At 68.6% G+C, this 57671-nt stretch carries 44 protein-coding genes, 2 tRNA genes and 1 pseudogene (1 of these 47 running past the window's edge); 28 read left to right on the forward strand and 19 right to left on the reverse strand.

Annotation, left to right across the window (positions count from 1 at the left end; translation table 11 throughout):
* The first annotated feature begins 77 nt into the window (after positions 1-77).
* Both Q664_RS30060 and Q664_RS30065 read left to right on the forward strand, forming a co-directional pair.
* On the forward strand, positions 78-1169 hold the full coding sequence (locus tag Q664_RS30060) for a hypothetical protein (protein ID WP_043403475.1): 1092 nt from the start codon (positions 78-80) through the stop codon (positions 1167-1169).
* An 85-nt stretch (positions 1170-1254) separates the two neighbouring features.
* Entirely contained in the window at positions 1255-1917 is a 663-nt protein-coding gene (locus Q664_RS30065; protein ID WP_043403476.1) for a hypothetical protein, read from the forward strand.
* 4 nt (positions 1918-1921) lie between these two features.
* On the opposite strand, the gene Q664_RS55260 is transcribed toward Q664_RS30065, so the two are convergent.
* Together Q664_RS55260 and Q664_RS52855 are read right to left on the reverse strand one after the other, a co-directional pair.
* Entirely contained in the window at positions 1922-2068 is a 147-nt protein-coding gene (locus Q664_RS55260) for a hypothetical protein (protein ID WP_084610453.1), read from the reverse strand.
* A 168-nt stretch (positions 2069-2236) separates the two neighbouring features.
* The gene (locus Q664_RS52855; RefSeq protein ID WP_052518850.1) at positions 2237-5974 is read right to left on the reverse strand and encodes an FAD-dependent oxidoreductase; all 3738 of its coding nucleotides are present in this window, start codon (positions 5972-5974) and stop codon (positions 2237-2239) included.
* A gap of 572 nt (positions 5975-6546) precedes the next feature.
* Between Q664_RS52855 and Q664_RS30080 the strand changes: the two genes are divergently transcribed.
* Complete coding sequence (locus Q664_RS30080; protein ID WP_152622414.1) at positions 6547-7620, forward strand: hypothetical protein; 1074 nt, start codon at positions 6547-6549, stop codon at positions 7618-7620.
* Positions 7621-7631: 11 nt separating this feature from the next.
* Positions 7632-8087, forward strand: a complete 456-nt coding sequence (locus Q664_RS30085; RefSeq protein WP_043403479.1) for an Imm26 family immunity protein — start codon at positions 7632-7634, stop codon at positions 8085-8087.
* 50 nt (positions 8088-8137) lie between these two features.
* Here Q664_RS30085 and Q664_RS30090 read toward each other — a convergent pair whose 3' ends face one another.
* Positions 8138-8989 carry an ATP adenylyltransferase family protein gene (locus Q664_RS30090; RefSeq protein WP_043403480.1) on the reverse strand — a complete coding sequence of 284 codons (852 nt, stop codon included), beginning with the start codon at positions 8987-8989 and terminating at the stop codon, positions 8138-8140.
* A gap of 56 nt (positions 8990-9045) precedes the next feature.
* Between Q664_RS30090 and Q664_RS52860 the strand changes: the two genes are divergently transcribed.
* On the forward strand, positions 9046-10251 hold the full coding sequence (locus Q664_RS52860) for a transglutaminase-like domain-containing protein (RefSeq protein WP_052518851.1): 1206 nt from the start codon (positions 9046-9048) through the stop codon (positions 10249-10251).
* Between the two features lie 9 nt (positions 10252-10260).
* Here Q664_RS52860 and Q664_RS30100 read toward each other — a convergent pair whose 3' ends face one another.
* Both Q664_RS30100 and Q664_RS30105 read right to left on the reverse strand, forming a co-directional pair.
* Entirely contained in the window at positions 10261-10518 is a 258-nt protein-coding gene (locus tag Q664_RS30100; protein WP_043403481.1) for an acyl-CoA-binding protein, read from the reverse strand.
* Between the two features lie 12 nt (positions 10519-10530).
* Entirely contained in the window at positions 10531-11514 is a 984-nt protein-coding gene (locus Q664_RS30105) for a hypothetical protein (RefSeq protein WP_043403482.1), read from the reverse strand.
* A 216-nt stretch (positions 11515-11730) separates the two neighbouring features.
* Here Q664_RS30105 and Q664_RS30110 point away from each other — a divergent pair.
* Together Q664_RS30110 and Q664_RS52865 are read left to right on the forward strand one after the other, a co-directional pair.
* A pseudogene (locus Q664_RS30110) lies at positions 11731-13268 on the forward strand (AHH domain-containing protein).
* Between the two features lie 11 nt (positions 13269-13279).
* On the forward strand, positions 13280-13906 hold the full coding sequence (locus tag Q664_RS52865; RefSeq protein ID WP_052518852.1) for a pentapeptide repeat-containing protein: 627 nt from the start codon (positions 13280-13282) through the stop codon (positions 13904-13906).
* Between the two features lie 97 nt (positions 13907-14003).
* On the opposite strand, the gene Q664_RS30120 is transcribed toward Q664_RS52865, so the two are convergent.
* On the reverse strand, positions 14004-15500 hold the full coding sequence (locus Q664_RS30120; protein WP_052518853.1) for an amino acid permease: 1497 nt from the start codon (positions 15498-15500) through the stop codon (positions 14004-14006).
* Positions 15501-15886: 386 nt separating this feature from the next.
* Here Q664_RS30120 and Q664_RS55265 point away from each other — a divergent pair, with 386 nt between their 5' ends.
* Together Q664_RS55265 and Q664_RS58165 are read left to right on the forward strand one after the other, a co-directional pair.
* Positions 15887-16942 carry an AAA family ATPase gene (locus Q664_RS55265; protein ID WP_160174530.1) on the forward strand — a complete coding sequence of 352 codons (1056 nt, stop codon included), beginning with the start codon at positions 15887-15889 and terminating at the stop codon, positions 16940-16942.
* A gap of 188 nt (positions 16943-17130) precedes the next feature.
* Positions 17131-17820, forward strand: a complete 690-nt coding sequence (locus Q664_RS58165; protein WP_152622415.1) for a hypothetical protein — start codon at positions 17131-17133, stop codon at positions 17818-17820.
* Between the two features lie 33 nt (positions 17821-17853).
* On the opposite strand, the gene Q664_RS30135 is transcribed toward Q664_RS58165, so the two are convergent.
* The 6 genes from Q664_RS30135 to Q664_RS30160 all read right to left on the reverse strand — a co-directional run bounded on the left by Q664_RS30135 (position 17854) and on the right by Q664_RS30160 (position 23911).
* Entirely contained in the window at positions 17854-18516 is a 663-nt protein-coding gene (locus Q664_RS30135; RefSeq protein ID WP_043403486.1) for a hypothetical protein, read from the reverse strand.
* 90 nt (positions 18517-18606) lie between these two features.
* Entirely contained in the window at positions 18607-19245 is a 639-nt protein-coding gene (locus Q664_RS30140; RefSeq protein ID WP_043403487.1) for a hypothetical protein, read from the reverse strand.
* Positions 19246-19258: 13 nt separating this feature from the next.
* Positions 19259-19990 (reverse strand): hypothetical protein, encoded by a 732-nt coding sequence (locus tag Q664_RS30145; RefSeq protein WP_043403488.1) that lies wholly within the window; start codon positions 19988-19990, stop codon positions 19259-19261.
* Positions 19991-20001: 11 nt separating this feature from the next.
* Positions 20002-20610 carry a hypothetical protein gene (locus tag Q664_RS30150; RefSeq protein WP_152622417.1) on the reverse strand — a complete coding sequence of 203 codons (609 nt, stop codon included), beginning with the start codon at positions 20608-20610 and terminating at the stop codon, positions 20002-20004.
* 239 nt (positions 20611-20849) lie between these two features.
* Positions 20850-22277, reverse strand: a complete 1428-nt coding sequence (locus tag Q664_RS30155; RefSeq protein ID WP_043403490.1) for a sigma-54-dependent transcriptional regulator — start codon at positions 22275-22277, stop codon at positions 20850-20852.
* Entirely contained in the window at positions 22274-23911 is a 1638-nt protein-coding gene (locus Q664_RS30160) for a sensor histidine kinase (RefSeq protein ID WP_043403491.1), read from the reverse strand. Before Q664_RS30160 ends, Q664_RS30155 begins: the two co-directional genes overlap by 4 nt.
* A 38-nt stretch (positions 23912-23949) precedes the next feature.
* On the opposite strand from Q664_RS30160, the gene Q664_RS30165 reads away from it, so the two are divergent.
* Together Q664_RS30165 and Q664_RS30170 are read left to right on the forward strand one after the other, a co-directional pair.
* The gene (locus Q664_RS30165) at positions 23950-24975 is read left to right on the forward strand and encodes an LIC_10091 family protein (RefSeq protein ID WP_152622418.1); all 1026 of its coding nucleotides are present in this window, start codon (positions 23950-23952) and stop codon (positions 24973-24975) included.
* A gap of 8 nt (positions 24976-24983) precedes the next feature.
* Positions 24984-25871 (forward strand): formylglycine-generating enzyme family protein, encoded by an 888-nt coding sequence (locus Q664_RS30170; protein WP_152622419.1) that lies wholly within the window; start codon positions 24984-24986, stop codon positions 25869-25871.
* Here the strand turns inward: Q664_RS30170 and Q664_RS52870 are convergent.
* The gene (locus Q664_RS52870) at positions 25845-28007 is read right to left on the reverse strand and encodes a sensor histidine kinase (RefSeq protein ID WP_052518855.1); all 2163 of its coding nucleotides are present in this window, start codon (positions 28005-28007) and stop codon (positions 25845-25847) included. The genes Q664_RS30170 and Q664_RS52870 overlap by 27 nt on opposite strands.
* A 296-nt stretch (positions 28008-28303) precedes the next feature.
* Between Q664_RS52870 and Q664_RS30180 the strand changes: the two genes are divergently transcribed.
* Positions 28304-29479 (forward strand): serine/threonine protein kinase, encoded by a 1176-nt coding sequence (locus tag Q664_RS30180; protein ID WP_052518856.1) that lies wholly within the window; start codon positions 28304-28306, stop codon positions 29477-29479.
* Between the two features lie 8 nt (positions 29480-29487).
* Here Q664_RS30180 and Q664_RS30185 read toward each other — a convergent pair whose 3' ends face one another.
* A complete protein-coding gene (locus Q664_RS30185) occupies positions 29488-32457 on the reverse strand; it encodes a serine/threonine-protein kinase (protein WP_043403494.1) in 2970 nt (989 codons plus the stop codon).
* 6 nt (positions 32458-32463) lie between these two features.
* On the reverse strand, positions 32464-33354 hold the full coding sequence (locus Q664_RS30190) for a sigma-70 family RNA polymerase sigma factor (protein WP_043403495.1): 891 nt from the start codon (positions 33352-33354) through the stop codon (positions 32464-32466).
* 154 nt (positions 33355-33508) lie between these two features.
* Between Q664_RS30190 and Q664_RS30195 the strand changes: the two genes are divergently transcribed.
* The 9 genes from Q664_RS30195 to Q664_RS30235 all read left to right on the forward strand — a co-directional run bounded on the left by Q664_RS30195 (position 33509) and on the right by Q664_RS30235 (position 46143).
* Complete coding sequence (locus Q664_RS30195; protein ID WP_043403496.1) at positions 33509-34966, forward strand: DNA-3-methyladenine glycosylase 2; 1458 nt, start codon at positions 33509-33511, stop codon at positions 34964-34966.
* Positions 34963-35460 carry a methylated-DNA--[protein]-cysteine S-methyltransferase gene (locus Q664_RS30200; protein WP_043403497.1) on the forward strand — a complete coding sequence of 166 codons (498 nt, stop codon included), beginning with the start codon at positions 34963-34965 and terminating at the stop codon, positions 35458-35460. The genes Q664_RS30195 and Q664_RS30200 overlap by 4 nt, the downstream gene beginning before the upstream one ends.
* Positions 35461-35747: 287 nt before the next feature.
* The gene (locus Q664_RS30205; protein ID WP_043403498.1) at positions 35748-40130 is read left to right on the forward strand and encodes a galactose-binding domain-containing protein; all 4383 of its coding nucleotides are present in this window, start codon (positions 35748-35750) and stop codon (positions 40128-40130) included.
* An 80-nt stretch (positions 40131-40210) separates the two neighbouring features.
* Positions 40211-41527 (forward strand): glycoside hydrolase family 2 TIM barrel-domain containing protein, encoded by a 1317-nt coding sequence (locus tag Q664_RS30210; protein WP_043403499.1) that lies wholly within the window; start codon positions 40211-40213, stop codon positions 41525-41527.
* 99 nt (positions 41528-41626) lie between these two features.
* Positions 41627-42058, forward strand: coding sequence for a hypothetical protein (locus tag Q664_RS30215; RefSeq protein ID WP_043403500.1), 432 nt, complete (start codon positions 41627-41629; stop codon positions 42056-42058).
* 25 nt (positions 42059-42083) lie between these two features.
* On the forward strand, positions 42084-42530 hold the full coding sequence (locus Q664_RS30220) for a hypothetical protein (protein ID WP_043403501.1): 447 nt from the start codon (positions 42084-42086) through the stop codon (positions 42528-42530).
* A gap of 11 nt (positions 42531-42541) precedes the next feature.
* The gene (locus Q664_RS30225; RefSeq protein WP_043403502.1) at positions 42542-42979 is read left to right on the forward strand and encodes a hypothetical protein; all 438 of its coding nucleotides are present in this window, start codon (positions 42542-42544) and stop codon (positions 42977-42979) included.
* 215 nt (positions 42980-43194) lie between these two features.
* Positions 43195-44859 (forward strand): hypothetical protein, encoded by a 1665-nt coding sequence (locus tag Q664_RS30230; protein ID WP_152622420.1) that lies wholly within the window; start codon positions 43195-43197, stop codon positions 44857-44859.
* A gap of 84 nt (positions 44860-44943) precedes the next feature.
* Positions 44944-46143: a cytochrome P450 gene (locus Q664_RS30235; protein ID WP_043403504.1), complete on the forward strand. Its 1200-nt coding sequence runs from the start codon at positions 44944-44946 to the stop codon at positions 46141-46143.
* A 24-nt stretch (positions 46144-46167) separates the two neighbouring features.
* Here the strand turns inward: Q664_RS30235 and Q664_RS30240 are convergent, their stop codons facing one another.
* Complete coding sequence (locus Q664_RS30240; protein WP_043403505.1) at positions 46168-47820, reverse strand: lipase family protein; 1653 nt, start codon at positions 47818-47820, stop codon at positions 46168-46170.
* A 486-nt stretch (positions 47821-48306) separates the two neighbouring features.
* On the opposite strand from Q664_RS30240, the gene Q664_RS52875 reads away from it, so the two are divergent.
* Both Q664_RS52875 and Q664_RS52880 read left to right on the forward strand, forming a co-directional pair.
* Complete coding sequence (locus Q664_RS52875) at positions 48307-50412, forward strand: ELWxxDGT repeat protein (RefSeq protein WP_052518858.1); 2106 nt, start codon at positions 48307-48309, stop codon at positions 50410-50412.
* 225 nt (positions 50413-50637) lie between these two features.
* Positions 50638-51861, forward strand: coding sequence for a cytochrome c peroxidase (locus Q664_RS52880; protein ID WP_052518859.1), 1224 nt, complete (start codon positions 50638-50640; stop codon positions 51859-51861).
* 45 nt (positions 51862-51906) lie between these two features.
* On the opposite strand, the gene Q664_RS30255 is transcribed toward Q664_RS52880, so the two are convergent.
* The 3 genes from Q664_RS30255 to Q664_RS30265 form a co-directional block, all read right to left on the reverse strand.
* A complete protein-coding gene (locus Q664_RS30255; protein WP_052518860.1) occupies positions 51907-52374 on the reverse strand; it encodes a hypothetical protein in 468 nt (155 codons plus the stop codon).
* Positions 52375-52546: 172 nt separating this feature from the next.
* Positions 52547-52623, reverse strand: a tRNA-Asp gene (locus Q664_RS30260).
* A gap of 34 nt (positions 52624-52657) precedes the next feature.
* A tRNA-Val gene (locus tag Q664_RS30265) sits at positions 52658-52729 on the reverse strand.
* Positions 52730-52922: 193 nt separating this feature from the next.
* Here Q664_RS30265 and hemE point away from each other — a divergent pair.
* The 5 genes from hemE to fadJ all read left to right on the forward strand — a co-directional run.
* Positions 52923-53960: a uroporphyrinogen decarboxylase gene (gene hemE / locus Q664_RS30270; protein WP_043403506.1), complete on the forward strand. Its 1038-nt coding sequence runs from the start codon at positions 52923-52925 to the stop codon at positions 53958-53960.
* A 146-nt stretch (positions 53961-54106) separates the two neighbouring features.
* Entirely contained in the window at positions 54107-54601 is a 495-nt protein-coding gene (locus tag Q664_RS30275) for a hypothetical protein (protein WP_063934778.1), read from the forward strand.
* A complete protein-coding gene (locus Q664_RS30280; protein WP_043403508.1) occupies positions 54601-55173 on the forward strand; it encodes a hypothetical protein in 573 nt (190 codons plus the stop codon). Before Q664_RS30275 ends, Q664_RS30280 begins: the two co-directional genes overlap by 1 nt.
* 125 nt (positions 55174-55298) lie before the next feature.
* Complete coding sequence (gene fadI / locus Q664_RS30285; RefSeq protein WP_043403509.1) at positions 55299-56603, forward strand: acetyl-CoA C-acyltransferase FadI; 1305 nt, start codon at positions 55299-55301, stop codon at positions 56601-56603.
* Positions 56603-57671, forward strand: partial view of a fatty acid oxidation complex subunit alpha FadJ gene (fadJ, locus tag Q664_RS30290; RefSeq protein ID WP_043403510.1) — the 5' portion only. Its footprint extends 1169 nt past the window's final position; 1069 of the gene's 2238 nt are visible here — the first part of the coding sequence; the start codon lies at positions 56603-56605; its stop codon lies beyond the right edge, outside the window. Before fadI ends, fadJ begins: the two co-directional genes overlap by 1 nt.

Here is a 57671-nt window from a genome sequence, read left to right on the forward strand (position 1 = left end):
TGCTCGCGCTGTGCGTGATGATCCTCATCCGCATCCCTGTCCTGAGCCCGTACCCCCCCCCCGGAGGATCCCCGCCCATGCCCCAGATGCTCGACAGCCTGCCGGTCCTCTACCGCGGCCTCCTGCCCGAATTCTTCCGCGCGGAGATTCCCAACGAGGAGAAGGCCACGTGCTCCTCGTGCGCCATGTGTCCGTCCTCCGCGCAGGGGGCCGTCGAGTCCGTGGACGGGGTGAGCCGGCTGTTCCGGCCGGACACCAAGTGCTGCACCTACTACCCCAAGCTGCCCAACTACCTGGTGGGCGCGCTCCTGTCCGACACGCGTGACGAGCTGGGCGAGGGGCGGCGGCGCGTGGGGGAGAAGATCGCCAGCCACGTGGGGGTGACGCCGCAGTGGCTCCGGCCGTCGGCGCGTTACAACCTGCTGTATCGCAACTCGCGCCAGTTCTTCGGCCGGGCGGCCTCCATGCGCTGCCCGTACTTCGAGGAGCAGCAGGGCGGCTGCACCATCTGGCCCTTCCGCGAGGCCGTGTGCTCCACGTTCTTCTGCAAGTACGTGGCGGGCGCGGACGGGCGGAAGCTGTGGATGACGTTCAAGACGTACCTGGCGCTCGCGGAGATCCAACTCTCGCGCTACGCCGTGCTCCAGTTGCTGCCCGAGTACGTCCTCGCGGGCCGGGACAAGCCGGACCTGGCGGAGACGCCGACGCTCGAGGACCTCGACGACAAGCCGCTGCCCGAGAAGGAGTACACCGCGCTGTGGCGTCAGTGGTCGGGCCGCGAGGTGGAGTTCTACCGGGCCTGCTACGACACCATCCGTGCCCTGTCTCCGGAGCAGGTGGAGAAGATCATGGGCCTGGATGGGGTCATCGAGCTGAAGGTGCTGGAGAAGAGCCTGCGGGACGCGGTCGCACCCGCGCTGCCCAAGGTGCTCAAGCTCAACCCCGAGGCCACGGTGAAGTGGCTCGCGGATGGGAGCGTCGCGCTGGGAGCCTACAGCGAGTACGACGCCGTCGCGCTGCCCGGTGTGGCCTACTCGCTCCTGGTGGAGTTCACGGGCCGCGAGCCGGTCTCGGCCGTGCGCGAGCGCCTGCGCGAGGAGAAGCACGCGGACCTGCACGAGGACATCCTGCTGGAGCTCTACCGGCACCGCATCCTGACGGAGGCCTGAGCCCACCGTGTGCCTGGCGCTGAGCGGAGACCCGCACGGAGCAGGAACATAGGACGGATGGGGGCGAGCCAGGGTAGAAGCCGCCATGGCGAGCGCGACATGGCGAGAGGACTTGAAGGCCCTGCTGGATGGGATGGACACCTGGGCCCGGCAGCGGGGTTGGCGGCTGGTGCGGGAGCCGCCGCTGACGCGCGAGGAGGTGGATGCGCTGCCTCGCCTGCTGTCCGGTTACCCGTACGAACTGCCGACGCCGTACCGCGAGGAAGCCTTCGTTGTTCCGGAGAGCTACCGCCAGTTCCTGTTGCTGCACCGTGAGGTCCGGCTGGAGCACCAGCCCGATGGGGATGAGTGGGAGACGTATCAGCCGTTCCACATCTGGACGCCCACGCTGGAGTCCCTCACGGCCTCGTGGACGCCCTCGGGCACGACGGTGGATGACCGGGAAATCACGACCACGGACCTGATCTCCTTCGCGGACGCGTACCTGGGCGTCGAGGCGGCGCGCTGGTGCTTCTACACACGCACGGAGCCGAAGGGCGGCGAGCTTCCCCTCCTGCTGGAGGACAACGACTACGAGGCGCTGGCGGGGCACTACGTGGATGACGGCGAGTGGTTGGACTCGAACGCTCCCCTGACGTTCGGGTTCGACAGCTTCGAGGCCTGGTTCACCCGGCTGTGCGCCGTGGTGCGCCGCGAAGATCTGGACCTGAACGACTATGTCGCCGTGGGCAACGCGATGCTCGAGTGAGCTCCTACGCGGCGACCTGTCTCAGCAACTCCAGGGGTCCCAGTTCCTGGAGCCGCTGGAGTTGCTCCTGGTTCTTGACGAGCAGCGAGCCGGCGAAGCCCATGGCGTTGACGTTGATGCCGTGGGACTCGGCCCGCGCGCGAGGCACCATCCGCCGGACGGATACGTGAGGCCGGGAAGGTGGGCTTGCCCCGGTTACGTGGCTCTCCCGCACTTCATGTGGTTCTGCGGCGGTGAGCAGGCGAGCCTTCCTCGTACAGTCAGTCGAATGAGCCCATAGTTCGCACAAACGGCGGGAGAGCTACAAACCGGGGCAGGCTCACTCGGCGCCCAGCGATTGGAGCAGGTCCGGACGGTCGATGCTCTGCCAGGCCTGACGTGCGGCCGAGACGTGGTGGCGGCGTATCTCGGCATCAGAGGCCAGCCGGGCGAGCCGATGATGGGCGCGCCCGATGGAGTACAGATCCTGGATTTGAGTATAGAGGGAGAGGGCCTGAATGAAGAGTTGGCGGGCCTCCTCATGCTGCGAGCGCGCCAGAGCGATGTCGCCCAGGCCTTGGATGCAGTTGGCCCGCCCGCGCACGGAGCCCACCTGAGTGTAGAGGGGGAGAGCCTCCTGGTAGCGCTGGCGGGCCTCCTCATGCTGCGAGCGCTCCAGATCGATGTCACCCAGGCGTTTGATGCAGTTGGCCCGCCCGAGCACGTCGCCCGCCTGCTCGAAGAGGGGGCGAGCCTCCTCGTAGCGTCGGCGCGCCTCTTCATGCTGCCAGCGCTCCAGCGCGATGTCGCCCAGGCCCTTGATGCAGTTGGCCCGCCCGAGCACGTTGCCCACCTGATCGAAGAGGGGGAGTGCCTCCTCGTAGCGCTGGTGGGCCTCCTCAAACTGCGAGAGCGTCAGCGCGATTTCGCCCAGGCGCCTGATGCAGTTGGCTCGCCCGAGCACGGAGCCCACCTGAGCGTAGAAGGGGAGAGCCGCCTCGTAATGCCGACGCGCCTCCTCATACTGTGAGCGATAGAGTGCGATATTACCCATGCTCTCAGTACAGCGCGCCGCACGTTCTGCGTCACCCTTCCTCCGTGCCCTTTCACAGGCTTGTTGGAGCACCCGGGGAGAGCCGTGCCCTGAGTACCACATGAAGCGAGTCAGAGAAATTGCTGCCTCAATGGCATCGACAGCCCTGCCTTCAGCAGGTTCTTCTTCCAGGAGCCCTTCGATGTTCGAAAACTCCGCGAGCAGCCGCGTGATCGCCTCATTTCCCCCGAGCTTACCCACCTTTTCACCCTGCTCTCGGGCCAGCGTGAAGTAATGGGTGCGCAGCCGCTCGAGGTCTTCCGGCTTCGGAGTCCGTGAACGCCGGACGTGCTCGCGGATGGGAGCCAGCATGTGCAGCCACTCCTGCTCGAAGAAGGCGAGCCCCACCTTGGAGAGCACCTGCGCGGCTCCAGGACCCGCTCCAGGCAGCAGCCGCTCCAGGTGCTCCTGGGCCATGCCAGCGGGCAGGCAGGCTAGCAAGGACAGCAGCCGGCGAGCCTCCTCCGTCATTCGAGGCCCTTGGATGGACACCTCAAGCGAGAAGGCCAAGCTCGACTGGGCGTCAGGGCGGCCAGGGCGCACATAGAGGGTGGTGCGCTCGTGTTGCCAGCGGCGCCAGGTGTGTTGGAGCGAGGAGCCCTCAGTGGCGTGGGCGAGCAGGCAGATGGCGAGAGGGAGCCCCTCCTGTGCCTCCAGCAGGGGCTCAAGGAGAGGGTCTTCTCGGTCGACGTTCCAAGCAATGGAGCAGAAGAGCTCGCTAGCGGCGGACTTGTCGAGCCGGGTGACTTCAATGGGACGCGCGTAGCGCGGGAGGTGGGGTCGCTCCTGGCCTCGCACCGAGCAGACGAGCGCGAGGCCCGGGAGGGCACGCAACTCGGCCAGGAGCGCCTCGGTGCCACGGCGGTCGGCCTCCCAGGGAGTCTCGGTGTTGTCGAGAACGAGCAGGGCGGGGGCCTGCTGGAGGGACTGCTTGACGGCTTCCCAGAGGTTGGCTGCCGAGTGGAGGCCGAGGGTCGCGGCCACGGCGCTGACGAGCAACTCTGGCGAGGTGGCGCCATCGAGCCGGACGAAGAAGCGGCGGGAGCCGAAGCGCTGCACCACCTCGGGGGCGTGGAGCGCCTCGATGGTGAGGGTGCTCTTGCCGATGCCCGGAGGGCCGAGCACCACGGTGGGGCGGGGCTCAGGGGCCAGGAGGGCCGAGACGAGCTGGCCGGTGAGCGCCTCACGGCCGAAGCAGTCCCCTCGCGTGGGCAGCGAGGCCGATGTGGTGACGGGAGCTGGAGTCGCCGCATGGCTCGCGCCCGTTACCCCCCGCGAGGCGTTGAAATCATCAGGGTTGAAGAGGGGCCTGCGAGTCTGGTCGAGCAGAGCGAACTCGCGCATGCGCGCGCCGGCCTTGTCCCAGAGGGCTTTGAACGAGCGTTCGAGGGCCGGCAGGGGGCCATGGCGGATGACGAGTTCGTCGAAGTGCTCAAGGTGGCCCGTCTCGGAGAAGGTGACTGCGTAGCGCTCCCCGGAGCGGCTCAGGGAGAGAGGGCCGGACTCGTAGCGCACGCCCAGGCGAATGAGGCGGGAAGCCAGGAAGCGGTTGAGGATGCAAGCCCGAGGGCTGAGGGGAGAGGGCTCCAGGCCGTTGAGGACGGCGGTGGTGTCGCCGCGCAGGTCCTGGCGCAGTCCCTCATCGAGGGCAGGTGGGACGGGGAGGTGCTCGTAGTGCTGGAAGAGCTCGTCCTCGCGCAGGAGTCCCTTGAGGAAGGGGTCCTCCAACTCCAGCAGCTTCTGCTCCAAGGCGCCCAAGTTGAGGCCGTGGAAGTAGCGCTGGAGGACGAGGTGGTGGCGGAAGTCCTTGAGGCGCAGGCGCAGCAGGTCCACCAGGCCCCCATCGCCGGTGCCCGAGACGAGGTAGTGGAAGGAGGAGCGGCCTGGGCCATGCAGGAGGCGGTCCAGGTTGTCGTCCTCCCAGTAGGAGCGGGAGGGAGCGCCCTGCAGGGGGCGCTCCAGGCCGAAGCCCACGGCCAGGAGGACGGCGTGGAAGTCTCCCTGGTGGAAGCGCTCGGTGTTCCACGAGAGGTGGCGGGGGGAGGAACTGCCAGTGAGGGGACGGATGCCTCGGGTGTGGGTGTGGACCTTGATTCCGCAGCGCTGGGCGAGGGGCTCCCACTGCGCGAGGATCTGGCGGGCTACGTCCCCTGCGAGGGCGGCCGTCCAGTCGAGGACGGGGAGGCCGGCGCGGGGCTGCTCGGAGCCGGGGAGGGGCCAGTCGTAGATGTGGGGGTGGAGCCAGCGGGTGCGGTTGTTGCGGAACATGGGGAGCAGGTCGCTCTGCTCCTCGAGGAGGGTGACGCGTGCGCCGAGGAGGGCGGCCCCGGCGGCGGCGGTGAGGCCAGCGGCGCCGCCGCCGATGATGGCAAGGGAGGAGCCCTGGGAGAGCCGGTCCTCCTGGAAGAGGGAGTAGACGAGGTTGAGGGCGCGGACCTGCTGGGAGAAGAGGGTGATGCGGCGCTCGAAGGATCCGAGGACGTAGAGGCCGGGCTCCTCGGGCACCTCCATGTGCCGGAGGATGTCCAGGGGGGTGAGCCCCTTCTCCTGCTGGAGGATGTGGCGAGTGCTGATCTTGCCGATGGCTGGAGGGCCGGGAGCCAGGGTGGGGCGGGGCTCCTGAGTCAGGAGGGCCGAGATGAGCTGGCGGGTGGGCTCTTCACGGCCGAAGGAGTCCCCTCGCGCGGGCAGCGAGGGCGGCGCGCTGGCAGGGGGCGGCGTTGCTGCATTGCTCGGGGGCATCGCCTGCAGGGCGGCGGCGAAGTCAGCGGCATGCTCAGCCACCTTGGCGGGCTCGGCTTCTCGGAGCTTTGAGAAGACGTCCTCGGCCCTCACCATCTCCAGCAGCAAGTTCTCCCTCTGGGTGCGATTCATGCCTCCTGAGAACTGCCGGTACACGTCTCCGAAGTAATCGAGGCAGAAGGCATCGAAGCTGCCGGCATCCGGCAGCACCGCTCGCAGGAGTTTGCGCACCTGAGCGCTCATGAGGCCTCCACCTCGCCGGAGCGGCGGAGAGGGTAGGGGGGCTGCCAGGTGGCCCGCTCACGGGCAACTCGGCCTCCGAGGTGCACCATTCTTCGCCGGAGCGGCGCCCGAGAGGGGACGTGGAGCGTGGGCGGGGCGAGGAGGAGGGCGGCCTCGGCCAGCCGCTCAAAGGCGCCAAGAACGGAGGGGCCCGGCTCGGTGGGCCCGGCCCTCTGCCGGAGGATGTCGAGCGAGGTGAGCATGTGGGGTGCGTCCCGTGGGGGAAGGTAGCAGACCCCCCCCTGCTGGGGAGTCTGAAAGCGGAGGGGGGGCGCCGTATGCGAGGGGCGGCTGGTTCGCCCGGCAGTCGCTTGTGGGCTTGCCCCGGTTACGTAGCTCTCCCGTCGTTTGTGAGGTGCCAAAGGACTTGTAAGAGGGCTGCACCGCTTGTTCACTGGCTCGGCGCACAGCCCTGGCGACACCCTCAACAGGGCCCCCATCCCGGCTATACGCTCTCCCCATCTGCTTGGGGCGCGCTACGTTCGCCTCCTCCCCACCTGCTTGGGGGCGCCATCAACGTCAGGAGGTGCTGCATGGCACGCTTGTTGGCTGTGCTGCTCTGCATGTTTCTTGTGGGGTGTAGGGGCGCTGCCCAGAGCGTCCGTCGCGCCACGGGTCAACGAGAGAGTTGTGTTTATGTCCCGCGCCGCTACCTTGCATCGGGGGCACTGAATGAAGCACTTCATTCAGCTCGCTCTGGCCTGGAAGTAGTGCCTGTGGCGGCAACGACGGGGGCTTCACCTGTGGCGCCGCTGGGTCCATCCTCGTCACCTCTGCTCGAGGGGATTTCTGGCGAGGGCTTGGGAAATGGCATCCCCCGAGGCGTGCTCCGGATCGTGCCAGAGGGCGCCACGGCAGCGGAAGAAGCAGGGGCTGGCGGTGCGGCCGGAGAGCTCCTCGTCACGGGAGGATCGATCGTCGCCGCGGCCGGTAGTGTTCTCCTGGTCTGCTTGACCGTCAGCGCGGCCGTGGACGGGGCGGAGACCCCGATCGACATCGCGGATGAGTTCTACGGCACGCACTTCGGCGATGTGTCTGGGTGGGTCCAAGGTCAATACCCAGTGACGAAGGCTCCCAAAACCCGAACGGGACCGACGTCCGCTCCCCTGGCGCCTCCCGGTGCATCGCCAACACCAGAACCCGACCAGGAGACCCAAAAGAATCGGGGGCGCATCTATGTGACCTACACGAAGCTCAACAAGATCACCCACCGCTACTACGCGGGGCGAACCAGCATGGTCGTCGATCTCACCAGGTCCCTCGAAGAGCAGGCGTGGTTGGCCATTATTTTGCGAGATGCGAATCACCACATCGACGAGGACGCTGAGCCAAAGGGCGCTGCGTTCGATTTCGGCCGCGTTGATGTATTCGATGTTGGGAACGCAATTGACTATAGCAAGAGATATGATGACGTCGCGTATTGGCGGATTCGCGGACGAGAGCAGCAGTTGATTGATTCTCTCGGTGGTGCCTGGTCTGACACCGGGAAGCCCTATCGGACCGAGAATGCCATCCGCAGCGTGGCGAAAGACAATCCGTGGGGCAGGCGGTTTCACGACGCTGCCTCGGATTGGTGGGGTCAACGTTACTCTTACACAGGGCATTAGAAATGGCGCGAATGCCGAGATTCTATAAGCCAGGGACGTTTTTGAGAATTCGTCTTTCGGACGACTCTTGCGGCTACGGGAGGGTGCTGACGCGAACGCATGATGCCTTCTACGACTACAAGACCGAGAGTCCTGATACAGATCTCGATCGGATTGCATCCAAGCCAATCCTCTTCAAGGTGGCTGTCCGTCATCTGGACCCCAAATCATGGGAGGTCATCGGGTGGAGAGAGCTCGAGGAACCGCTGACCCAACCGATTGTCTCATTCAGGCAGGATATATTGGACTTCCGTAACTGCACGATCTTCGACCTGGACGGTCATTCGAGGATTGCCGAGCCCCACGAGTGTATTGGGCTGGAACAAATGGCTGTTTGGGAACAGCATGCAGTCGAAGAACGCCTGCTCGACACCTTCATGGGGCGGCCCAACGCCACGGTGGAGCACCTGAAAGTACGCCTGAAATAGGCAGTCTCTCACAGTCAGGGCGGACGAGCGCATGGCGCTCGAGTGAGCTCCTACGCGGCGACCTGTCTCAGCAACTCCAGGGGTCCCAGTTCCTGGAGCCGCTGGAGTTGCTCCTGGTTCTTGACGAGCAGCGAGCCGGCGAAGCCCATGGCGTTGACGTTGATGCCGTGGGACTCGGCCCGCGCGCGAGGCACCAGCAGCATCCAGTCCCGCGTGGTGAGCAGGTTGTACGGAGGCAGCGGGTGCCCGATTCCCAGCTCCTTCATCAGCGACTGGTAGGCCGCGAGCAGCCGGGCCCCATCCCGGGCGGGTGAGGACTCCCACGGCCCGAGGCGCGTCACCGCGTGGGCGAACTCCGGCGCCCCGGGCAGCACCTTCTCCATGGGGACCCGCAGGCCTTCGGGACCAAGCGAAGGGATGAGCTGGAGGTGCTTGTGGGGTTGACTGGCCCCGGCCACCTCGCCGGAGTTGTAGAAGCCCAGCCCGTCCAGCCCGTCCATGCAGAGCGCGAGCGCCTCGAAGTCCGCGGCCGTGAGCAGGGACTCCTGCTCCTCGAAGGCTCGCGTCACGATGAGCAGGTGGTGCTCCACGACGTTGAACTTGTTGAGCAGGCACAGGTGCGTGGGGGAGAGCCCTCCCACGATGAGGTCCGGATCCGGGTTCTCGAAGGGATCGAAGGGCACCGCGCGGGGCTTCTCGCGTTTGGCCCGCTCGTCCTTGAGGTGCGCCCGGCCGAGCACCCGCACCTGGAAGGAGATTCCCCGCTCCTCGAGGGTCTGGCACTCGGTGGCGATCGGCTGCAGGGCGCCCGTGGCCAGTGCGTGCCGGGTCGTGGAGACGATCCGCGGCCACAGGTCCTCGGGCCGCAGGGACGGCTCATGGGGGAGGGGGGGCGTGCTCATCACGGAGCAGATTACCGCAGGCAATCGCCCCGCGTAGGGGTCGTAAAGGGGGGGACATGCGACAGTCCGCGTCCCTCACCGTCCTGCTGGCCCTGCTGGGTACCGCCCCGGCCGCCCTCGCCGGGGCCCCCGCTACCACCCCGGGCCCGCTCGAGAAGATCTCCATCGTCGAGTCCTCCAACCTCAAGCTGGACGACCGCTACCGCACCCTGAAGCTGCCCGAGAGCCTCGATACCCCCGAGCTCCGCCAGCTCCGCGAGCACGTCCTGAAGCAGGTGGACCTCTCGCGCCGCTCGGACCCGGAGCTCATCCTCGAAGCCCTCGAGTGGGTGAGCATCCAGTGGGACCATGACGGGATGAACGAGCCCCCGCCGGGCACGTCGTCGTTCCAGATCCTCCAGAACGTGAAGCAGGGGCAGCGCTACCGGTGCGTGGAGTACGGCACGGTGGTGTCGGACCTGCTGTTGTCGCTGGGCTACCCGTCGCGGCCGCTCGGCATCATGACGGCGGATCCCGCCTACGGGGGCTTCGGGCAGTCCCACGTGGCGTCCGAGGTCTGGTCCAACACCCTGGACAAGTGGATCTTCATCGACCCGCAGTTCAGCATGGCCGCCACCCACGAGGGGCGCTACCTGAGCTTCCTCGAGATGTTCCAGCTCAAGAAGGAGGGCCGGTTCGGGGAGATCCGCTTCACTCCCTCACCGCGCTACCTCGCGCGTCACAAGAAGACGCCTGAGGAGCTCGACAAGCAGTACCGGGAGTTCATCGGCCGCTACTTCGGGTACATGAACGTCCCGTATCTGCGGGACGGGAAGAAGGCCACGCTGATGCTGCCACTGGAGGGCAAGGGGCAGTTCGCGACCTTCCAGGGGTTCCACGCCGATGGCCTGCTCTTCACCGATGACCCGCGGGAGCTCTACTTCCCGCTCAATCACACGCAGGTGCTGTTCACGTACAACAACGCGCGCCGGCCCATCGAGCTCATCCAGGAGCACCACATCACCACGGAGCAGGAGTTCCTGAGCAAGCGGTCGCTGTTCGCCGCCCGGCCGGACTACACGCTCACGTTGCAGCACGGCATGCCCTGGTTCAGCCACTACGAGTTGCGCGTCGACGGCGGCGAATGGAAGCGGCTGCCCGGCGACACGGCGCCACTGAAGCTGCATGCGGGACTCAACACGCTCGAGGTCCGGGCGGTGAATCGAGCGGGGGCCGCCGGTCCCATCAACCGGATGAAGATCCGGTACGCGGCGGACCCCTGATGCCGCCGCTCAGCCGCGCAGCAGGCGCTCCACGAGCGCCACGTACTGCTGCATGGCCGCTTCCTTGCCCAGGCCCTTGCGGCCGGCCCAGGCGTCGTACTTGGCGCGCCCCTTGATGTCCAACATCCCTGGGCGCTTGCCCTGGACGTCGCCCTCGGTGCCCTGCTTGAAGAGCGAATACAGCTCCAACAGCGTGTCGTTGGAGGGGCGCGTCTTGAGCGTCTTCACGCGCTCCTGCGCGGAACGGAAATCATCCTCGAGTGCCATACGGTTTCTCCTCTACTTCATCAGTTCTTCGAGCCAGCGTGCGAAGGGCTCGGAGGCCACCACCGGCGCCAGCCGCCTGCGCAGGGACTCGCGGCCCAGATCCTGGAAGGTGTCGAGCAGGCCGAGCGGCTCGAGCAGCTCGCGCATCGGGCGCTTGCCGTCCCGCTCCATGAGGCGGGTGATCAGGGCCTCCAGCTCCTTTGTGGCGTCCCGCGTGGAGAGCCACTGGGTGAGGGCCTTGCGCACCACCGCCGCGCTGCCGGGGATGTCCGCACGGGACAGCTCCCGTCCGAGCTTCGCCAGGGGCTGGCTCAGCACTCCGTCCAGGAGGGCCACGCGCATCTCCGCCTGCTCCGAGGCCCGGGTGGGGTCGGTGAGCGCATCGGCGAGCTGCTGGAAGAGGCCGGACAGCGCCGAGTCGGCGAAGTCACGGGCACGCTTCTCCACCTGGCGCTCGATCTCATCGGAGAGCGCGCCAGCGATGCCGCCCAGTGCTCCGCCCGAGCTCTTGGCCTGCTCGGCGGCGAGCTTCGCGAGGCCGGAGAAGCCCTTGGCGATGCGGTTCTCCGTCACGGGGGCGCTCACCTTGCGGCTGAACTCGATGAGCACGTTGAGCAGCAGCGTGCGCACCAGCGTGCGGACGGGCGGACGGTCCAGCACGGAGAGCACCAGTGCCCGGTCCGGCGAGTAGCGGCGGGCGGCCAGCTCCGACAACATCTTGGGGAGCTCGGGAGGCACGGCCTCGCGCACGGTGCGCGGGTCCTGGGAGAGCTGGCGCTGGAGGTGGTCGAGCGCGGAGGCGAGCTCGCGGTCCGCGGTGTCGGAAGCGAGCCAGCCCTCGAGGGCGGCCCTCAGCGCGCGCGCCGCGAGGGCGGGCGGCAGGAGGGACTCGAGGGGCTGGGAGAGCTCGTGCTCCACGACGAGCGAGGCGAGGCGATCCAACGGACCGTCGGAAGAGGCGTCCTGGAGTCGGGCGAGGAGGTCCTGGGCATTCATGGCGGTGGGCAGTATGGCGCGGCTCGCCGCTTTCGCCTCCCCGAAAGCATCCCATGCCCAGCAGCACGGACCAGCACCTCGGGCCGTGCGCGGCTCCTGGCCTGCCCAAGGTGTCTTGCCAGGTCCGGCCAACCTGGCGGCTTGACAGATGCGTCCGCGTTTCCATGTACTTCCGGATCGGCGGCCCTTGGGCCGTATCGCTTCCGGAGGTCCGCCGTGTCCACCCGTCTTGCAGGCACTCGCTCCAGGGGCGCGCGCCTGGGGCCCTGCGTGAGCGCCTGGGCCCTCATCGTCCTGTTCCAGTTCGCGTGTGCCACGGGCACGCCTCACGGCAGTCTCCTCGCGGGCTACCGCTCCCCTCCGCTCGCGCCCCCGCCGGCTGCCCAGGAGCGGGTGGTGGTCACGGCGGAGCCGGGCCTGGAGTCGGCCACGGTGTACGAGGTGGACTTCCTGGAGCCCGGTGCCGTTTCCACCCGGTCAGTGCACATCTCCCCGGCCGAGTTCCAGCGAGCCTTCCATCGGCTCGCCCGGGACGTACGACTGGGGGGAAGACACCCCAACAGGCCGCCCGCGAGTTGCTCGCCACTGGGGGGCCGCCGGCCGAGGAGGGCTGGGTGGAAGCCTCGGGCGACTGGAGGCTGGAGGTATACGCGGGCCAGGGCCTCACCTGGATACCCGAGCGCCAGACGGGCCCTGTCGTCCTCACCCCCCAGGCCGAAGCCGCCCTGAGGGACTACTACCTGGCATGGTGTGCACCCGAGGGGGGAGGTGACTGCCGGGCCCTTCTGGACGACGGGCCGTACTTGAGGGCCGAGGACCGGCGCGTCCTGGCCCTGTCCATCGCCTTTGGCCACGTGCTGGAGGAGACGAAGGGAGCGCTGGGCCGCGAGTTGCTGGACACACGGGCGCTCGTCTCCATGGTCGTCTGGACGGTGGCCCTCTACTGCGCCATCGAGGAGCTGCGCGCGGCCGGTGCGCAGTTCGGCAAGGTGCTGGGCGAGGACGCGGCGAGGGCGATGATTCTGGCGGTGGCCAGCCTGAGCGGACACACGCTGGGGCAGGTGATGGCGCGGGTGAAGTCACTGCCGGGCTTCCGGCTGGCGGGGGCGCGGTTCGAGGCGCAAGGCGGGGCGGCCGTCATGGGCCGGCTGGAAGGCACGGAGGCGGCGCTCGCCTCGGAAGGGGCGCTGGCCCGGGCGGTGGTGGCGGCGGAGAGGGTGGCCACCTCGCCGCAAGGTCCCCTGGCCGTGGTGATGCTCAAGAAGGGAACGGGCCGTGGGACGGAAACAGCTCCGGGGGGTCGCTCCGCCACTACCGTCATCCGGCACCGGGGCGGCAACCGGCAGGTGGTGCTCAGCGACGGCCCGCGCTGGCACATTCCCCGAGGCAAGTCGGTGGCGGACATTCCTGTCGAGGACAGGGTGGGCGACATGCTCCAGGAAGCCGTCACCCGGGCCGCCAGGCAGTGGGGGCCCCACAGGCTCTCGCGCAACGAGCGAGAGGCCATCGACGAAGCCTTGAAGGAGGGCAGATACTGGCTGGCGCGACTGCTGGAGCGCGAGGCCCGGGGGCGCTTCGTGGAGGACGAGGTCCGTAGGCAATTCAAACACCTCTACAACTTCAGCCGGAACCAGGGAGTCGATGTGGAAGTCCTGGGGGGCTACAAGTACGAGATTCTTTCCGGCACGGACTCGAATCTGGCTCGGCATGGCCGACGCATGGCGGGTGAGTTCTTCCGGATGCTCACCTTCTGAAAGGGCGGCGGGTGCTCTACAACAAGGTCTTCTACGAGGATCGGGAGATTGAAAACGAGCGGCTGGAGCTGACGGACAAGGGCTCGCTCTACTTCCTTGGTTCCAATGTGACGTTTCGCGATTGCACCCTCGTCCTGAAGGTCTCCGGCAGAAATCTGCTCTTCGACGAAGGTACTCGGTTCATCAACTGCACCTTCGAGGTGAAGCAGGAACTGAAGAACCACCAACAGTGGGTGTTCGCATCACTGAAGGGGTGCAGGTTCAAGGGGCGGCTGTCGGGCTGCGATTTCGGACACTGGCCAGACTACTCGGAGAGGGCGCGGCAAGGGTCCATCGAGGACTGTGACTTCTCCGAGGCTCGTCTGGATGGCTGCCGCATCATGGGCTGTGAGCCTTCCTCCATCCGCTTTCCCAGATGGCCCTGCTTCACCATCCTGGACCCCATCGGGCAAGCCCGTGAGCTCAACAGTGTCGAGTGGCCGGGAGGTTACCGCCCAGTCATCGTAGAGGGGCCGTACAGGGAGCCTCCCGGCACGAAGGCCGTGACGTTATACGCCCCTGCTCTCGCCAGGCGACGTAAGACCACCGAGGAAGCATTCAGAGCGGTCATTGAGCAGTTCGACTGCATCGTCTACTGACAGAGCGGTGTGGGTTGAAGCGCTCGTGGCCGGCTCCGAGCGGTTGACGGGTGCCTGTCCTCACGCACGCCTGGAGGGGGGGAAGGGCACGGCTCGTTCAGAGCGGCCCGCCGAGGTCGGGGGGCGGTGGCTCGGCGGGGGTAGTGTCCCCGTGACCGACGCGTGAGTGCCTGCGGCCATAGCCGAAGTAGATGACGAGCCCGAGCGCCATCCACGCTCCGAGCCGCAACCACGTCGCCACGCCCAGGCCCAGCATGAGGGAGCCGCAGGTGAGGATGCCGAGCACGGGCACCACGGGGACGAAGGGAGTGCGGAAGGGCCGGGGCAACTCTGGCCGCCGGTAGCGCAACACGAGGATGCCCGCGCAGACCACCACGAAGGCGAACAGGGTGCCGATGGACACGAGCTCCCCCAGCAGGCCGATGGGGAACAGCCCCGCCACCACCATGGCCACCACGCCGGTGATGAGCGTGGAGACATAGGGCGTGCGGAAGCGCGGGTGCACCTGTCCGAAGAAGTGGGGCAGCAGGCCGTCACGCGCCATCGCGTAGAAGATGCGCGGCTGTCCCATCAGCAGGACGAGCACCACCGAGGCCAGCCCCGCGATGGCTCCCAGACTGATGATGGGCCGCAACCAGGACAGCGCCGGCCCCGCCTGGGCGATGGCCACGTACACGGGCTCGGGCACGTTGAGGGTGCTGTAGTGCGCCACGCCCGTCATCACCAGCGCCATGAGCATGTACAGCACGGTGCAGACGGCGAGCGAGCCCAGGATGCCCACCGGCAGATCCTTCTGCGGATTGCGCGTCTCCTGGGCCGCGGTGGAGACGGCATCGAAGCCGATGTAGGCGAAGAAGATGACGCCCGCTCCCGAGAGAATCCCGCTCCAGCCGAAGTGACCGAAGGTGCCCGTGTTCTCCGGGATGAAGGGCTGCCAGTTCTCGGGCCGCACGTAGAACGCTCCGAAGCCGATGACGAGCAACACCACGCCCACCTTCAGGAAGACGATGAGGTTGTTGAGCCGGGCCGACTCGTGGATGCCAATGGTGAGCAGCCCGGTGAGCACCGCCACCAGCAGCGCCGCCGGCAGGTTGACGAGCGCTCCGGTGGCGTGCGGGATGTGCGAGCCCGGCCGTATGTCGAAGGGTGCGCTCGTCAGGGCCGCCGGGAGCTGGAGGTGCAGGTAGTCGCGCAGGAAGGCGGTGAAATAGCCGGACCAGCCCACCGCCACCGTGGAGGAGGCGAAGAGGTACTCGAGCATGAGATCCCAGCCGATGATCCACGCGACGAGCTCGCCGAGGGTGGCGTAGCCGTAGGTGTAGGCGCTGCCGGCCACGGGAATCATCGCGGCGAACTCGGCGTAGCACAGCCCGGCGAAGAGGCAGCCCACCCCCGCCAGGATGAAGGACAGGAGGATGGCGGGGCCCGCGTGCTGGGCCGCCGCCGTGCCCGTCACCACGAAGATGCCCGCGCCGATGATGGCGCCAATGCCCAGCAGGACGAGCTGGAGGCCCGTGAGCGTGCGGTGCAGCTCGTGCCCATGTCCTTCCTCACCCTGCAATTGGGCGAGGCTCTTCGTCGACCAGATACCCATGGATGGCAGTCAACGCCGCTCACCCCCGTCCGAGGAAGAACAAAACGGGCCGCCCGCTCCACCGAGTGTCCGCCGGAGAGCGGATGTCCCCTCGCCGACGATCACCCGTTCACGTTGCTGGCTACGCCCGGGCCACCTGGGCTGGAGGTGGCGCCTCGCTCGGAGTGGGCTCTGGAGGCGCGGGCCCTGCCAACAGCAAATCGATTCAGAGGCTCTCTGTGAAGAGGGTTCTTGCTCCTCCCAGGCTCCTCCGCGTACTAACTTGTGAGTCGGCTGGTCACCGTCGTGTCCGGCTCATACGCTGCAGAGGCCCAAGGATGCCCACGCTCCGAGTTCGGAACTTCTATGCGCTTCGTAACCTTCGCTGGCCGCTCAGCGGAGTGTCCGTGTTGACCGGGGCCAATGGTACCGGGAAGACCACCGTACTGCTTGCGCTCAAGGTCATCCGCGCTGCGTTTGATCGTGGATTACCCGAGGCGGTTTCCCAAACGCTTGGGGGTAGTTACAACCTCCGGAATCACGACGCGGCCGAAGACGAACCAACCGAACTCGGTCTTGAGTTGGATGATTTGTCCTGGCGTGTCCAGCTCAGAGCTCGCGGTGCGACCGTTGACTACGTGACCGACGAGAGTCTCACCTTGGGCGGTGAGACGATCTTCGTGCGCGACAGCCTTGGCAATTTCGTCTATCGCGGCGAGCGCCAGGAATTTGTCCCGGCGGCTGCGGAACGGCTCGGACTGCGTTGGGTGACCGAGTTCCATCCGGAAGATTCAGACGCCGCGCGACTCTCAAATCTCATCCGTAATATCCAGGTTTATTACGATCCAGATCTACGTGGACTCCGTGAGGGCGGCTCTCGAGCGATCGAGGATCGGCATCTGCACACCCGCGGCCGGAACGTGTTTACGATGTTGCGGAAGTGGCGGGATCGGCGGGAGGACGCACGGCGCTTCGATTTTGTCGACCAGGGGCTGCGGGCAGCATTTCCTGGTGTGTATGACGGCATTGATTTCGATGCAGGGCAGACGGTGACTGCCCGCGTATACCGGCCCGGCAATGAAACACCGAATCCCATCAGCCACGAAGCAAACGGCGTCCTCTCGATGCTGATGCTCCTCGCGCAGATCGCCTCCGCGGATCGCGGTGGGATTGTTGCTATTGACGAGCCCGAGCATGCGCTGCACCCGTTCGCGATACGGCGCCTGGTTGAGCGCGCCCGCGCATGGGCCCGGCAACACGATCTGACGATCCTCTTCACCACCCATTCCCCGGTATTGCTCAATCAGTTCAATGCGGAACCGGAGCATGTTTTCGTCCTGGAGCGTGGCTACGAGGTGCTTCCGGTCCCGCTCGACGAGCTACGCGATCGCAACTGGCTCGCGAACTACACGATTGGTGAACTCTACAGTGATAGCGAGTTCGCGGCGAACGAGAACATCTGATGCGTGTTCAGCTCGTTGTGACGGGAGACATGGAGCATCTCGCTCTCGGACCGGCTCTGGAGCGGATTTTGAGCGCGGCAGGCGGAGATGTGCAGTTTCTGCAACCGCGCAAACTCGGAGACGGAGCGATCACCACATCCCCACTGCCTCCATTATCCAGTCCGCAGACGCCAGCGACGGTGAAGCGCATGGCCAAGACCCTCGTCGCCGAGACCTTGAGCGGGCGGACGGGGAGTCCGCCAGATCTTGTGGTTGGAATCGATGATTTGGAACTTGCGAATGCGCACCAGCCACAGGTTGTAGTCTCCTGGGTACGGCGTGCCCTCAACGAGGAGGTGAGTGCCCGTTGCTCCTCGCAGGATGCAGCGGAGCGGATGAAGAGAGTTCTTCGGGAGCGGTGCTCATTCCATCTCCTCGTACCACTCGTGGAGGCCTATCTTTTCGGCGAGCCGGCAGCTCTGGCCCGGGCCGGGGTCGCGTCTGGTGTCGCTGTGCATCGGCTTGGAGCAGATCTCGAGTCGTTTGAAACAGACGACCCGGGGTTCTTGCCGCGCGCTGAGAAGGAGAACGCCAAGAAGGCAGCTTTGGGCGCACCGTGGTGGCGCGAGGAGCGGCACCCCAAGCGGTATCTTGAATTCCTCGTTGAGTCCTCCGGCGCACTTCTCTACGACGAAACAGTCAATGGTGTCCGTGCGCTTCGCACGCTGGACTGGATTTTGGTTGCATCCACCAGTCCGCTCCTGTTCGCGCGGGCTTTGTTCGAGGACATTTCCGATCTGCTCGGCATCGCGAATCCTCTCGGCCCTGGAAGCTGCAGCCCTCACACCTATCCCGCGAAAAATGTTCGTCGCGAGACGCTGATGCTTCGGAACCTATAGAACTGAATGCAGGGGGGCTCCTCGATGGGCGGGCTACCAGTCCCGATCGAGCTGCTCTCTTTCGGTGGTCTCTTTCGGGATGAGGGTGCGCCAGTGTTCGAGCGCGGCTCGATACGACTTCTCATCGTCATAGGATTCCTCGAAGAAGGCTCCTGCCTTGGGGTCGTAACCGAACAGGATGAAGTTGGACTGGACCTCCTTCACGAAAGGTGTGGTCCACATGGGCATGGTCTCCAGGAAGCCCTCGAGAAAGCCCGCGATGAACTCGACCACATCAATGATGTCGTTCGTGCTCAGTTCGTTATCGAAGGGGGCGTGGTACGAGGTACGGCTGTGCGACTCGCTTGGCTTCTGGAGCCTGTAGAGGGTGGGCTCGACCAGAGAGCGGAAGTTCACGAGGCGCAGCAGATAGCGGAACTCGTTGCTGTCGCGACGCACGGTCAGCTTGAAGGAGAAGCTGAAGGAGCCCTTCCAACAATCATGCAAGTCCCCGCTGGGTCCAGTGAGTACCGTCAAGGCCGCGTAGATTTGAGGCAATCCCAGTCGGTCCGTCAGGGTGATAAGTCTCGAGCTCCTGATCTCGATGGGAATGCTCAGTGCACGCGCCTTGCGGTAGAAGTCGTCTTCACACCGGCGAAGCTCTACGACGCCGCCGCCGGATAGGGTGATGGGTGGAAAACTCTGGTCCTTGAGCATGGCAGGATGTGGGCAGGCCTCCTCGAAAGGTAGTGCCCCCATCGCACCAGTCAAGTTCGGCCCACCTCCCAACTCCAGAGGTTGATTCGCTCAAGCCCGGGCCACCTGGGCCGGAGGCGGTGTCTCGCTCGGGCCAGGCTGGGAGGCCTCCGCGAGCGCCTCGATGCGCAACAGCAACTCCTCGATGTGGCTCCGCTCGACGCGGGTGGCGGACGGGTTGCCCAGGCCGGAGAAACGCAGCAGCGTGAGCTGGGCGGCCAGCTCCTCGACGAGCCCGATGCTGTGCTCCAGCTCGGCCGCGGCGTGCTCGTACAGCCGGGTGAGCCGCTCCTTCACGCTCGCCGGTGCGCTGGCCAGCGCCACCTCCATCTCCAGCAGCCGCCGCTCCTGTGTCCGCAGACGCGAGACGAATCCGTCCAGCAACCGGTGCTCGCGCGCCTGATCCGCCGCCCACGCGCTCTCCACCGCCGCCTGCCTCCAGCACTCCTCGAGCCGCCCCGTCACCTCGTCCAGCCGCCGGGCCCGCGCGCTCTGGTGGCCCCGCTCCACGCGCAGGGCGGCGTCTCCCGGACTGAGGAGCAGGGGGAGCAGGAAGGGCCAGAGGGCCAGGGCCAGCAGCGCCTGGCCGAGCCGTTCCGCGAGGGTGCTTCCCCGCTTCTGGACGAATGCACAGACCGCCGCCACCGCTCCGAGCACGACATAGGCCGTGAGAATCACGAGTGCCGTCATGGTCCGTCCTCCTTCAGCCCAGCGCGTTGAAGGCCCAGAAGCCCAGGCCCGAGGTGAACGCCACCATCATCCAGGACACCCGCGCGAGGATGCCCACGCGGTACGCGTCCTCGGAGGACAGCACGGCGGTGGGGTTGCCCAGCGCGACTCGGGTGACGGACTCGGCCAGCAGGCTCAGCAGCCGGTGGATGCGCGCACCGGCCGCCCATCCGGACAGGAGGAACGCCGCGGTGAGCAGCAGCGGCCCCGCCCACTCGGCATCCAGCCGCCACAGCAGGTAGAGCGGAGGCGCGAGCCCCGCCAGCAGCAGCGAGCCCGTGGCCGCCGAGGCCAGCAGTGCCGCCACCAGCCGGGCAATGGGTACACGCGCCGCCACGAGGATGCTCGCCGCGTAGATGGGGCCCAGCGACGCCGCGAGCGCCAGCAGCACGTTCATCGACGCCAGTGCCGCCGGCACCGCCCAGGCCTCTCCATGGCCACGCGCGGCGCTCGCCGTGGCGGCGAAGGCGCTCGTGCACACGGCGATGACTCCCACCGAGCCGACCACGAGCCCCTGGAGCCGCGTGGCATCCAACAACCGCTCCACGATGGCGGACGGCTCGCGCAGGAGCTCCACGAGGAGCTGCCGCTCGGGCTCGGCGGGGACGGCGGGCTCGTGGAGGGGCGCGCGCTCCTCCACGGACCAGGGCATGAACGGCGTGAGGGGCTCGGCGGTCAGGGGGACAGTCGGGGAAATGGCTTCCATGGAAGACCTCGTCAGCGCCAGAGCGTGAGGAAGGAGGAGTGGACGCGCAGGAGGAAGACGGCGCCCAGGAAGAAGGCGAAGGCTCGTGACATCCACCAGGCGGCCCTCGAGGAGTCGAGCGAGGTGATGACGCGCACGGGCAGGGCCGCGAGGGTGGCGAGCGCGAGCCCGGGGACGAACACCGCGGGGAGTGCGAGCACGAGCGGTGCGTCCCGGGAGACGAGCACGAGGAACGCCATGAGGGGCATGACACAGGTGGCCACGAGCCCGGCGGCGAGCAGTCCAATGGAGGTGGCGGCGAGCAGGACGCGGGTGGTGAGGCGCAGACGCAGGTAGATGGCGAAGACGAGGGAGCCGGGGACGACGACGAGCAGGGCCTCGAAGACGGCGCGGAGGGCATCGAGCTTCGGGATGAAGCGGAGGCCGGTGGAGGAGACGAAGCCGGCGGAGGCGGAGGAAGCGGCCACGAGGAAGATGCCGAGCAGTGCCGGTGCGAGGGTCGCGGCGAGAGGGCGCCGGGCCATGTCGAGCGCTTCGCGAGCGGGCCGGTCCACCGCGCGCAGGAGAGAATGAATCAGGTCCAGGCGGCCCACCGCCGCCCCGGGAGATGCAGAGCCCATGAGGCCTCCTCAGGTGCGCGACATCGCGCGACCCGGGATTGAGCAAGCCCCGTGCCCGCAGGCTCCCTCTCCCTCTGGGAGAGGGCGGGGGGTGGAGGGTCGTCCCCTGCGGAGTTCCCCTCTGTGCGGACACGAGGGACAAGGGGAAGACCCTCACCCTGACCCTCTCCCAGAGGGAGAGGGGACAGCTTCAGAGGTATGTAAGGCGTTACACAGGTATCCCAGCAACGGCGAGCCGCTCAGCCGATATGGAGTTCCTCGCGGATGCCGTGTTCATGGATTTTGTTGAAGAGGGTCTTGTAGCTGACCCCGAGCAGTCGGGCGGCGGTGGTCTTCTGCCCCTTGGCGGCCTGAAGGGCGGCGATGACGGCGGCACGTTCGGCGCTGGCCACGGCTTCACGCAGCGTCTGGACGGTGGGCCCATCTCCCCCCGTCGTCACCTCCGCCGGAGCCGGAGCCGCGGCGGGACGAGGAGCCCCGCGCGGAGCCAGGGGCGCGCGGAGCGACTCAGCGTCGAAGTGACCGAGCACGACGGCGCGCTCGACGAAGTTCTCCAGCTCGCGCACGTTGCCGGGCCACGGGTAGGCCAGGGCACGCCGCGAGGTCTCCGCATCCGGCCTGGGAGGCGTGAGCCCCTTGCGCCTGGCGTGCTTCTCCAGGAAGTGCTCGATGAGGCCGGGGATGTCCCGGGTGCGCTCGCGCAGGGGGGGCAGGTGGATGGGAATGACGGCGAGCCGGTAGAGGAGGTCCGAGCGGAATTGCCCGCTCGAGGCCATGGCATCCAGATCGCGGTGGGTGGCGGAGATGACGCGGAGGTCCACCTTCACGGCCTCGCGCCCGCCGATGCGGGTGATCTCCCGCTCTTGCAGGACGCGGAGGAGCCGTGCCTGAGCCTCCAGGGACATGTCTCCGATTTCATCGAGGAAGAGCGTGCCGCCCTCGGCTGCCTCGATGAGCCCCTTGCGGCGGGAGTGGGCGCCGGTGAAGGCGCCGCGCTCGAAGCCGAACAGCTCGGACTCGAGCAGGGAGGAGGGCAGGGCGGCGCAGTTGACGGAGACGAAGGGCCCGTCGAGCCGGGGCGAGGCGGCGTGGATGGCGCGGGCGACGAGCTCCTTGCCGGTGCCGGACTCGCCGCGCACGAGCACGGTGGCATCCGAGGCGGCCACGCGGGGCAGGAGCGCGGCCACATCCCGCAGCCCCCCATCGGCGCCGATGAGTGCGCGGCCGGTGTCCGAGTCCGGAGCGAGCGTGGGGGCGGCGAGCTCCAGTTCCACGAGGCGGCGTCCCGTCTCCAGCGCGGCCTCCACGGAGGAGACGAGCCGCTCGTTGGGGAACGGCTTGACGAGGAAGTCGGCCGCGCCCGCGCGCAGCGCCTGCACCGCTCGCTCCACGGTGCCGAACGCGGTCATCACGATGACGGGCGTGCGCAGTCCCTGCTTGCGCAGCCGGTCGAGCAGCACCAGCCCATCGCCATCGCCCAGCTTCACGTCGAGCAGCAGGAGGTCCGGCGCGTGGCGCGCGAGGTACGCCTCCGCGGCCGCCACCGAGTCGAGCGGAACGACCTTCAGTCCGCGTGCCCCCAGCACGTCCTGGTAGAGCTCGCGCAGGTTGTGCTCGTCCTCCACGAGGGCCACCTCGGGCCCGCCCACCGCGGCATCCACCGTCATCGCACGTCCTCCCTCGCTGGCCTGGAGCCCGCGGGTGCCACGGGCAGCTCCACGCGGGCCATGGCGCCTGGCCGGTCCCCGCGCGGCAGGAGCCCGAGCCTTCCCCCCACGGCTTCGATGGCCGAGCGCGAGATGGCGAGCCCGAGTCCCGTTCCACCGGCCTTCGTCGTGTAGAAGGGCCGGAAGAGCCGCTCGCGATCCACGGCCTCGAGCCCCTTGCCCTCGTCGCGCACCTCGACGACGACGCGGCCCTCCTCACACCGGGCCACGACCTCGATGCGCCCGTCCCGCGTCTCCCGCATGGCCTCGGCGGCGTTCTTCAAGAGGTTCAGCAGCACTCCGCGCAGCGCGTCCTCGTCGCCCACGGCCCTCAGGTCCGGATCCAACCGGGACACGAGCGTGGGGAAGTCCGGTTCACCCTCGGCCACCGCCACCGCCTCCAGGACGATCCGCGACACATCGAGCGGGCTCTCCCCCTTCTCACCCCTCGGCGCCCGGCCGAGGCTCAACAGCTCGGCGACGCGTGCGTCGATGCGATCGCTCTCCTCGCGGATGATGCGGACCGCCTTCTCGAAGCGGGCGCGGTGCTCGGGGGAGACGTGCCCGGCCTGTCCGGAGAGCAGCTCGGCGTAACCCCGCACGGCGGCCAGTGGATTCTTGATTTCATGGGCCACCGAGGCGGCCAGCTCCCCGGCGATGGCGAGCCGCTCGGCACGCTCCAGCCGGCCGCGCAGGGCCGCCGCCTCGGCGCGGGAGGCCGAGAGCTGCTCGGAGAGCCGTGCCTGCTTGGGGAACAGGAGCTGCTCGATGCCCCGGTTGAGCTGCTCGCCCAGGCCGATGAAGAGCAGGGAGGCGACGAGGACCACCCCCACGGAGACGGAGACCTGGACGAGGTCCACCGGGTAGCCCAGCACCCGGAACACCGCGACGACGGCGCAGGCCACGGCGATGGCGAGCACCGCGTGGGTGAGGGCCCGGGAGACGGGAAGCTGCACGGCGACCCGCTCGTGGAGGATGTAGCTGAGCGTCGCCAGCTCCGCGGCGAGCACGATGCACAGCAGCGCTCCACTGCCAGCGGGCGCCCCCCGCGACAGCTCGAACACCGTCCGGAGCAGGCAGACGAGCAGCGACACCCCGATGAGCGCCGTCAGGTGCCGCGAGAGCCGGCGGACGGAGGCGTTCTCATGGCGGCACAGCGTGAAGCGGAGCCCGCCGAGCAGCCCCACTCCGGCGAGTCCCAGCGCCTGGGGGAACACCGCCAGGAGCGGCTGAGCGAAGACCACCGCCACCCACGCCGACAGCCCGAGGAGCGCCAGCCCGGCGGGCAGGAGGGCCCATCGGAGCCACCGGCGTGCCTGGGACGGTTCGAGCTCGGCGAGGGCATCGGCGATGAAGCCGGAGATGGACATCAACGCGGCGAGACCGACGGCCACGCGGACGGATTCACGGGCTCGGGGCTCCAGGAGGACGACGAACCACCCTGCGGCGAAGAGGGCGACTCCGGTGGGGCCGCAGGCGAAGAAGAGCTTGCGCCGCTCTCCCCTGGCGGAGGCGAGGACGTAGCCGGCCAGCAGGCCGTTGAAGAGCGCCACGATGAGCGCGACGATGGACGAGGCGAGGAGATGCGCCGACATAGACGACCCCCCGAGCGTATCACGCGGGGCGCGGTATCATGTCCGCGATGCGTGTCCTCGCCCTCGTCGTCCTCCTGGCCAGCGCCGTGGCCGTGGCCAGTGAGCCGGAGCCGGAGCTCACCGGCTCCATCCAGTTGCCCGCGGATCCCTCCCCGGCCGAGCTCATCCGAGACAGCCACTACTGGATCTCCAACGAGGACCACCTCGGGCTCTTCCACGAGGCGGTGAAGGACAAGCGGGGCGTCTACCTGGGAGTGGGCTCGGACCAGAACTACCTGCTGGGCGCCTGGGCCCGCGCGGAGCGGCTCGTGCTGATGGACTTCGATCAGTCCATCGTGGATCTCCACCGTGTCTATCGCCTCATCTTCCTGGCGGCGGAGACGCCCGAGGAGTTCCTGCGCCTGTGGAGCAGGGAGGGCCGCCCGGAGGTGCGCCGCCTCATCCAGGAGAGCCCCGGTTCCCGGTTCGAGAAGGCGAGCCTGCTCCGGGCGTACGGCACCGCGCGCGGGGCGGTGGAGCGGCGGCTGAAGCGCGTGGTGGAGCAGATGAGGAAGGCCTCGCTGCCCTGCTTCGTGGTGGATGCCGGCGACTACGCGCACATCCGCGGCCTCTATCAGCGGAACAAGGTCCTCATCGTGCGGGGTGATCTCACCGCCCATCGCACGGTGGCCGCCATCGGCCGGACCACGACGCGGGCGGGGAAGAAGCTGGGGGTGCTCTACCTCTCGAACGCCGAGCAGTACTTCCCTTATGACCGGGACTACCGGAGCAACATGCGCGCGCTCCCGCTGGACGGCACCAGCGTGGTGGTCCGCACGAGTGGCCAGCGGGGCATCACCCACGTGAAGGGCACTTACTACCACTACAACACCCAGTCGGGTTCGAGCTTCCTGGCCTGGCTGGAGGACGTGAAGACGCGGGATGTGCGCGGGATGCTCCGGTACGCGCCGGACACCGGGAAGCCCCGCGGGCTGTCGCGGCTGGACATGGGGCCCGCCGAGGCGCGCGAGGCGTGGAAGCGGAAGCTCCTCGAGAAGCGGACGAGAAGGATGGCGCGGAAGTGAGGAGCGCGATGCGGCTTCTCCTCGCGCTCGGACTTGGGAGCGCGGGCGTGGCCGGGGCGGTGGCTCCGTTCCCCGGGGCTCCCGAGGTGGTGCCCTGCCTCGAGGCACCGGTACCAGGCATGGCCTGCATCCCCGGAGGCCCCTTCTCGCGAGGCGTGAACACGGGGAAGCACGCGCCGGCGAAGCCCCAGGCGGAGGTCTGGGTGCAGAGCTTCTACATGGACACCCACGAGGTGACGTACGGCGAGTACAAGGCCTGCGAGAAGGAGGGCCGGTGCGGCAGGGGCGGGCCGAACTACCGCGACTTCGACCACCCCCGGCAGCCCATCAACGGGGTGAGCTGGTACGACGCGAAGGGCTACTGCGAGGCCCATGGCAAGCGCCTGCCCACGGAGGCCGAGTGGGAGAAGGCGGCGCGGGGCACGGATGGGCGGCTCTACCCGTGGGGCAACGAGCCGGCCACCTGCGAGCGCGCCGTCATCCAGGATCGCCGGGGGCGGAGCTGCGGGAAGAAGCAGCGCTCGAAGACGCACGCCGACGTGGGACGTCCGGAGCCGGTGGGAACGCGGCCGCCCAACCCCTACGGGCTCCACGACATGGCGGGCAACGCCTGGGAGTGGGTGGCGGACTGGTACACGCCCTCGTGGAAGGCCTGTGGCGAGGCGTGCCTGGGGGTGGACCCGAAGGGCCCGTGCGAGGGACGCGAGCCCTGCGCGGGCCACACGGAGAAGGTGGTGCGAGGGGGCTCGTGGTTCTGGCCGGCCGCGTACGCGACGTCGGTGTACCGGCGGCCCCACGTGCCGGCCAACCGGCCCATCTTCCATCACTTCGGCTTCCGCTGCGCCGCGAGCGTCGAGCAGGCGCGGGCGTCAGTGGTGGGCGAGGGCGCCCGGTGAGCGCGGCAGCCGTACGGTGAATGCCGTCCCCCCGCCCTGGCCCGATTGCGCGGCCACGGTGCCCCCGTGCGCCTCCACCAGGTGCTTCACGATGTAGAGGCCGAGCCCGATGCTGCGGCTCGCCCGGTCCACCTGCGGCGTGCCGCGCTGGAGCGGCTCGAAGAGGCGGGGGAGGAGATCGGAGGGAATGGGCGGCCCGTCGTTGTGCACCGACAGCTCCACGGTGTCGTCCCCGCCGCGCAACTCCACGCGCACGGGCGTGTCCCGGGGGCTGTACTTGAGGGCGTTGGTGACCAGGTTGGACGCCACCTGGGCCATGCGATCCGAGTCCCATTCCCCCGTGGTGCAGCCGCGCTGGCGCACCTCGAGGTGACGCTCCGGCCAGGCCACGCCCACCTCGTCCAGCACCTGGTCCACGAGCTGCCGCAGGTCCGTGCGCTGGCGCTCCAGCGAGATGCCACCGCCCAGCCGGGCCTGGGTGAAGTCGAGCAGGTCGCGGATCATCCGCGTGGCGCGCTCGGCCGAGGAGAGGATGCGGCTGGCGGACCGGGTGGCGCGCGCATCGAGCTCCTCGTGGCGCAGCAGGGTGTGGGCCGCCAGGGTGATGGCGTTGATGGGGTTGCGCAGATCGTGGCTGACGATGCCGATGAGCTGCTGCTCGAACTCCACACGGCGGCGCAGCTCGGCCTCCTGCTCCTTGTACTGCGTCACGTCCCGGGTGATGGCCACGCCCGCGATGAGGTGGCCCTCGGGGTCCTTCACCGGGCTGGCGCTCACCCGCACCGTCGCGTGCGCTCCATCACAGCGCTCCAGCGTCAGCTCCTGGTCCTTCACCACCTCTCCCTGGAGCAGCGCGCGGGCCAGTGGCCACTCCTCCGGCTGGAGGGGGCGGCCGTCCGGGTGGAAGCCATTGAAGCCGGTGTACTCCGCCACGCAGCTGGCGTGGTGCATGGGGCCGCGCACCAGCTCCTCCTGCTGGTGGTTGCAGAAGGCCGTGCGGCCCGAGGGCTCGGAGACGATGACGCCCGCGGGCATCTGCTGGAGCACCGCGTCCAGCAGCCGCTGCCTGGCCTCCAGCTCGGCGGCGTACCGGCGCTCCGCCTCATAGGCCAGCGCGTTGGCCACGGCCGAGGCCACGTGCCCGGCGGCCAGCTCGAAGAAGCTCCGGTAGGAGTCGTCCAGTGCACGGCGCGGAGACACGCCCGCCACCAGCATTCCATAGGGCACCTCGTGCCCCGGATGGCAGAGGGGGAGCACCACCGCCGAGTGCGGCGACTCGTCCCAGGGTCCTCCCGGCAGGTCGCCGAAGCGCGCCCGCACGTCGGTGAGCACCTCCATGCGTCCGGTGGCCGCCACGTGCGCCAGGGGCCAGCGGGTGGCGTCCACTTCCCTCTCGATTCCCGCGCTCGCCACCAGGGTGGCCTGGGCGCGCGGCTCGTCCCACTGGTACATCAGCGCGAAGGGCACGTCCGCGGCGTTGGCCGCGAAGGTGCGAGCCGCCTGACGGCAGGCCTCCTCGGGGAAGCGGGACTCGCTGACGTGTCCGGCGAGCTGCCGCAGGGTATTCATCCGCCGCTCGCCGATGGCGCGCTCGGTGGTGAAGTTCACCGCGCTGAAGACGCCCTCCACCCGGCCCGCCTCGATGCCGATGGGGCTGTAGGAGAAGGTCCGGTAGGTCTCCTCCAGGAAGCCGCTGCGGTCGATGGCCAGCATCAGATCATCCGCCCACGTGGACCGTCCCGTGGCGAGGACGCCCTCCAGCATGGGACCGATGATGTGCCAGATCTCCGGCCACGCCTCGCGGCCCGGTCGGCCCAGGGCCAGTACCGGGTGCTTGCGCCCGAAGAAGGGAATGAAGGCGTCGTTGTAGAGGACGAGCAGCTCCGGCCCGGCGTAGATGAGGATGGGGAAGCGTGAGTTGAGGCAGATGCTCACCGCGCTGCGCAGCGACTGGGACCAGCCCTCCACGGGGCCCAGCGTGGTGGCGGACCAATCGAAGGCACGCATGTGCGCGCCCATTTCCCCTCCGCCCGCGAAGAGGTCTTCTGGTTCGCCGGGTCGGAGGTAGGGGGCCCGTGCGTACAGGGCGGGGCCGAGTCGGCTGCTGGAGAGGGTCCCGTCGATGTGCTCACTCATTCAGGAGCCTCTCCAACGCACTCGAGGCGCGAGAGATTCTCTCTCGTGGGCATTGCTGGCGGTCGGCCGAGGGCGCACCCCTGGCCGCTCGCCGCCCGGGAAGACGGGGCCGCTGGGAGGGCGGGGGGCCTTGCAAGCGCCCGCCGGGCGGGGAAGCCCATGCACGACCCCACAGGTCGTTCCCTCGCGGTGAATGTCTCCAGTAACCTCCGCCGCACCTTCGCACCACTTCCCTCGTCTTCATCCTCCCGTGTGGGGCCGCCTGGCCTCTCCACGACGGGAGAGGAGTGTCTTCAATGTCTGACGCTGATTCGCGCAAGCACGGCCCTTCGGAGAAAAAGCGCCCCGTTCTCTTCTCCCACGGGGACACGGGGTATCTGCGGCTGCGGAAGTTGACGCACGGGCCGGGTGAGCAGAAGCGCTTCCTGTGTCTGCCTCGCACCGGGGACAAGGAGGGGACCCCGAAGGACGGACCCCTGGTGGAGGTCGCGATGGTCAGCGCGTCCGCCCACTGGACGAGCCACGCGCGGCTCGAGGACGCGGCGGAACTGGCCCTGCTGTTGTCACACCCGGCCATTCCCCGCACCCACGGACTGTTCCAGCACCGGGGGGGCCGGTACCTGGTGACGGAGTACGTGTCCGGCATCAGCCTGAACATGGCGGGGCATTACGGCAGCGTGCGCGGGCGCCAGTTGTCCGAGGCCTTCACGCTCTACGTGGCCTCCGCGGTGGCGGACGTGTTGTCCTACGTGCACACCCTCACGGACGCCGCCGGGCGGCCCCTGGGCATCATCCACCGGGCGGTGGACCCCTACAACGTCATCCTGAAACACGATGGCACGGTGATGCTGGCCCACTTCATGTCCGCGTCCTCCCTGCTGCCCGGACGCGCGCCGGTCGTCCCGTTCATCGTCCAGGGGGAGATCGACTTCGCCGCCCCGGAGCGCCTGGGCCCCCCGCCGGAGGGCGGGGTGGATTCCCGCTCGGATCTCTTCTCGGTGGGCATGGTGATGCTGGAGATGATCACCGGCCTGCAACTCTATGGCTCGGACGAGGTGGAGAAGGCCGCCGAGAAGCTGCCTCCGGGGCACCCCGGGTACGACGGAGAGGTGCCCTGGGTGTCCGAGGTGTCCAGTTGGACCACGGTGGAGGAGATGGCCCGGCGGGCCGCGGCCTTCCGTCCCGAGCACATCGATCACCTGATGCGGCGCGTGTCCGAGCCCGTGCGGCTCATCATCCACAAGCTGCTGCGCCGCTGCCCCGAGGAGCGGTATGCCACCGCCGCCGCGTTGAAGGGCGACCTGGAGGCGTGTCTCGGTGTGCTGGAGGCTCCCTACGGAGCAAAGGAGGCCATCGAGGAGCTGCTGAAGGCCCGGAGCGATGCGCTGGCGGTGAAGGGGCCCATCGAGCTCATCCCCTCCGACGAAGCCGAGCGCAGGGCAGGGGAGCTGTACCTGCCGACGAACCACTGACGGAGGGGTCAGCGGCTGGGAGCGACGACGGGCGGGTGCTCGGCGAGCCAGCGCTCCAGGTTCTCCCGGTACTTTTGCGCACCGGGGGCCCGGTCCTCCTTCACCAGCTCGAGCGCCTCGGTGATGAGCTGACGGGCGCGGAGCCGCTCCTCGTTCGCGTCCCACAGGGCCCGGGCGAGGCGGAAGCGGATGATGCCCCGCTGGCGCAGGAGGGCGTGGGAGGACTTCTCGATGAGGGCCAGCGCGCGCTCCAAGGGGGGGATGGCGTCGCGCGGCCGTTTGGCGATGAGGTAACCATTGCCCAGGTCCATCAGCAGGTCCGCCCGGGCCTTGTGGTAGTCGCCGGGCTGGGCGTCGTGGATGGAGACGGAGCGATCGAAGTACGGCAGGGCCTCGTCGATCCGGCCCTGACTCTGTAGCGCGATGCCCAGCCCGTGCAGCGGGGAGCAGAGCGTCACGTGCTCGGGTCCCCGCTTCGCCTCCAGCTGCGCGATGGCCTCGCGGAAGTGGTGCTCGGCCTCCGCCATGCGGCCCAGGCTCATCTCGACTTGGGCGAGGTTGCTGGTGAACAGGGCCGCGCTGCTGCTGTCCGGGCCCTCGGCGCTCTGGATGATGCGTGACCCCCGCAGCATCATGGGCAGGGCCTCGTTCGCATCGTTCTTCGAGCCGTGGAGCAGGTGCATCGCGTAGTCGTTGAGCGCGTAGGCGACCATCGGATGGTCCGGGCCGAGGGACTGCTCGAGCACCTGAAGGGCCTGGTGGGTGAGGCGTCGGCCCTCGGCGATATCGCGCCGCACCCAGGCCGCGGACGAGAGCGCGAGCAGGGCCTGGCCGGAGTCCGGGTGGAGGGCGCCCAGCTCCCGCTCCCGCAGTGCCAGGGCGCGCCGGAGGTGGATGAGTCCCTCGTCCACCTGGCCCTGGGTGAGCAGCTCGTGCCCCAGATCGACGAGGACGTCCGCCACCGCCAGGGACTCGGGCCCCTGGTTCTTCTCCAGCAGCGTCAGGGCCTGCCGCTGCCGCTCGGTGGCCTCCACGTAGCGGCCCTCGATGGCCAGGACGCGGCTCACGTTGTGGAGCAACCGGGCGCGCAGCACCTCATCGCCACCCATGCGGGCGAGGGCCGCGTCCGCGCGCTCCTGCCACAGGTGCGCCAGCTCGTACTTCTCCAGCCGCTCGCCGGTGATGCGCACCGCCAGGGTGGAGGCCCGGACGGCCACCTCGTCGTTGCGGCTGGCCTCGGCGGCCCAGACGGCCTCCTGGACGAGCTTCTCCGCGCCGCGGTAGTCCCCCGCCTGGTCCCGCAGCTCCGCCACGAGCAGGAAGGCTTCCGCGCCGCCGTACCGGTTTCCCGCGGCGCGGGCCTGCTCGGCCACGGGGAGCACCCGGGCCGCGCCCTCCGCGTACCGGCCCGCCGCGCCGAGCATGCGCCCCTCCATCAGCGCGGCGTGCAGGTCCTCGGTGAGCTGGCGTGAGGCGGCGTCTTCCGGCACGGGCCCCGCGGCCTCGAGCACCGCCAGGTCGGAGCACCCGGCCAGCGGGGAGAGCTGCTCGGCGGTGCGCGGGGCGTACTGCACCACGCGGTGGTCCGCCTGGGCGAAGAGGCGCGTCAGCGCGGCCACCTCGGCCAGCCGCTGGTCCAGGCAGCGCATGCGCCGGCCCAGCAACTCCTCGGGCTGTTCGCCGCGCACCCGGGTGGCCTCGCAGACGGACGTGTGCAGCGTGGCCCAGGCGGTGGTGTACGCATCCAACGTGCGCCGTGCGCTGTTCCAGGCCTCCAGCGCGAAGGGCCGGCCGGTGGCGAGGAAGGCCGCTTCCGCCGCCCGTTGCTGCTCCGGGCCCCAGATGCCGGCCACCTTGTCCGCCGCGCCCGCGCAGGCCCGCGCCCCACGCGTGGCCACCGCGTGGGTGATGCCCACCGAGAGCAACAGGGCCAGTACTCCACCGAGCCGCGGCCACCACCGCCGCCGCTTCGCCGGCTCGCCCTGGAGCGCGGTGAGCAGGGCTTCCATCGAGGGATGGCGCGCGGAGGGCTCCACCTCCAGCCCACGCATCACCAGGCGGTGCAGCCACGGTGGCACGTCCGTGCTCTTCGGCACGGGGCGCACCCGGCCCGCGCGCATCTCCGCCACCAGCGTCCGCTCGGTGTCTCCCGCGAAGGGGCGCTCGCCGTACAAGGCCTCGTACAGGGTGATGCAGAAGGAGAACTGGTCGCAACGCGCGTCGGCATGGCCACCCGGGCCGAACTGCTCGGGCGCCATGTAGGCCGGAGTGCCGCCCATTGCCCGGCGCGTGTCACTGGCGGCGCGGTGGGCGAGGCCGAAGTCGGTGACGCGCACGCGCGCGCCCACCAGGAGGTTCTCCGGTTTGAAGTCCCCATGGACGAGCCCCGCGGCGTGCGCGGCGGCCAGCCCCTTGCCCGCGTCCAGGAAGACGTCGCGCACCTCGCGCCAGGAGCGCGGCGCGGCCCGCATCCACTGGCGCAGCGTCTGGGCCTCCACCAACTCCATGGCGAGGAATACCTGCTCACCAAAACTGCCCACGTCATGGACGGACACCACGTGCGGGTGGGAGACGCGGGCCATGGCCTGGGCCTCGCGCAGCAGGTGGGCGCGGCCCTCCTCGGCCTCCAGTCCGAGCGCCGCCACGCGCAGCAGCTTGAGGGCCACGCGGCGGTCCAGCTCGGGGTCATAGGCCGAGTAGACGACGCCCATGCCGCCCGCGCCGAGCCGCTCCAGCACGAGGTAGCGCCCCACGGCGGTGCCACGCGGCAGCACGGCCTCCACGGAGGGGGTGGGGGAGGGGGAGTGGAGGGCAGGGGGCTCGGCGAGGCCCGTGGGAGTCCGGGCGCGGACGGCCTCGGCCACGAGCCGGCGGCAGGTGGGGCATGCGTCCAGGTGCCGGTCCACCTCCGCAGCACGTTCCGGCGGCAGGCCGCCGAGCATCAACTCCATGAAGGTGGACTCGTCGAGGCAGGCCATGGCGCTTCAGTCGATGCGCGAGCGCAGCAGGCGGCTGAGGCTCACGTCGATCTGGCTGGAGATGAGGCGCAGCACGCTGTCGAGCTGGGAGCCGGTGAGGCGCAGCCGCTCGGTGAGCAGGCGCCGAGTCTCCTCGAGGAGCGCCTGCTGGGCGGCCACCACCCACCGCGCGGCGGTGGCGCGGTGCACCCCGTAGAGGGCGCCGAGCTGGTCGATGCTCAGGCCATCCAGGTACTTGAGGCGCAAGGTGTTGCGCTCGCGCGGCGAGAGGTTGGCGAGCGCCTGGGTGATGGCGGTGTTGAACTCGGCGCGGTAGGTCGTCTTGAGGTAGACGAGCTCGGGGTCGTCGCCAGGGTCCACGAGCAGGGAGAGCGTGCTGTCCTCCATGGAGACGTCCTGGTTGGAGCGCTGACGCCGCAGGTCCAGGGCGATCCACAGGGCGGCGGCGCGCACCCAGCCGGAGAGCGGGCCGGTGCCTGGGTAGGCGGCGAGCCGGGCGGGAGTCTCGGGGCCGGGGACGAGCATCTTCTGGCGCACGAGCTGACGCACCTCATCCACGGAGGAGGGGGGCAGCTTGAGGCGGGCCACGGCCACGTGCACCTCGGGGAGGACGCGGGCCTCGAATGCGGCATGCGCCAGGGGCAGGCCTTCCGCGCAGGCGCAGGCGAGGTAGAGGTCCGCCACGTGCAGTGCCTCCAGGGCCTCGGCGGGGCTGTCGGCGGGCAGGTGCCGGGCGAGGTGGGTGGCGAAGCGCGCACCGTCCAGGTCCACACCGGGCCAGGCGGCGCGGGCCGTGCTCAGTCCACGGCCGAGCCGCTCCTCCAACGTGGCGAGCGGTTCTCCTACGAGTGCACCCTCACGGGCGGCGACGAAGGCTTGAGCGAGGCCCGGTGACACCGAGCATTCCTCCTGGGGATGGGGGCTGCGACGGACGCGGCAAGATACCATCCCCGCCCGGCTTTCGGGTTTTCCGGGTGAGCGACCCGATTTTCGCGGTCAGGTCCGAAAACGGCCAGACAGGGGTGGGCGGGCACGCTACGAAAGCCCCGTGATGCGAACGCTGGAGACCGAGACCTGCTACCGGGCCCTGACCGCGCGAGACAGGCGCTTCGATGGGCTTTTCTTCGTCGGGGTATCGACGACGGGCATCTACTGTCGGCCGGTGTGCACGGCGAGGACGCCCCGCCGGGAGCGCTGTGCCTTCTACCGCACGGCCGCCGAGGCCGAGCACGCGGGCTTCCGGGCCTGTCTGCTGTGCCGTCCCGAGCTGGCTCCGGGCAGCGCGCCGGTGGACTCCGTGCCGAGGCTCGTGGCGGCCGCGGTCGCGCGCATCGAGGGAGGTTGCCTCAACGAGTCATCCCTGGAGGACCTGGCGACCGAGCTGGGAGTCACCAGCCGGCACCTGCGCCGGGCGATGGAGGCGGAGCTCGGTGTCTCGCCAGTCGAGCTGGCGCAGTCACGGCGGCTCGCCCTGGCGAAGCAACTGCTCCAGGACACCACGCTCCCGCTGGCGGAGATCGCCTTCGCCAGTGGCTTCCAGAGTGTCCGGCGCTTCAACGCGCTCTTCCAGGAGCGCTTCGGCAGGCCCCCCTCGGCGCTGCGGCGCGCGAGTGACGAGCCCGTGGGCGCGCGCTCGCTGGTGTTGCGGTTGGACTACCGCCCGCCGCTGGAGTGGGAGCAGTTGCTGGGCTTCCTGCGGGGGCGCGCCATTCCGGGAGTGGAGCACGCGGGGGATGCCGGATACCGGCGCACGGTGCGCCTGGGCGGCAGGACGGGCTGGCTGTCGGTGCGGAAGGACCCGAAGCGCCCCGCGCTGCTGGCCGAGGTCTCGCTGTCGCTGGCGGGGGTGCTGATGCAGGTGGCGGCGCGGCTGCGGGCGCTCTTCGATCTGGATGCCCAGCCGGAGGTCATCGCGGAGTGCCTCGGACGCGACGCGCTCCTGGCGAAGTACGTCCAGGCGCACCCGGGGCTGCGGGTGCTGGGGGCCTTCGAGCCCTTCGAGTTGGTGGTGCGCGCCATCCTCGGGCAGCAGGTGTCGGTGCGCGCGGCGACCACGCTGAGCGGGAGGCTCGTCGCGCGCTTCGGCGAGCCCGTGGACAGCCCGCATGCGGAGACCTCACGGCTGTTCCCGCTGCCGCAGACGCTGGCGGCGGCGACGGAGGATGACGTGGCGGCGCTGGGAATGCCCGGGGCGCGGGCGAGGAGCCTGCTGGCGGTGGCGCGGGCGGTGGCGGAGGGCTCGGTGCGGCTGGACCGGCATGCGGACGTGGACGGGACGATGGCGGCGCTCGAGGCGCTGCCGGGCATTGGCGCGTGGACGGCGCACTACGTGGCCATGAGGGCCCTGCGCTGGCCCGATGCCTTCCCCGCGAGTGACCTGGGGATTCGCAAGGCGCTCGGAAACGTGACGGCGAAGGAGGCCGGTGCGCGGGCCGAGGCCTGGCGGCCCTGGCGCTCCTACGCGGCGATACACCTCTGGACTTCTCTTTCGGAAGGAGCAGGCGGATGAAGCTGTACACCACGACCCTGAAGAGCCCGGTGGGCCCCCTCCGGCTGTACGCGAACGAAGGGGCACTCACCGCCATCTACCTGGAGAACCACAAGGGGGCTCCCGTGCTGGTGGCCAGCGAGGGGGAGTCGCACCCGGTGCTGCGGGAGGCGCGGCGCCAGTTGGAGGAATACTTCGCGGGCGAGCGCGTGTCCTTCGAGCTTCCGCTCGAGCCCATCGGGACGTCCTTCCAGCAGGCGGTGTGGAAGGCCCTGCGGGAGATTCCGTTGGGCATCACGTGGTCCTACGCGGGCCTCGCGCGTCACATCGGCCGGGAGGGCGCGTCGCGGGCCGTGGGTTCCGCGAACGCGAGGAATCCGATCTCCATCGTCGTCCCCTGCCACCGCGTGGTGGGCACCAGTGGGAAGCTCACCGGTTATGCGGGAGGCGTACCCACCAAGCAGTGGTTGCTCGAGCATGAGCAGCGCATCCGGGAGAGGACAACGGGACGGTGAGGTCCCGCCCTCTTCTTGACGCAGCGCGTGTTAATCATGTTTTGCGATGATTCCGTGAGTCTTTGATTGACTTCGTCCATCGTCCGAACGATTAGATCGGGCCGCAAGAAAGGAAAGGATCGCTCGGACAACGCCTTTCATCTCGATAAGCACCTGAGACCCCCACCCCCCCCTTTCTCCAGCGGTCCGCTTTTCTCATGAGTGTGCCGACTCTTCGTGCGCGGGATGCGCACGGCCCGGGGCCCTGGGTGGCCAGGGTCTGTGCCATCGCGGCGGTATTGGGAGTGATGACGTGGTCGTCTGTCGCGGAAGCCCAGTCCGCGAACGTGAATCTGGCCTACAACCAGCCGACGTTGACGTCCTCCTTTGAAGGCCCGTTCGCCGGTAGCTTCGCGGTGGATGGTGACGGTGGGACGCGCTGGGGCAGCGGTTTCAGCGCGACCGAGTGGATTCAGGTCGATCTCGGGCAGAGCACGGCCATCAACCGGGTGGTGCTCACCTGGGAGGCCGCCCATGCCCGGGGCTACACGGTCCAGGTGTCCAACGACGCGGTGACCTGGCAGAACGCGCTCGTCGTCACGACGGGTGACGGCGGAGTGGATGACCTCACGGTGAGCGGCAACGGCCGCTACGTGCGCATCCTCTGCCAGACTCGCGCGCTCCCCGAGTTCGGATACTCGCTGTGGGAGTTCGCCGTCTACGGCACCGCGGCCCCGGCGGGTGACCTGGCCAAGAACCGGCCCGCCACGGCGTCGAGCGTCGAGGACAACGCCGCCCACCTCGCCGCTGGCTTCGCGTTCGACGCGAATGCCACCACGCGCTGGTCCTCCGCGGCTGTGGAGGCGCAGTGGATTCGCGTCGATCTCGGTACGTCCCAGGCGCTCGGCAAGGTGGTGCTGGACTGGGAGGGGGCGTACGGGAAGACGTACGCCATCGAGGGCTCCAACGATGACGTCAACTGGACGGCGTTGGCGCCCACCATCACCAACGGTGCTCCGGGCCGCCGCGACATTACCGTGACGGGCAGCGCCCGCTATGTGCGGATGCGCGGCATCGAGCGTGGGACGGGTTATGGCTATTCGCTCTGGTCCTTCGAGGTCTACGCGCCCGGCGGTGGCCCGCAGGATCCGCCTCCGCAGACCACGAACCAGACGGTGAAGCTCATGTTCCCGGAGCTGGCCTACGCGAAGATCAACGTCTCGCCCGTGCCCATCAGCGTCACGCCGACGCCGGAGGAGGGCAACACGACGCCGTCGGTGCGCAACCCGCCCGGGCCGTTCACCTACGAGCTGACCTTCCCGCCCAACACCACCGTCACGATGTCGAAGAACCAGTTCTCGCCCACGGCGCCGAACACGGACATCCGCCTGGCGGTCACCACCTCCACGGGCACGGTGCTCCGGGGGCAGACGGTCTCCGCGCTGGCGGTGCAGGGCGCCGAGTGGAAGGTGGAGATCTTCTCCACGGGTGGCGGCGGCAATGATGGCCGTGACCGCACCATCATCCCGGATCCGTACGTGGCGCCGGCTCCGCCCCCGGTCTCCGGAGCCTTCGCCGTGGTCGCTCCGGCCAACGGCGCGATGATCACCAACACCCGCCGGCCCACGCTCCAGTGGGCGGCTGTCACGGGCGCCACGAACTACAAGGTCTACCTCAACGTCAGCCGGGACGATTACGACTGGATGGCGCCCGGCAGCCTGTTGGATCGCTACACGCTGATGACCACGACCACGAGCACCTCGTGGGCGCTGACGAGCGACCTGCCCGACCGCTGGACGTACAAGTGGTACGTGGTGGCCACCCTCCCGAGCGGCACGACCAGCCGCTCCGACCTGCGCACCTTCAGTGTGTACCTGCCGGTGGTGGAGACCGCGGCGGACGGCGTGGCGCTCATCAATGGGATGCGAGACCTCAACAAGAACGGCACCATCGAGCCGTACGAGGACTGGCACAACCCCATCACCACGCGCGTGAACGACCTCATGTCGCGCATGACGCTGCACGAGAAGGCGCTGCAGATGTTCTTCGATGCCAAGACGGTGCCGGAGGCGGGCTTCACCATGGGACCGCTCAGCCCGCAGGACATCGTGGACTTCCAGCAGGCCTCCGCGCGGACGCGCCTGGGCATCCCGCACATCGACGCGGGTGACACCATCCACGGGTACAAGACGAGCTGGCCCACGCAGCCGGCGCTCGCGGCGTCGAGGGACCTGGACACCATCTACGAGCTGGGCGACGTGCAGCGGCGCGAGCAGCTCGCGGTGGGAAGCCGGGGCACGCTCTCTCCGCTCGCCGAGGTGGGCACCAAGGTGCTCTACCCGCGCATCCAGGAGGGCAATGGCGAGGACGCGGACCTGGCCGCGGGCATCACCCGCGCCCTCATCGCGGGCCTGCAGGGCGGTCCCGAGGTGAACCCGCACTCCATCTGGGTCACCACGAAGCACTGGCCGGGCCAGGGCGCGGGAGGGGAGGCCGGCATCACCTATGACGGCACCACCATCCACTACCACATGCGCCCGTGGCACGCGGCGCTCGAGGCGGGCACCAGCGGCATCATGCCCGGCTACGCCGGGAGCTGGCTGCTGGGGCCGGAGGGCTACGGTGCCGGTGACAACCCGAGCATCATCAACTACCTGCGCCAGCAGCTCGGTTACACGGGCGTCGTCTGCTCGGACTGGCTGCCGTCGGGCGCGTGGTCGCGCTCGGCCAACGCGGGCTCGGATGTCATGGGCGGCGCCACGCCCACGCAGATGGGCACCTTCGAGAACGAGGTGAGCACGGCCCGCATCGACCAGGCCGTCCGTCGCATCCTGGATCTGAAGTTCCGCCTGGGCATCTTCGAGGACCCCTATCGCAAGGGCCCCGCCGGCACCTCCGAGTGGCACACGGCGGACAGCAAGGCGCTGGTCCGTCGCGCGGCGCAGAACGCGATGACGCTCCTCAAGAACGACGGTGCCCTGCCGCTGCGCCTGCCCGCGGGGGCGAAGCTCGTCATCGCCGGTCCGCGCGCGGACGACCCGTCCTGCATGGTGACGTGGCGCTCGGACTTCCACGGAACGGAGTTCGGTGACCTGACCATCTACCAGGCCATCAAGCAGCGGGCCGAGCGCGACGGCATCACCGTCTACAAGGACGCGGCGCCCGCGGGCGTCACGCCGGACGCGGCCATCGTGGTGGTGGGCGAGAGCTACTTCACCCACGGCACCGAGTGGGACAAGGAGAAGCCCTACCTGCCGGGAGACCCGATTGGCCCCGCGCACGAGGCCAAGTGGGGTGACCAGTACGGCATCCTCACCAGCTTCAAGTCGCGCAACATCCCGACGACGACGGTGCTGATCCTCCCGCGCCCGTACATCCTGACCAACGTGGTCCAGCAGACCAACGCACTGCTGGTGGCGTACCGGCCCGGCGACTCCGGCGGACCGGCCGTCGCGGATGTGCTCTTCGGCGACGTGTTCCCGCGCGGCATGCTCCCGTGGCAGCTCCCGCGCTCGCTGGACCAGATTGGCACCGACGTGGAGAACAACCAGCTGGAGCAGTGGGACCTGCCGTTCGACCTGGGGGCCACCGCCGCGCAGCGCACGGAGATCCGCCAGAGGATCGCCCAGGGCCTGCCGGTGCTGCCCATCTACGGCAACCCGCTCTTCCAGTACGGCGCGGGCATCCAGGGCTTCGGGCTCACCGACGCCACGCCGCCCACGTCCTTCTCGCTCCTCACGCCGACGCCGGGCTCCACCATCACCACGAAGCCGACATTCTCGTGGACGGCGAGCGGCGATCCGCAGACGGGCATCCACCGCTACGAGGTGTTCCTCGACGGCAGCCCGTTCCCCGTGGCGACGACGCGGAGCACGTCCGCGACGCTCACCCACGCGACGATCGGCAATGGCCAGCACACCTGGCACGTGAAGGCCTACAACTGGGCCGGGGGCGTGACCACGTCGGCCACGGCCACCTTCACGCTGAACGACACCACGCCGCCCGGGGCCTTCGCGGCGCTGGTGCCGGCGGCGGGCTCGGCGGTGCCGGGGGCGAGCACGACGTTCATCTGGGAGCAGTCCTCGGACGTGGGCGCGGGCATCTCGCAGTACGTGCTCACGGTGGATGGAACGGACCGGGCGCCGGCGGTGACGCCGCACGCCTACGTGGGGACGACGACGAACCTCGCGCTCGGGCGCAACGTGGCCGCCACGTCCAACGAGTTCGGCAGCCCCAACGACGCGGTGGACGGCAGCGCCACCACGCGCTGGTCCAGCCGCAACGACGTGGCGAGTCCGGACACGGAGTCCATCACCGTCGACCTGGGGGCCATCTACTCCATCAAGCGCGTGGTGCTCAGCTGGGAAGCCGCCTATGGCCGCCAGTACGTCGTGGAGACGTCGCTCGACGGCGCCACGGGCTGGAAGCCCCTGTACACGGAGACCAACGGCAATGGCGGCCTGGATGACCTGGGCAACCTGAGTGGCGTCGGGCGCTACGTGCGGATGCGGGGCGTCCAGCGCGCGACGGTCTACGGGTACTCGCTGTGGGAGTTCGAGGTGTACGGTGTGGGCACGGAGCAGCTCTCCCTCACCGGGCTGAGCACCGGTAGCCACACGTGGCGGGTGCGCGCGGTCGATGGGGCAGGGAACACGATCCTCTCCAACGGCCCCATCACCTTCACGAAGTAACCACGGGAGTACGGGGGCGGCCGCTGACGTTGGCGGCCGCCCCTCTTCGTTGTACCCACTCAGTCCTGGAGATGCGTGTCATGGCCCCGGTCCGTTCCATCGCCTTCGTGTTCCTGATGGCGATTGTTCTCGTTCCCGTTGTCCCGGCGCTCGCGCACACCGCCATCGTCAAGGTGGACGGCCGGTGGCAGCTCCAGGTGGACGGGAAACCCTACGTGGCCCGGGGTGTCACCTTCAGTGGAAGCAGCAGCTCCGCGGCCTACGAGCAGGACTGCGCGCGCCTCGCGGCCCTTGGCGTGAACACGCTTCGCACCTGGGGGACGACGAGCGAAACGCGGCTGTTGCTCGACGCCGCGCACAAGCATGGATTGAAGGTGCTCGTCGGACTCTGGCTGCGCCAGGGGCGTCCGGGTGCCGAGAGTGATGATTCCTTCGATTACCTCCGCGACAAGCAGGGCATGAAGAAGCAGTTGGCGGACACGCTCGCCCAGGTGCGCCACTTCAAGGACCACCCGGCGGTGCTCGCCTGGGGAATCGGCAACGAGGTGCTGCTCAACTCACCAGATGACGCGAAGGAGGCCTACGCGCGCTTCTTGGAGCAGGTCATCAAGGAGGTGAAGAAGCTCGATGCCGGCCACCCCGTCATCTCCGTCGATGCATGGATGTTCGGCGTGCCGTGGTGGGAGAAGTACACGCCATCGCTCGACGCGTACGGCATCAACGTCTACGGTCATGGCATCCACGTGATTTCCGGCGAGCTGGCGAAGGCCGGCGTGGCCAAACCGTGGCTCATCACCGAATTTGGCGCGCAGGGGGAGTGGGATGCTCCCAAGGACGCGAACGGTGTTCCGCGCGAGCCGGCTGACGCGGAGAAATACGCCGCCATCGTCGATGGATGGCGGAATGCCCTTGCTCCGCAGGTCGAGGCCGGACGCTGTCTGGGCTTGTTCGTCTTCAACTACAGCTCGGCGTTCGACCACACCGGTCTCTGGCTCGGCATGTTGTCGGGCAGCTCCACCCGGCCCGCGTGGCATGCGGTGCGCGAGGCCTATACGGGTCAGAAGCCCGCCACGCCGTTGCCCACCATCGCCAGTGTCACGGTGGGTGATGTGAAGCAGGACGAGTCCGGTACGTGGGCCCAGGTCCGTGTCGAGGCGAAGGACGCGGCGGGAGCACCGCTCGACGTCTCGTTCGCCTACAACTTCCGGGGTGCTTCCACGCGCCACGCGCGCGACGAGGTGGTCCGGCTCCAGGCCCGGCCCGGCACGACGCCTGACACCTGGCTCGTGCGCATGCCCTCCGTGAAGGGCGCCATCAAACTCTACGTGCTCGCGAAGGACCGCGCTGGCAACCTCGCGAGCGCCACCACCTCCGTCGCCCTGCCGCCCACCCGGTAGAAACGGCGCTCTGGGGAACGTCTGAAAAAAAGGGGTTGCCCTGGTGAGCCCTCCGCGTCGATGTTTCGCCCTACCGCGGACGAGAGAGGGCAACACCGCATGCGTGGGACGTTCGGACTCCTGTTGTTGATGGCACTGGCCGGCTGCACTTCGGTGAACGTAGCCCGGGTGCCGTCCATTCACGACCAGCGGGATGTCTTCGTCTCCACGGGGGACGTGAAGGGCCCCTACCAGAGCCTCGGCGTGGTGCAGACCACGCGGCGCGGCGTGCTGCTCTTCGGCTTCGCGGACCCCGCGGGGACGGACCTGGAGGCCGGGCTGCGCGAGTCGCTCCTCCCCGAGGTCCGGCGCATGGGCGGTGATGGCATCATGAACGTCCGGTTCCATCAGACGCAGTACATCCTCCCCACCCGCATCCTCTTCGCCCTTCTTTTCTTCATCCCGCTGCCGAGCGAGGTCACCATCAGCGGTGAGGTGGTGAAGCTCGGTCCGGGTGCCGCGCCGCCGTCGGCCGGGGCCCCCTCGCGTTGAACCTGTTCCGCTCCTGGAGAATCCGGTGAAACTCCCGTTGCTCCTTCCCGTGCTGTTGTGCGTCGGCTGCAGTGCCGTGTCGCACGGAACGAAGCTGTCGGACCGTCCGCCCGATGGCGGGCGCGGCCTGTACCTCAGCACCGGCGGTTCGCCGCGGCCCTATCGCACCCTCGGCTTCGCCCAGGTGTTGGGTTATGGCGTCACCATGGCGGGCTACGCGGACGTGGGGGCAGCCGCCATCGATGGTGTCATCAAGAAGTCGCTCGTGGACACGGCCCTTCGGATGGGCGGCGATGGCGTCATCAACATCGAGTTCGAGGACCAGAATCCTCCCACCGACGTGGAGCGCGCGGCCGAGTTCACCGAGTCCATCACCAATGTGGCGAGCCGCAGCGGCGAAGGCGTGAAGGTCCGCGAGCGCAATGTGATCGTCACCGGCGAAGTCATCCAGTTCATCTCCTCCCAACCGTGAGACTTCTTCCCATGCGTCTCCTCGTCGCATTCGCGCTCGTGGCGCTCACCGGCTGCACCGTCATCAACACCGCCTCCGTCCCTTCCGACCGCAGTGGCAGGGACGTCTTCGTGACGGCGGGCGACATCCCCGAGTCCTACGAGACGCTCGGCATGGTCCAGGCCACGCGCTCGGGCGTGGTGCTCTTCGGCTTCGTGGACGTGGTGGGCACGGACCTGGATACCGGCTTCAAGGAGGTGCTCATTCCCCAGGTGCGGGCGATGGGCGGTGATGGCGCCATCAACGTGCGTTTCCGCCAGACGCAGTACCTGCCGGTGACGAGGGTGTTTGGCGCCATCTTCTTCTTCATTCCGCTGCCCAGCAGCGTGACGGTGACGGCCGAGGTGGTGAAGCTCCAGCGCCGCGCCGACCGGCCCGCTGGGGATGGGGTACCCGTGGTCTCCCGCTGAAGCCGTCCCCCCACGTACTTTTCTCGCTTTCTCGTTGAGTGCAGAGTGGGCTCCGCCTCCCCATGAACGGAGCTCATGTGACTCGCAGACTGCTTCTGGTAATGGCGTTCGCGGCCGGCGCGTTGGCCTGTCCCTCACTCCTGGGGGGCGAAGAGCCGGCTCCCGGTGCTTGTACCGAACTCTCGAACCCGGCGCCGATGGTGGCGGAGAGCCGTGTGGCGGGAGCCGCACCCACGCCGCGAGGTGGCCTGGTGGTGTCGGGCGTGTACTACCGGACCGCGACCGTCATCTACACCGGCCCGGGTGGCATGGCGGGGCCGAGTGGCCGCTGGTCGCGGCAGACGCTCCGCATCACCACCACCTCGAGCAGCACCGCGACGCTCGAGGAGATCCAGGTCGATTTCGACAAGCCGGAGCGCCGGAGCGCCAGCACTCTCACGTTATCGGGCACGGGTTTTCAGCTCGATCGGACCTGCCCGTCCGTGGCCTCGCGCTCGTTCGGCTACTCGTTCAGTGGTGACACGCTGGAGGTCTTCGAGCCCCACGAGGAGGGCCTCCGCGTCATCACGTTTGTGCTCCAGCCGGGCAGCTCCGGGGGTGATGGGGGCGTGCCGGGCGCGTGCTCGGAGGTGGAGAACCTCGGCCCACTGGTGGACCAGGTCCGGGTGGCCTCCAGTGCTCCCGCACCGGGGGCGGGCGCATTGAGCTCCGGAACCTTCGTGCGCATCGCCGACCAGCTCTACACCGGGCCCGGAGGGGCCTCGGGGGTGAGCGGCAAGCAGTTGCGCCAGACGCTGGAGATCGCCGCCACCTCGGCGAGCACCGGGACGATTCGGGAGTACTACGAGGACATCGGCGATACGCCCGAGCGCAAGGCGTATACCTTCTCCACCCGTGGCGCGAGCCTCGACCTCAGCCGGACCTGCCCGGGTCCCGGAGGCAAGTCGCTCACGTACACCCTGTCGGGCGATGACCTGATCGTCTTCGAGCCAGACACGGGCGGGACACGCGTGTCCACCTTTCGCAGGCTCGGCGCCGACGGAGGGATTCCCGGTGGGGACGGAGGAACGCCCGACGCGGGCATCGAGACGATCGCGACCGGGCTGACCGATCTGGTCGATCTGGAGCTCGATGGCACGGATGTCTACGTGCTCGGCAACGGTGAAGTGCGGCGGTGTGCGCTCGCCGGTTGCGGCACGGGCGCGGTGCGGGTGACGACCACGTTCCCCTTCGCGAGCAGTCTGGCCATCGACCGGGGCATGCTCTGGGTCACCACTGATTTCCGCAGGGTCTCGAGCTGTGACGTCTCGAGTGGAAGCTGCACGCTGGTGCAACAGGTGGACCTCGGCGCGAACAGCTACCCCGTGCACCTCTGGGTGGCGAATGGGCACGTGTACTGGGTGTCCGATTCCGGTGCATCCCGCCTCATCCAGACCTGCCCCAGCACGGGCTGTGGCGCGGGCTATCCGAAGACCGTCTTCAACGGCAACGCACTGGACGGGGTTCCGGTCTCGGGCCTGGTGGTCAATGCCACCGACGCGTATGTGTTGAGCTATGTGGGCGGCATCTTCCGCATCCCGCTCACCAGCGCGGAGACGTCCGACGCCACGGCGGCCGTGCGGACCGTGGGGACGGGCTATGGCTCGGGCGGCTTCGAGGGCGACGCGAGCCTCCTGCGTTGGGCGAACATCAACGCCGGCACCCTCGAGAGCTGCGAGCTTCCGGACTGCACCCGGGTCGACACGCCAGTCTCCGGGCTGGTCACTCCCGTGGGCATCCGCTCCAACGCCACGCACGTCTATGGCGCGAGCCGTGGGACGCCCAACGGCTCCGGCGGCCATGTGGCCGGGACCGCGTCCATCTGGCGCATGCCGCGCTGAGCCATCTTCTCGTGAAAGAGTCGTCTGACGCGCCGAGGCATGCCTCCCGATGGGGTAGCATGAGGGTTCATCAAGGAGCGAGTCATGGCGCTGAAGGGTCGTCCGAATCTGGCTCTCCCCGAGGTCAGGCAGAATCCCTATCCGCTCTACTCCGAGCTCCGCCGCAACGCTCCCGTCTGCGAGGTGGAGTATGGAGGATGGGCCGTCAGCCGGTACGACGACGTCCAGTACGTGCTCAAGAACCCACGGCTCTTCTCGTCCGAGGGGCTCCGGTTCGCCGCCGAGCCCCCCTGGTTCGGCCGCTCCAATCCCTGGTGTGACTCGCTCGTGCTGAAGGATCCGCCCATGCATGGGCGGTTGAGGACACTCGTTGGCCGCGCCTTCGGCCCCGGTCTCCTGACCCGGCTGGAGCCGGGCATTCAAGCCACCTGCGAGGAGCTCACCACCCGTGTTCTGGAGCGCCGCGTGGTGGATTTCGTGGATGCGTTCGCCACTCCGCTGCCAGCCACCGTCATTGGCAACCTGATGGGGTTGGAGCCCTCGCTGTACTCGCGTTTCAGGAAGTGGGCGACCGACATCGCCTCCCTCTCCGCCTCCCGGCCGGAGGACACGGAGCTGTTGGCGTCGGTCCGCGGCTCCGTGGAGGAGATGGAGCGGTACTTCCACGAAGTCCTGGAGCGCCGGCGCCGTGAGCCCGGGGATGACATGGTGAGCGACCTGCTCCGGGCCCGTGTGGACGGTGAGTCGCTGACGAGCACGGAGCTGATGGGCTTCCTCTTCTTCCTGCTGCTCGCGGGTCTGGAGACGACGATCAACCTGCTGTCCAGCTCTGCCTGGATGTTGGCGCGGAAGCCGGAGCTGCTGGCGCGGCTGCGCGCGGACCGCTCGCTCATCCCCCGCTTCATCGAGGAGGTGCTGCGCTACGAGCCGCCCATCCAGGCCTCGTTGCGGCTGTGCACCGAGGATGCGGTGGTGGGGGGCGTTTCCCTGCCCAGGGGCTCCCTGGTGTACGTGCTGTTGGGCTCGGCGCTTCGGGACGAGACGCAGTTCGCCGAGGCCGATCGCTTCGACCTGGACCGGAAGGGGACGGAGAACCTCGCCTTCGGCCACGGCATCCACTTCTGCCTGGGCGCTCAGCTCGCACGGCTCGAAGCACGGCTCGCGCTGGAGGTCCTGCTCGCGCGTGTGGGAGGGCTGTCGCTTCGCTCGGAGCAACTCGAGTGGGTGCCCTCCGTCACCGTTCGCGGGCTGAGGGCACTTCCCATCGAGGTGCACCCCGCCTGAGAGGAGAAGAGGCTTCAGGTTGCCCTACTGGATGCACTCATTGAGTGTCGCGTTCGGGATGAAGGTGCTGAAGTCCAGGGCGGGGTTGCGAGCCAGCTCCGCCAGCATGAGGGCGAAGGACAGGTGCTTGCCCACCTCACCGAACTGAGCGCGCACCAACTGCACGTTCGCGGCCAGGGTGTTGGGCGCCACCGGCAGCGCGACGGCGGCCGTGCTGCCCATGCGGTTGCTGGCGGTCAGGATGCTCGTCGACCGGGCCACCACCTTCGAGTCACGAATGAAGGTCTTGTATGCCCCGGAGTCTCCCAGGACGGTGGCGATGGCGCCCAGGTAGCGAAGCACGTCTCCATCCAGGCCGGTCAGCATGCCATTGAGGACGCCCGCGCCCTGAATCGATGGCTCGGCCTGGTACAGCGCGCGGAAGCTGTCGTAGACCTTCCAGGGAAAATCCACGTGATTCTTGTTGGGCCCGGGGACGTTGTGCAGGGCATCACCCCATTGCGTGGCCTTCCGGTGGAGCCGTTCCCGGACGTTCATGGGCTCGTGGTAGGCGAGGGGGACGGGGTTGAAGGTGTTTTCCCCCGTGATGTAGACCTCCGCGCCGACGTGGTGGCCGCGCTTGTCTTGCGTGATGGGATCCTGGCTGAGCACCACCCGGCGGCAGAAAATCCTGGAGTTGAACTGTCTGTGGAAGCTCTTGCCGCCCGCGACCGGCGCGCTGAAGGTGATGAGTTTCAAGTTGCGCCAGGGCCAGGTGGGAAGATTGCCCGGCAGGTTGACTCCATCGGGTCCGTGGGTGGTTCCCAGGACCATGGCCGTGGCGAACTGGGTGGCCAGCGCGCCTCCTAGGCTGTGCCCCGTGACGTAGATGTTGGAGGGGGGCGCCCCGTTCTGCCCGTGGATGTGTTGCAGGATCGTGAGGATGGAGGGGATGCAGGTCTTCACGGACCGGCTGAACCCGCGGCACACGGAGCCATGGACACTGAAGTAGTTGTCCTGGACCATCGTGTTGAAGTCCATGTCCGTCACCCAGTCCGGGTTGCCCTTCCCCACGAGTCCATGGCTCAGCGCGCGAGCCCCCGACCCGCTGCGGCTGCCTCGGAAGGTGATGTGGACGTCGTAGGTCGCCCCGTAATGCCGCTCGAGCACGCACCCCATCAGGCTCCAGACGTTCGGAGAGCCGTTGATGGTGCCCGTTCCTCCCTCGAAGGCATAGAGCCGGTCCACGCCACCGCCGGCGATTCCCAGAGGCCTGGCCACGGCGGGTTGGATGACCGCGGCCGCCGTGGCGTTGTTCGGGTTGCCAGCACCCGCTTGATACGAGCACATGGCCACCGAGGCGATGCGATCGGTGATGTAGGTGGGCAGCTTGTAGCACAGCCAGCTGCCGGGCTCCGGACTGCAGAAGGCGATCCGCCAGGGGTGGAGCCGATCATATCGGCCGATGATGGGATCCAGGGTGTTGTTGACGGCCCATCCGTGGGTGTTGCCGGGCCCATGATAGGCGTTGTTTCCCAGGAAGAGCGTGCGGACCTGGGTCATGAAGTTGTCGCGCCGGCTCGAGCCCTTCATCGCGAGGCGTTCATAGTAGGGATCGAATGGCCAGATGAGCGTCTGGGTGTACTGGTGGTAGGCCAGAATGCACAGGTCCAGGTGGTAGATCAGCTCGTGGTACATGGGTCCCTCTCATTATGGCCTGTGCCACGCCGCTCGACCTTCCAGGGGGTCCTGCCCTCGAGACACGCGCCGTGACGGTGGGTGGACGGCGAGTATGGGTCCAGCGCGTCTTTTCAGAAAGAGCCTCCCTACGAATGCCACGGGGGTGGGGGGCACGGACGATGTCGAGGCCACACCGGACCTCGAGGGCGTGTCGTTGGAGATCCACAGCTCCGTGGCGCGGTCCGCGTAGCGAGCCCTTCGCTGCTCGCCGCTCCCCCCGGTACAGGTTGCTTGAAGGCGAGCAGTGCCGTGTAGAGCTTCGCGGTGGGAGCCGTCTGGCTCCCCGAGGGGGGAACATTCATGAAGACCCGACAACGGCAAGGCCCGAGCCTTGCCTGGATACCGTGCCTGGTACTCACCTGTGCGCTGCTGGGAGCTTGCGGACCGACCCGTGAGGAAGACTCCAGTTCCGCGCGGGAGGAACTTGGAGAGTCGGAACTGGAAATGCGAGCGGCTCATCAGCGGAAGGAGGACTTCGCGCTGCTGTTCGGCGAGGGAGGCCGGCCAGGCTTCGTGCGAATCCCAGAGAGCAGCTCGCTCGCGCTTGGGAAGCACCTCACCCTGACGTTCTGGATCCAGACAACCTCCACGTATGGCGGGGAGGCCTGGCACGACGCCGACTGGCTCATCGACAAGGACATCCCCGGAGAGGTCCAGCCCGACTGGGCTGTCGTCCTGCGCCACGGGCGGATCGTCTTCAACAACGGCAATCCCACGGGGACGGCGGACCAGCCCCTGTTTGGCCAACGGGTGGTCAACGATGGGCAGTGGCACCACGTGGCCATCACGCGTGATGCCTCCTCGGGGCGCACGCGCATCTACATCGATGGCAAGCTGGATGCCGAGGGCGTGTTTTCCAGAGCGGAGCTTGGCAACACGGAGCCGCTCCAGCTCGGCTTCGAGTCCAACCCGGATGGGCTTGCTCCCAACGAGCGCGCCTTCGAGGGGGTCCTCGACGAGCTGCGCATCTGGACGAAGGTTCGCGGTTCCTCCGAGCTCCGCGAGGACATGGAGGACTCCCGTCCCGGGTGCCAGGAGCGGTTGGCTGGCGCCTGGAGCTTCAACGAGGGCTCCGGGCAGGAGACGGACGACCTGGGACCGCGCGACGCGGATGGTCAGCTCGGGGCCCTGCCCACGCCGGACGAGGCCGATCCGCGTTGGGTGCGTTCCTCACGTTCGGGCCCACCGGGCTCCTGCGGCGGTGCCACCCGGGTGAAGGACATCTACCCGGGCCCCACCGGCTCCACGCGCGAAATCACCGGCCAGGCGCCTTCCGAGTACGACTTCGTGGAGCTCGACGGGGTGTTGCTCTTCATGGCCGATGATGGGCGCCATGGCTTCGAGCTGTGGAAGACGGATGGCAGGACCGGGGGCACGGGGCTGGTCAAGGACATCTGGCCCGGGCCGTTGGGCGGAATCTTCGAGGTGACGTCGGCGTTCCTGGACACGCCCCAGCGCTTCGTGAGGTTCGGGGACGCCGTCTATTTCACCGCCAATGATGGGGTCCATGGGCTGGAGCTGTGGAAGACGGATGGCACGGCCGAGGGCACGGTGATGGTCAAGGACATCGGGCCCGGCGCCGAGCCCGGCTTCGTGAACTTCCTGACCCCCCTGGGCGACTCGCTCTACTTCTCCGCGAGCGATGAGACCCATGGGCTGGAGCTGTGGAAGACGGATGGCACGACCGAGGGCACGGTGATGGTCAAGGACGTCATTCCGGGTCTCGAAAGCTCGCTGGCGGGCTCACTGACCGCGGCGGGCGGACGGCTCTTCTTCAATGTCCCGGCCAGGTTCCACGAGCTGTGGGTCAGCGATGGGACTCCGGAGGGCACGGTGCAGGTCCCCGGGCTCCTGGACACCTCCTCCCTGACGCCCCTGGGCGACGTGCTCTTCCTGAGCGCTTCCGGGAGTCCCGGCGAGGGCGCGGAGTTGTGGAGGACCGATGGGACGGCGGCGGGCACCCGACGGGTCGCGGACATCTTCCCGGGTGTGGAAGGGTCCTCACCGCATGAGCTGACCGCCGTGGGTGGAGTGCTCTTCTTCGCCGCGAGGGATCCCGAGCACGGAGATGAGCTGTGGCGGACCGAGGACGCCGGGGAGGGCGCGTCGCTGGTGAAGGACATCCACCCGGGACCCGACGACTCCGGCATCCGGTGGGGGACCGCGGTGGATGGCATGCTCTTCTTCTCCGCCGATGACGGCCGCCGTGGCGTCGAGCTGTGGAAGAGCGCGGGGACGGCCTCCAGCACGCGGCTGGTCAAGGACATCGCGCGTGGTTCCGCGAGCTCCTCCCCGGAGCGGCTGACCGCCATCGCTGGGGTGTTGGTGTTCTCCGCCACGGATGGGGCACATGGCCGCGAGCCGTGGACGAGCGCGGGTACGGAGAAGAGCACGCGGCAGCTCGATGACATCCGCCCTGGAAGAGGCGCCTCGGAGCCCAAGGACTTCACGCGTCTGGGCTCCCAGGTGCTCTTCTCCGCCGATGATGGTCGCACCGGCGGCGAGCTGTGGAGTCTCCCCGTGTCGGCTCTGCGCTGCCCTGGGCGCTGACGAGCTCCTTCTTCGAAGAGGCGCGCGGTGCTGTGTCCCGCACCGCGCGCCAGGGTAGGGGAGTTGGAGTCGTAACGAAGGATTTGCGTTCATGCCAGACACGCTGGGGGATGCCCTATACTCCCGGCAATGCTTCCCGTGCTGGCGTTCGGACTCGCAGTGGCCCTCGGTTCCTCGGCACCCCAACCAGGGCCGAAGCCGCTGACATTCGAGGAGATGGTGGCGATGCCGGTCACCTTCGAGGGCCGGAACATGATTCCCCTGCCGCCCAGGGTGCCCCGCCGGGCGCTGCGCTTCGAGTCCGCCCCGGAGAACCGCGGCCCCGCCAGCACGCTGCCCTGGGTGAATCTGCCCGGCGACACGGACGGTGGCCGGCGCACTCCCTGGGCGGTGCTGCTCGGCGAGATGCTCTTCCACGCGCCCCGGGTGCTCGGGCCGCTGAGCGTGCGGATGGGCGTGTCCTGCCACTCGTGCCACCCCCACGGCGCCACCAATCCCACCGTCTTCACCGAGCACTCGTACATGGTGCCCGGGAGCATCGACCTCACCGTCTCGTACTTCTCGCCCACCGGGGATGACGGCATCCTCAACGCGCACGTGGTGCCCACGTTGCGAGGCATCCGGTTCACCGCGCCGTACCCGCTCGATGGCCGCACGTACAGCCTGCGCGAGCAGGTGCGCAACGTCATCGTCGGCGAGTTCGCCGTGCCCGAGGTGCCCGGCCACCTCATGGACGCGCTCGTCGCCTTCCTCAACCAGTTGGATCCGCTGCCCAACCCGAAGCTGGGCCCTCGTGGGAGGCTCGCCCCCGGCGCGAGCGAGGCCGCCCAGCGTGGCGAGGCCGCGTTCTTCCTCCCGCGCCCCGTGCTGGACGGGGACTCGTGCGCCACCTGCCACCCACCGGAGCTGGGCTTCACGGATGGCAAGGTGCACGTGCTTGGCAGCCAGCGCGAGCGCTATGACACCCCGACGCTCCTGGGGCTCGTCCACACGCCGCCGTACCTCCACGATGCCCGGGCGCGCACCATTCCCGAGGCGCTCGTCGAGGTGGACAAGATGCTCGGCCTCGGGCTCTCCGCGGACGAGCGGAAGGACCTCTCCGCCTACCTGGAGACCATTGGCGACGAGGCGGACCCCTACGAGCCCGACCGGCGCGATCGCCGGGTGGCCCTCTCGCTGTCCTTCGTCGACCTGGTGTTGGAGGGCCCCTACTCGCAGGACCCGCTCGTCTGGAGGCTCACGCTGGAGACGGTGATGCGCGAGCTGGAGGACGAGCTGAAGGGAACACGTTCGCTCGAGCCCTTCCTCGCGGCGGCGCGTCCAGCCTTCACCCGTCCACCCAACGACGAGGATCGCCGGGCGCTGCGAACGGCACGCAAGGCCCTGCTGGACGCCACCCGCCGCTCCTCCCGGAAGGCTCCGGCCTCCGCGCGCACCGACCCTCCCTGAGCCGGGAGCGGGGACTCCGTTGCCGTGAGACGTGGGGCCGGGGGCTCAGTCCGTGGGAGTCGCGGGCCCACGTCCGCCCGCGTCCAGCCGAGGGGGGGCGACCTTCTCCTCGAGCCCGCCTCCTTCCGCCTGAAGCACTTCACGGATGACGCGCTCGGCCACCTCTTCCAACCAGCCACGCAGGGTCGCGGAGAGCTGCTGGTACTGCGGCCAGAGGGTCTCCTTCACGAACCGCTCGGGTACCCGCACCATGACCGTGGTGCGCCGCTGCCCCCGGTAGCGATAGGGCTCCAGACCGTACCGGCGCAACAGGGCGACGAAGAGTCTGCGCTGCCACTCGTCCGCCAGCGAGAACTGGTACTCCACCGCGGGCTGAGCCTCGTTGGCTGCCTTCAACCTGGCGAGGATGCGGTCACGCGCGGCTTCCGCGGCCTCGCGCTCTCCCAGCGTAGTGGCCCCGGCGAAGAGGGACTCGATGGCGGCGAGCTTCCTTCGGAGTGACTCCTCGTCCATGCGCTCCTCTCCTGATTCCACGCGCAAGGTAGTGGAGCGCCCTTCCAGGGTACAACCTGAATCGTTCTGCGTCAGGAGGTGACCGCCGGAGTGGGGTCTCGTCGTAGCCGGAAGGGCAGGTGGGTGCGAAAAGGCGAAGGGCCCGGAACCTTGCGATTCCGGGCCCTTCTATTGGCGAGGAGTACGGGACTTGAACCCGTGGCCTCCGGCGTGACAGGCCGGCGTTCTAACCAACTGAACTAACTCCCCACGACACCGCTCTTTCGCTACCACGACTACTGCTTGGGCGGAACAGGGATTGAACCTGTGACCCTCGCCTTGTAAGGGCGACGCTCTACCGCTGAGCTATCCGCCCCTCGCTTGCGTCACCGCGTTGCGACGGGGCGGGCTTGTATCGGCCACGCCCGTCACTGTCAAGCATACGTTTTGGACGGACGAATCATTCCGAGCCCCCCTGACACGAGCGTTGACCCTGGCGATGGCTCCTGACAACCCTCGCCCCCGCGCCCACTCCCCGAGGGAGCCGGGGCAGACACGGAGCCCACCCCTTGAACGACCGTCTCCTGCGAGCCGCCCGCCGCCAGCCCACTGACACCACCCCCGTGTGGCTCATGCGCCAGGCCGGCCGCTACCTCCCCGAGTACCGCGCCATCCGCGGCAACATCGGCTTTCTCGACCTGTGCAAGAACGCGGACCTCGCCGCCGAGGTCACCGTCCAGCCCGTCACCCGGCTGGGCGTGGATGCCGCCATCATCTTCTCGGACATCCTCATCCCCGTGGAGGCCATGGGAATCGAGCTGGAGCTCGGGGACAAGGGGCCGCACTTCCCCAACCCCGTGCGCACCGCCGCGGACATCGAGCGGCTGGGGGTGCCCGACCCCGTGCAGGGCACCGGCTTCGTCGCCGAGGCCATCCGCCGCACCCGCCGCGCGCTCAACGACTCGGTGCCCGTCATCGGCTTCTGCGGCGCGCCCTTCACCCTCGCCGCGTACATGGTCGAGGGCGGCGGTTCCAAGAGCTACATCCTCATCAAGCGGCTCCTCTTCGAGCAGCCCAAGCTCGTCCACACCCTCTTCGAGAAGCTGACGAGCACGCTCATCCCGTACCTGCTGATGCAGGTGGAGGCCGGCGCGAGCATCGTGCAGATCTTCGACTCGTGGGGCGGGGAGCTGTCGCCCTGGGACTACGAGCGCTTCTGCCTGCCGTACCTCACGCGCATGGTGAAGGAGGTGCAGGCCAAGGGCGTGCCCGTCATCGTCTTCGGCACTGGCATGTCCAACCACCTGCCGCTGCTCAAGCGCACCGGCGCGGATGTGGTCGGGCAGGACTGGCGCACGCCCATCGACGAGGCCCGGCGCGTGCTCGGGCCCGATGTGGCGGTGCAGGGCAACCTGGATCCGCTCCACCTCTTCCTGCCGCACGAGGAGCTGGAGCAGCGCGTGGTGGACATCCTCCGCCGCGCCGGGCCCGTGGGGCACATCTTCAACCTGGGCCACGGCATCCTCCCGCCCACGGATCCGGACGCCGCGAAGTTCATGGTGGACGCCGTGCACAAGCACGGGGTCGCGCTCCGCCAGGGCACCTGATGACGTGACCCCGTGAGTCGGCCGGGGATGTCAGGGGCACCCGGTAGGGTGGCATGGAGGGTCGGGGAAGGGGGCGGGGCCGTGACAGACGAGGGCAGGGGCGGCGAGTACCAACGCAGGGTGCTCGCGCTCGATCATCCAGGCGTTTGGAGCTGTGGCAGGGCCTTCGGGCGGGAGTCTCGCCCCCCGAGTGGCCCGCCGGGGTGCTGCTGGAGTACCTCCTCTTGAGGGCGTTCCAGTTGGAAGGCGCCGAGGTGACCTGGCCGTACCGGGTCTACCGGAACGGTGTCCTCCTGGAGCAGATCGACGGGGTGGTCTATTTCGATGGGGTGTCCTGTCTGGTAGAGTGCAAGGACATGACCATTCCGGTAGATGCCTTGGCCATCGTCAAGCTGAAGTCCCAGCTCCTGCGCCGGCCGCGAACCACCATTGGAGCGCTGCTGTGCATGGGCAAGATCTCGGAGCCCGCCTCCTCGTTGATGGAGATGCTGCCACCGCCCGATGTGCTGCTGTGGGAATGCGAGGAGCTCGAGCAGGCTCTCCGAGGTCATCGGCTCCTCGAGGGGATGAGGAGGAAGCTGCGGCATGCGGTGGAGATGGGGTTCGCGGAAGTGAAACCGCCAGACGGGAGGAATGAGTGATGAGTGTGACCATCGTGACCCCAGGAGACGTGGCTGGGAAGCTCATGCGGCGTCTGGTGGAGGGTCATCCCCGTCTGAGGGGGCGGGGCATTCAGATCTTTTCGACCGATGGCAATATCGGAACCTCGAGATTGGCGCGGCAGATCCTCTTCGAGGAGCGGGTGCCCGTGGCCGTGATGCGCGATGCCCAGACGTTTTCTCCGGAGCTGATCGCGGAGCAGTGCGGTTGGGTGCATCTGTTCCTGGAGCAGGCAGCGCCTCCCAGTGAATGGCTCATCCTGCCGATCGCGCCCGAGATCGCCGTGTTCCTCTTCCGGGACGAGCACCTGCTGCGCCCCCTGCTGCCGGTGAGCCCCTCGTTCGAGCAGCTCATCCGGGGCCGCTACGAGCCCAACAAAGTGCTCGCCGAGATCTTCGCGCAGGCGGGCGAGCAGCCCTTCCCCGAGGCCCTGCGGCGTCGGCTCGACCAGGCGGACCTGTCCTCGCTGTGGGCCGTCGCCCCGGAGCTCCGTCCCCTGGAGGAGTTCCTCCTCGGGAAGTTGGCTGCTCAACAGCCGGGCACCGCTCCCTGAGCCGCCCACCGAGGGGCCGGGAGGCCCAGGGTTCACCTCGTTGACTCTGGAATCAATCTTCCATTGACGCGATGCGACACGGCCCATTAGATGCGCCTCACCTACGTCGGGAAGGTGAGGCACACATGGCTCGCGAGAAGCAGCGTCACGGTCACCGCAGGGTGGCCATCGTCCGCGGATTGCGGACGCCCTTCGTGAAGGCAGGTACTGACTTCGCGAAGCTCACCGCGCTGGACCTGGGCCGCATGGTGGTCCAGGAGCTGGTGCAGCGCGCGGATATCGATCCCCAGGAGATAGACCAGGTGGTGTTCGGCCAGGTCATCCCGACACTCACCGCGCCGTCCATCGCGCGCGAGGTGGTGCTGGCCGCGGGGCTGCCGCGCAAGATTGAAGCGTTCACCGTGGCTCGCGCCTGCGCCACCTCCATCCAGGCCATGACGACGGCGGCCAATGCCATCTCGGTGGGCGAGGCGGACGTGGTGCTCGTGGGTGGCACCGAGTCCATGTCGGACGCGCCCATCTTCACCAGCCGTCCGCTGGCCCAGGCGCTGGTGGCCGCCTCCAAGGCCCGCAGCCTCCCGGAGAAGCTCAAGGCCTTCCAGACGCTCAAGCCGAGAGATCTGGTGCCCGTGCCCCCGGCCATCGCCGAGTACTCCACCGGCCTCACCATGGGCGAGAGCGCCGAGAAGATGGCCAAGGAGAACGGCATCTCCCGCCAGGAGCAGGACTCCATCGCCTTCACCTCGCACCAGAACGCCGCGCGCGCCTGGAAGGAGGGCTTCTTCGACGCCCAGGTGATGCACGTGGTGGTGCCGCCCAGGTACGAGAAGGTGTCGCAGAAGGACAACATCGTCCGCGAGGACACCAGCCTGGAGGCCCTCTCCCAGCTGCGGCCCGTGTTCGATCGCAAGTACGGCTCCGTCACCGCCGGCAACGCCTCGCCGCTCACCGATGGCGCCGCCGCGCTGCTGCTCATGAGCGAGGAGAAGGCGAAGGCGCTCGGCCTGGAGCCGCTCGGCTACCTGCGCGCCCATGCCTATGCCGCCACCGATCCCGGGGACCAGCTGCTCCAGGGCCCGGCGTACGCGGCCCCCATCGCGCTGGAGCGCGCGGGCATGAAGCTCTCGGACATCGACCTCGTGGAGATGCACGAGGCCTTCGCCGCCCAGGTGGCGAGCAACATCCAGGCGCTGGCCTCCAAGGAGTTCGCCCGGAAGGCCGGCTGGAGCGCGCCGGTGGGCGAGGTGGACCGCACGCGTCTCAATCTGTCGGGTGGCTCCATCTCCATCGGCCATCCCTTCGGGGCCACGGGGGCGCGCATCGTCACCCAGGCCCTGCATGAGCTGAAGCGTCAGAACAAGAACACGGTGCTGTGCACCGTCTGCGCCGCCGGTGGCCTCGGAGCCGCGGTGGTCCTGGAGCGTGCGTGATGGCTGCCATGGTTGCTCAGGAGCTCGAGGCGAAGCAGGGCTTCACCTACCAGGTCGAGGACGGTGTCGCGCTCCTCGTGCTGGACTTGCCGGGCGAGCCGGTGAACACGCTCTCCCCGGACACGGGCGAGGTGTTCGCCCACCTGCTCACCCGCGCGGAGAAGGATCCCGCGGTGAAGGCGGTCGTCTTCACCTCCGGCAAGAAGGACAGCTTCGTGGCTGGAGCGAAGATCGACTTCCTCCAGACGCTCAAGTCCGCCGCCGAGGCCACCGCCGCCTCGCGTCAGGGGCAGCAGGGTTTCGATCGGCTGGAGGCGTTCTCCAAGCCGGTGGTGGCGGCCATCCACGGTGCGTGTCTGGGCGGCGGCCTGGAGTGGGCGCTTGCTTGTGACTACCGCATCGCCACCGACAGCCCGAAGACGACGCTCGGGCTGCCCGAGGTGCAGCTGGGCCTCATCCCCGGCGCGGGTGGCACCCAGCGGCTGCCGGCCCTCATCGGCGTGCAGGCCGCGCTGGACCTCATCCTCACCGGCAAGAACGTGAAGCCGTCCAAGGCGAAGAAGCTGGGCCTGGTGGACGAGGTGGTGCCCGCGCCCATCCTCCGCGCCCTGGCCGTGCGGCGCGCCCGCGAGCTGGCCGAGGGCATGCTCAAGGTGGAGCGTCCCCGGGGCCAGGGCCTCAAGGCGGTGGCGCAGCAGGGCAAGAAGGGCCTGGGTGGGTTGCTGCTGGGGCTGACCAACAAGGAGATGTGGACCGAGGTCGCGCTCGAGGACAACCCGGTGGGCCGGAAGATCCTCTTCGACCAGGCGCGCAAGCAGCTGCGCAAGAAGACGCGCGGCAAGTACCCGGCGCCGGAGAAGGCGCTCGAGGCCATCCGCATCGGCGTGGAGTCCGGCCGCGCGGCGGGCCTGGAGGCCGAGGCGAAGTTCTTCGGCGAGCTGGTGGTGTCCGACGTCTCCAAGCGGCTGGTGGAGATCTTCTTCGCCACCACCGCGCTCAAGAAGGAGAACGGCACGGCCAGCGCGGACGTGAAGCCCCACGAGGTGAAGAAGGTGGGCGTGCTCGGCG

It is taken from the genome of Archangium violaceum Cb vi76, assembly GCF_000733295.1.
GTDB classification, from domain to species: domain Bacteria; phylum Myxococcota; class Myxococcia; order Myxococcales; family Myxococcaceae; genus Archangium; species Archangium violaceum.

Excerpts from the sequence above, each read along its gene's own strand:
- Q664_RS30060 (WP_043403475.1), top strand. The coding sequence starts at position 78 with ATGCCCCAGATGCTCGACAGCCTGCCGGTCCTCTACCGCGGCCTCCTG.
- Q664_RS30065 (WP_043403476.1), top strand. The coding sequence starts at position 1,255 with ATGGCGAGCGCGACATGGCGAGAGGACTTGAAGGCCCTGCTGGATGGG.
- Q664_RS55260 (WP_084610453.1), bottom strand. The coding sequence starts at position 2,068 with ATGGTGCCTCGCGCGCGGGCCGAGTCCCACGGCATCAACGTCAACGCC.
- Q664_RS52855 (WP_052518850.1), bottom strand. The coding sequence starts at position 5,974 with ATGAGCGCTCAGGTGCGCAAACTCCTGCGAGCGGTGCTGCCGGATGCC.
- Q664_RS30080 (WP_152622414.1), top strand. The coding sequence starts at position 6,547 with ATGGCACGCTTGTTGGCTGTGCTGCTCTGCATGTTTCTTGTGGGGTGT.
- Q664_RS30085 (WP_043403479.1), top strand. The coding sequence starts at position 7,632 with ATGCCGAGATTCTATAAGCCAGGGACGTTTTTGAGAATTCGTCTTTCG.
- Q664_RS30090 (WP_043403480.1), bottom strand. The coding sequence starts at position 8,989 with ATGAGCACGCCCCCCCTCCCCCATGAGCCGTCCCTGCGGCCCGAGGAC.
- Q664_RS52860 (WP_052518851.1), top strand. The coding sequence starts at position 9,046 with ATGCGACAGTCCGCGTCCCTCACCGTCCTGCTGGCCCTGCTGGGTACC.
- Q664_RS30100 (WP_043403481.1), bottom strand. The coding sequence starts at position 10,518 with ATGGCACTCGAGGATGATTTCCGTTCCGCGCAGGAGCGCGTGAAGACG.
- Q664_RS30105 (WP_043403482.1), bottom strand. The coding sequence starts at position 11,514 with ATGAATGCCCAGGACCTCCTCGCCCGACTCCAGGACGCCTCTTCCGAC.
- Q664_RS30120 (WP_052518853.1), bottom strand. The coding sequence starts at position 15,500 with ATGGGTATCTGGTCGACGAAGAGCCTCGCCCAATTGCAGGGTGAGGAA.
- Q664_RS58165 (WP_152622415.1), top strand. The coding sequence starts at position 17,131 with ATGGCCAAGACCCTCGTCGCCGAGACCTTGAGCGGGCGGACGGGGAGT.
- Q664_RS30135 (WP_043403486.1), bottom strand. The coding sequence starts at position 18,516 with ATGCTCAAGGACCAGAGTTTTCCACCCATCACCCTATCCGGCGGCGGC.
- Q664_RS30140 (WP_043403487.1), bottom strand. The coding sequence starts at position 19,245 with ATGACGGCACTCGTGATTCTCACGGCCTATGTCGTGCTCGGAGCGGTG.
- Q664_RS30145 (WP_043403488.1), bottom strand. The coding sequence starts at position 19,990 with ATGGAAGCCATTTCCCCGACTGTCCCCCTGACCGCCGAGCCCCTCACG.
- Q664_RS30150 (WP_152622417.1), bottom strand. The coding sequence starts at position 20,610 with ATGGGCTCTGCATCTCCCGGGGCGGCGGTGGGCCGCCTGGACCTGATT.
- Q664_RS30155 (WP_043403490.1), bottom strand. The coding sequence starts at position 22,277 with ATGACGGTGGATGCCGCGGTGGGCGGGCCCGAGGTGGCCCTCGTGGAG.
- Q664_RS30160 (WP_043403491.1), bottom strand. The coding sequence starts at position 23,911 with ATGTCGGCGCATCTCCTCGCCTCGTCCATCGTCGCGCTCATCGTGGCG.
- Q664_RS30165 (WP_152622418.1), top strand. The coding sequence starts at position 23,950 with ATGTCCGCGATGCGTGTCCTCGCCCTCGTCGTCCTCCTGGCCAGCGCC.
- Q664_RS30170 (WP_152622419.1), top strand. The coding sequence starts at position 24,984 with ATGCGGCTTCTCCTCGCGCTCGGACTTGGGAGCGCGGGCGTGGCCGGG.
- Q664_RS52870 (WP_052518855.1), bottom strand. The coding sequence starts at position 28,007 with ATGAGTGAGCACATCGACGGGACCCTCTCCAGCAGCCGACTCGGCCCC.
- Q664_RS30180 (WP_052518856.1), top strand. The coding sequence starts at position 28,304 with ATGTCTGACGCTGATTCGCGCAAGCACGGCCCTTCGGAGAAAAAGCGC.
- Q664_RS30185 (WP_043403494.1), bottom strand. The coding sequence starts at position 32,457 with ATGGCCTGCCTCGACGAGTCCACCTTCATGGAGTTGATGCTCGGCGGC.
- Q664_RS30195 (WP_043403496.1), top strand. The coding sequence starts at position 33,509 with ATGCGAACGCTGGAGACCGAGACCTGCTACCGGGCCCTGACCGCGCGA.
- Q664_RS30200 (WP_043403497.1), top strand. The coding sequence starts at position 34,963 with ATGAAGCTGTACACCACGACCCTGAAGAGCCCGGTGGGCCCCCTCCGG.
- Q664_RS30205 (WP_043403498.1), top strand. The coding sequence starts at position 35,748 with ATGACGTGGTCGTCTGTCGCGGAAGCCCAGTCCGCGAACGTGAATCTG.
- Q664_RS30210 (WP_043403499.1), top strand. The coding sequence starts at position 40,211 with ATGGCCCCGGTCCGTTCCATCGCCTTCGTGTTCCTGATGGCGATTGTT.
- Q664_RS30215 (WP_043403500.1), top strand. The coding sequence starts at position 41,627 with ATGCGTGGGACGTTCGGACTCCTGTTGTTGATGGCACTGGCCGGCTGC.
- Q664_RS30225 (WP_043403502.1), top strand. The coding sequence starts at position 42,542 with ATGCGTCTCCTCGTCGCATTCGCGCTCGTGGCGCTCACCGGCTGCACC.
- Q664_RS30235 (WP_043403504.1), top strand. The coding sequence starts at position 44,944 with ATGGCGCTGAAGGGTCGTCCGAATCTGGCTCTCCCCGAGGTCAGGCAG.
- Q664_RS30240 (WP_043403505.1), bottom strand. The coding sequence starts at position 47,820 with ATGTACCACGAGCTGATCTACCACCTGGACCTGTGCATTCTGGCCTAC.
- Q664_RS52875 (WP_052518858.1), top strand. The coding sequence starts at position 48,307 with ATGCGAGCGGCTCATCAGCGGAAGGAGGACTTCGCGCTGCTGTTCGGC.
- Q664_RS52880 (WP_052518859.1), top strand. The coding sequence starts at position 50,638 with ATGCCGGTCACCTTCGAGGGCCGGAACATGATTCCCCTGCCGCCCAGG.
- Q664_RS30255 (WP_052518860.1), bottom strand. The coding sequence starts at position 52,374 with ATGGACGAGGAGTCACTCCGAAGGAAGCTCGCCGCCATCGAGTCCCTC.
- Q664_RS30280 (WP_043403508.1), top strand. The coding sequence starts at position 54,601 with ATGAGTGTGACCATCGTGACCCCAGGAGACGTGGCTGGGAAGCTCATG.
- fadI (WP_043403509.1), top strand. The coding sequence starts at position 55,299 with ATGGCTCGCGAGAAGCAGCGTCACGGTCACCGCAGGGTGGCCATCGTC.